Annotated in this window: 55 protein-coding genes (2 of these 55 running past the window's edge); 23 read left to right on the top strand and 32 right to left on the bottom strand. The window is 44.0% G+C overall.

Translation table 11 applies throughout. The features are described from left to right. The 3 genes from ICN43_RS05835 to ICN43_RS05825 all read right to left on the bottom strand — a co-directional run. Nucleotides 1–217: the 5' end (the start) of a radical SAM protein gene (locus tag ICN43_RS05835; protein ID WP_216197733.1), read on the bottom strand. It extends 1,679 nt beyond the left edge of the window; the window shows 217 of its 1,896 coding nt (coding positions 1–217); its start codon is at nt 215–217; its stop codon lies beyond the left edge, outside the window. Further along, a complete protein-coding gene (locus ICN43_RS05830; protein WP_216197731.1) occupies nt 214–1,038 on the bottom strand; it encodes a ferritin-like domain-containing protein in 825 nt (274 codons plus the stop codon). Before ICN43_RS05830 ends, ICN43_RS05835 begins: the two co-directional genes overlap by 4 nt. Before the next feature lie 329 nt (nt 1,039–1,367). Then, a complete protein-coding gene (locus ICN43_RS05825; RefSeq protein ID WP_216197729.1) occupies nt 1,368–1,526 on the bottom strand; it encodes a hypothetical protein in 159 nt (52 codons plus the stop codon). A gap of 265 nt (nt 1,527–1,791) precedes the next feature. Here ICN43_RS05825 and ICN43_RS05820 point away from each other — a divergent pair, with 265 nt between their 5' ends. Beyond that, nucleotides 1,792–3,063 (top strand): SulP family inorganic anion transporter, encoded by a 1,272-nt coding sequence (locus ICN43_RS05820; RefSeq protein ID WP_216197727.1) that lies wholly within the window; start codon nt 1,792–1,794, stop codon nt 3,061–3,063. Here ICN43_RS05820 and ICN43_RS05815 read toward each other — a convergent pair. The 3 genes from ICN43_RS05815 to ICN43_RS05805 are packed head-to-tail and all read right to left on the bottom strand — an operon-like array spanning nt 3,060 to nt 7,006. After that, entirely contained in the window at nt 3,060–4,592 is a 1,533-nt protein-coding gene (locus ICN43_RS05815) for an AMP-binding protein (protein WP_216197724.1), read from the bottom strand. The two genes, ICN43_RS05820 and ICN43_RS05815, sit on opposite strands and share 4 nt — an antisense overlap. 8 nt (nt 4,593–4,600) lie before the next feature. Continuing rightward, the gene (locus tag ICN43_RS05810) at nt 4,601–6,007 is read right to left on the bottom strand and encodes an aldehyde dehydrogenase family protein (protein ID WP_216197722.1); all 1,407 of its coding nucleotides are present in this window, start codon (nt 6,005–6,007) and stop codon (nt 4,601–4,603) included. Nucleotides 6,008–6,028: 21 nt separating this feature from the next. Next, nucleotides 6,029–7,006, bottom strand: coding sequence for a tripartite tricarboxylate transporter substrate binding protein (locus tag ICN43_RS05805; protein ID WP_216197720.1), 978 nt, complete (start codon nt 7,004–7,006; stop codon nt 6,029–6,031). Nucleotides 7,007–7,205: 199 nt separating this feature from the next. Here ICN43_RS05805 and ICN43_RS05800 point away from each other — a divergent pair, with 199 nt between their 5' ends. Genes ICN43_RS05800 through ICN43_RS05775 form a run of 6 tightly spaced genes read left to right on the top strand, consistent with a single transcriptional unit; the run spans nt 7,206 to nt 14,025 of the window. Next, a complete protein-coding gene (locus ICN43_RS05800; protein ID WP_255533435.1) occupies nt 7,206–8,006 on the top strand; it encodes an IclR family transcriptional regulator in 801 nt (266 codons plus the stop codon). Nucleotides 8,007–8,043: 37 nt separating this feature from the next. Then, entirely contained in the window at nt 8,044–8,946 is a 903-nt protein-coding gene (locus ICN43_RS05795; RefSeq protein WP_370623158.1) for a bifunctional enoyl-CoA hydratase/phosphate acetyltransferase, read from the top strand. Between the two features lie 21 nt (nt 8,947–8,967). Beyond that, nucleotides 8,968–11,853 carry a molybdopterin oxidoreductase family protein gene (locus tag ICN43_RS05790; RefSeq protein WP_216197718.1) on the top strand — a complete coding sequence of 962 codons (2,886 nt, stop codon included), beginning with the start codon at nt 8,968–8,970 and terminating at the stop codon, nt 11,851–11,853. Beyond that, complete coding sequence (locus tag ICN43_RS05785) at nt 11,850–12,506, top strand: 4Fe-4S dicluster domain-containing protein (protein WP_216197716.1); 657 nt, start codon at nt 11,850–11,852, stop codon at nt 12,504–12,506. The genes ICN43_RS05790 and ICN43_RS05785 overlap by 4 nt, the downstream gene beginning before the upstream one ends. After that, nucleotides 12,506–13,441, top strand: a complete 936-nt coding sequence (locus ICN43_RS05780; RefSeq protein ID WP_216197714.1) for a DmsC/YnfH family molybdoenzyme membrane anchor subunit — start codon at nt 12,506–12,508, stop codon at nt 13,439–13,441. The genes ICN43_RS05785 and ICN43_RS05780 overlap by 1 nt, the downstream gene beginning before the upstream one ends. A 14-nt stretch (nt 13,442–13,455) precedes the next feature. After that, nucleotides 13,456–14,025 (top strand): nitroreductase, encoded by a 570-nt coding sequence (locus tag ICN43_RS05775; protein WP_216197712.1) that lies wholly within the window; start codon nt 13,456–13,458, stop codon nt 14,023–14,025. A 49-nt stretch (nt 14,026–14,074) separates the two neighbouring features. Here ICN43_RS05775 and xsc read toward each other — a convergent pair whose 3' ends face one another. After that, on the bottom strand, nt 14,075–15,883 hold the full coding sequence (xsc, locus tag ICN43_RS05770; protein WP_255533434.1) for a sulfoacetaldehyde acetyltransferase: 1,809 nt from the start codon (nt 15,881–15,883) through the stop codon (nt 14,075–14,077). Between the two features lie 142 nt (nt 15,884–16,025). Between xsc and ICN43_RS05765 the strand changes: the two genes are divergently transcribed. Beyond that, a complete protein-coding gene (locus ICN43_RS05765; RefSeq protein ID WP_216197709.1) occupies nt 16,026–17,003 on the top strand; it encodes an AAA family ATPase in 978 nt (325 codons plus the stop codon). Between the two features lie 20 nt (nt 17,004–17,023). Continuing rightward, nucleotides 17,024–18,751 (top strand): hypothetical protein, encoded by a 1,728-nt coding sequence (locus tag ICN43_RS05760; RefSeq protein ID WP_216197707.1) that lies wholly within the window; start codon nt 17,024–17,026, stop codon nt 18,749–18,751. 98 nt (nt 18,752–18,849) lie between these two features. Here the strand turns inward: ICN43_RS05760 and ICN43_RS05755 are convergent, their stop codons facing one another. From ICN43_RS05755 to ICN43_RS05730, 6 genes are read right to left on the bottom strand one after another with little or no spacing between them, the layout of a single operon-like run. Further along, entirely contained in the window at nt 18,850–19,830 is a 981-nt protein-coding gene (locus ICN43_RS05755; protein ID WP_216197705.1) for a tripartite tricarboxylate transporter substrate binding protein, read from the bottom strand. A gap of 45 nt (nt 19,831–19,875) precedes the next feature. Further along, nucleotides 19,876–20,658 (bottom strand): aldolase/citrate lyase family protein, encoded by a 783-nt coding sequence (locus ICN43_RS05750; protein WP_216197703.1) that lies wholly within the window; start codon nt 20,656–20,658, stop codon nt 19,876–19,878. Next, entirely contained in the window at nt 20,655–21,710 is a 1,056-nt protein-coding gene (locus ICN43_RS05745; RefSeq protein WP_216197701.1) for a Gfo/Idh/MocA family protein, read from the bottom strand. Before ICN43_RS05745 ends, ICN43_RS05750 begins: the two co-directional genes overlap by 4 nt. 2 nt (nt 21,711–21,712) lie before the next feature. Beyond that, entirely contained in the window at nt 21,713–22,471 is a 759-nt protein-coding gene (locus tag ICN43_RS05740; RefSeq protein ID WP_216197699.1) for an SDR family oxidoreductase, read from the bottom strand. Beyond that, complete coding sequence (locus ICN43_RS05735) at nt 22,468–23,829, bottom strand: amidohydrolase family protein (protein ID WP_216197697.1); 1,362 nt, start codon at nt 23,827–23,829, stop codon at nt 22,468–22,470. Before ICN43_RS05735 ends, ICN43_RS05740 begins: the two co-directional genes overlap by 4 nt. A 26-nt stretch (nt 23,830–23,855) precedes the next feature. Continuing rightward, complete coding sequence (locus ICN43_RS05730; protein ID WP_216197696.1) at nt 23,856–25,046, bottom strand: GTP-binding protein; 1,191 nt, start codon at nt 25,044–25,046, stop codon at nt 23,856–23,858. Nucleotides 25,047–25,218: 172 nt separating this feature from the next. Here ICN43_RS05730 and ICN43_RS05725 point away from each other — a divergent pair, with 172 nt between their 5' ends. From ICN43_RS05725 to ICN43_RS05700, 6 genes are read left to right on the top strand one after another with little or no spacing between them, the layout of a single operon-like run. Continuing rightward, entirely contained in the window at nt 25,219–26,199 is a 981-nt protein-coding gene (locus ICN43_RS05725; RefSeq protein WP_216197694.1) for a tripartite tricarboxylate transporter substrate binding protein, read from the top strand. Between the two features lie 24 nt (nt 26,200–26,223). After that, the gene (locus ICN43_RS05720; RefSeq protein ID WP_216197691.1) at nt 26,224–27,333 is read left to right on the top strand and encodes a mandelate racemase/muconate lactonizing enzyme family protein; all 1,110 of its coding nucleotides are present in this window, start codon (nt 26,224–26,226) and stop codon (nt 27,331–27,333) included. Between the two features lie 15 nt (nt 27,334–27,348). Continuing rightward, nucleotides 27,349–28,248: a TauD/TfdA family dioxygenase gene (locus tag ICN43_RS05715; protein ID WP_216197689.1), complete on the top strand. Its 900-nt coding sequence runs from the start codon at nt 27,349–27,351 to the stop codon at nt 28,246–28,248. Then, nucleotides 28,245–28,892: a glutathione S-transferase N-terminal domain-containing protein gene (locus ICN43_RS05710; RefSeq protein WP_216197687.1), complete on the top strand. Its 648-nt coding sequence runs from the start codon at nt 28,245–28,247 to the stop codon at nt 28,890–28,892. Before ICN43_RS05715 ends, ICN43_RS05710 begins: the two co-directional genes overlap by 4 nt. Nucleotides 28,893–28,911: 19 nt before the next feature. Next, on the top strand, nt 28,912–29,889 hold the full coding sequence (locus ICN43_RS05705) for a tripartite tricarboxylate transporter substrate binding protein (RefSeq protein ID WP_216197686.1): 978 nt from the start codon (nt 28,912–28,914) through the stop codon (nt 29,887–29,889). 12 nt (nt 29,890–29,901) lie between these two features. Next, nucleotides 29,902–30,657 (top strand): SDR family NAD(P)-dependent oxidoreductase, encoded by a 756-nt coding sequence (locus ICN43_RS05700; protein ID WP_216197684.1) that lies wholly within the window; start codon nt 29,902–29,904, stop codon nt 30,655–30,657. Between the two features lie 9 nt (nt 30,658–30,666). Here the strand turns inward: ICN43_RS05700 and ICN43_RS05695 are convergent, their stop codons facing one another. Then, nucleotides 30,667–31,566 (bottom strand): LysR substrate-binding domain-containing protein, encoded by a 900-nt coding sequence (locus tag ICN43_RS05695; RefSeq protein WP_216197682.1) that lies wholly within the window; start codon nt 31,564–31,566, stop codon nt 30,667–30,669. Between the two features lie 104 nt (nt 31,567–31,670). Here ICN43_RS05695 and ICN43_RS05690 point away from each other — a divergent pair, with 104 nt between their 5' ends. Beyond that, nucleotides 31,671–33,083, top strand: a complete 1,413-nt coding sequence (locus ICN43_RS05690) for an FAD-binding oxidoreductase (RefSeq protein ID WP_216197680.1) — start codon at nt 31,671–31,673, stop codon at nt 33,081–33,083. Between the two features lie 87 nt (nt 33,084–33,170). On the opposite strand, the gene ICN43_RS05685 is transcribed toward ICN43_RS05690, so the two are convergent. Together ICN43_RS05685 and ICN43_RS05680 are read right to left on the bottom strand one after the other, a co-directional pair. Next, the gene (locus tag ICN43_RS05685) at nt 33,171–34,052 is read right to left on the bottom strand and encodes an NAD(P)-dependent oxidoreductase (RefSeq protein WP_216197678.1); all 882 of its coding nucleotides are present in this window, start codon (nt 34,050–34,052) and stop codon (nt 33,171–33,173) included. 15 nt (nt 34,053–34,067) lie between these two features. Continuing rightward, nucleotides 34,068–34,907 carry a cupin domain-containing protein gene (locus ICN43_RS05680; protein ID WP_216197677.1) on the bottom strand — a complete coding sequence of 280 codons (840 nt, stop codon included), beginning with the start codon at nt 34,905–34,907 and terminating at the stop codon, nt 34,068–34,070. A 141-nt stretch (nt 34,908–35,048) separates the two neighbouring features. On the opposite strand from ICN43_RS05680, the gene ICN43_RS05675 reads away from it, so the two are divergent. From ICN43_RS05675 to ICN43_RS05660, 4 genes are all read left to right on the top strand, one after another. Next, nucleotides 35,049–36,032 carry a tripartite tricarboxylate transporter substrate binding protein gene (locus ICN43_RS05675; protein WP_255533518.1) on the top strand — a complete coding sequence of 328 codons (984 nt, stop codon included), beginning with the start codon at nt 35,049–35,051 and terminating at the stop codon, nt 36,030–36,032. Nucleotides 36,033–36,220: 188 nt separating this feature from the next. Then, nucleotides 36,221–36,694: a cupin domain-containing protein gene (locus ICN43_RS05670; RefSeq protein ID WP_216197673.1), complete on the top strand. Its 474-nt coding sequence runs from the start codon at nt 36,221–36,223 to the stop codon at nt 36,692–36,694. A 43-nt stretch (nt 36,695–36,737) separates the two neighbouring features. After that, nucleotides 36,738–37,718, top strand: coding sequence for a tripartite tricarboxylate transporter substrate binding protein (locus ICN43_RS05665; protein ID WP_216197671.1), 981 nt, complete (start codon nt 36,738–36,740; stop codon nt 37,716–37,718). Nucleotides 37,719–37,868: 150 nt separating this feature from the next. Then, nucleotides 37,869–38,957, top strand: coding sequence for a S9 family peptidase (locus ICN43_RS05660; protein ID WP_216197669.1), 1,089 nt, complete (start codon nt 37,869–37,871; stop codon nt 38,955–38,957). 5 nt (nt 38,958–38,962) lie between these two features. Here ICN43_RS05660 and ICN43_RS05655 read toward each other — a convergent pair whose 3' ends face one another. From ICN43_RS05655 to ICN43_RS05635, 5 genes are all read right to left on the bottom strand, one after another. Next, nucleotides 38,963–39,334, bottom strand: coding sequence for a site-specific integrase (locus ICN43_RS05655; protein ID WP_255533433.1), 372 nt, complete (start codon nt 39,332–39,334; stop codon nt 38,963–38,965). 205 nt (nt 39,335–39,539) lie between these two features. Further along, a complete protein-coding gene (gene guaA, locus ICN43_RS05650; RefSeq protein WP_216197667.1) occupies nt 39,540–41,147 on the bottom strand; it encodes a glutamine-hydrolyzing GMP synthase in 1,608 nt (535 codons plus the stop codon). A gap of 36 nt (nt 41,148–41,183) precedes the next feature. After that, nucleotides 41,184–42,650, bottom strand: coding sequence for an IMP dehydrogenase (guaB, locus tag ICN43_RS05645; protein WP_216197665.1), 1,467 nt, complete (start codon nt 42,648–42,650; stop codon nt 41,184–41,186). A gap of 26 nt (nt 42,651–42,676) precedes the next feature. Then, nucleotides 42,677–43,027 carry an RnfH family protein gene (locus tag ICN43_RS05640; RefSeq protein WP_216197663.1) on the bottom strand — a complete coding sequence of 117 codons (351 nt, stop codon included), beginning with the start codon at nt 43,025–43,027 and terminating at the stop codon, nt 42,677–42,679. Beyond that, on the bottom strand, nt 43,020–43,451 hold the full coding sequence (locus ICN43_RS05635; RefSeq protein ID WP_216197661.1) for a type II toxin-antitoxin system RatA family toxin: 432 nt from the start codon (nt 43,449–43,451) through the stop codon (nt 43,020–43,022). Before ICN43_RS05635 ends, ICN43_RS05640 begins: the two co-directional genes overlap by 8 nt. Before the next feature lie 26 nt (nt 43,452–43,477). Between ICN43_RS05635 and smpB the strand changes: the two genes are divergently transcribed. Next, nucleotides 43,478–43,930: an SsrA-binding protein SmpB gene (gene smpB / locus ICN43_RS05630; RefSeq protein ID WP_216197659.1), complete on the top strand. Its 453-nt coding sequence runs from the start codon at nt 43,478–43,480 to the stop codon at nt 43,928–43,930. A 117-nt stretch (nt 43,931–44,047) separates the two neighbouring features. On the opposite strand, the gene ppsA is transcribed toward smpB, so the two are convergent. Beyond that, a complete protein-coding gene (gene ppsA / locus ICN43_RS05625; RefSeq protein ID WP_216197657.1) occupies nt 44,048–46,450 on the bottom strand; it encodes a phosphoenolpyruvate synthase in 2,403 nt (800 codons plus the stop codon). 106 nt (nt 46,451–46,556) lie between these two features. On the opposite strand from ppsA, the gene ICN43_RS05620 reads away from it, so the two are divergent. Continuing rightward, entirely contained in the window at nt 46,557–47,384 is an 828-nt protein-coding gene (locus ICN43_RS05620; protein ID WP_216197654.1) for a pyruvate, water dikinase regulatory protein, read from the top strand. A 48-nt stretch (nt 47,385–47,432) separates the two neighbouring features. Here the strand turns inward: ICN43_RS05620 and ICN43_RS05615 are convergent, their stop codons facing one another. From ICN43_RS05615 to ICN43_RS05600, 4 genes are all read right to left on the bottom strand, one after another. Continuing rightward, a complete protein-coding gene (locus ICN43_RS05615; RefSeq protein WP_216197651.1) occupies nt 47,433–47,879 on the bottom strand; it encodes a cupin domain-containing protein in 447 nt (148 codons plus the stop codon). Nucleotides 47,880–48,311: 432 nt separating this feature from the next. Further along, complete coding sequence (locus ICN43_RS05610) at nt 48,312–49,100, bottom strand: hypothetical protein (protein ID WP_216197649.1); 789 nt, start codon at nt 49,098–49,100, stop codon at nt 48,312–48,314. After that, nucleotides 49,100–49,540, bottom strand: a complete 441-nt coding sequence (locus ICN43_RS05605) for a hypothetical protein (protein WP_216197648.1) — start codon at nt 49,538–49,540, stop codon at nt 49,100–49,102. Before ICN43_RS05605 ends, ICN43_RS05610 begins: the two co-directional genes overlap by 1 nt. A gap of 69 nt (nt 49,541–49,609) precedes the next feature. Then, nucleotides 49,610–51,193 (bottom strand): caspase family protein, encoded by a 1,584-nt coding sequence (locus ICN43_RS05600; RefSeq protein WP_216197646.1) that lies wholly within the window; start codon nt 51,191–51,193, stop codon nt 49,610–49,612. Nucleotides 51,194–51,392: 199 nt separating this feature from the next. On the opposite strand from ICN43_RS05600, the gene ICN43_RS05595 reads away from it, so the two are divergent. Beyond that, entirely contained in the window at nt 51,393–52,514 is a 1,122-nt protein-coding gene (locus ICN43_RS05595; RefSeq protein WP_216197644.1) for a serine hydrolase, read from the top strand. Between the two features lie 218 nt (nt 52,515–52,732). Here the strand turns inward: ICN43_RS05595 and ICN43_RS05590 are convergent, their stop codons facing one another. The 6 genes in view from ICN43_RS05590 to lpxD are tightly spaced (at most 49 nt apart) and all read right to left on the bottom strand, a layout consistent with a single transcriptional unit that may run on beyond the window. Continuing rightward, nucleotides 52,733–53,557: an RNA methyltransferase gene (locus tag ICN43_RS05590; RefSeq protein ID WP_216197642.1), complete on the bottom strand. Its 825-nt coding sequence runs from the start codon at nt 53,555–53,557 to the stop codon at nt 52,733–52,735. 8 nt (nt 53,558–53,565) lie between these two features. Next, nucleotides 53,566–54,159, bottom strand: coding sequence for a ribonuclease HII (rnhB, locus tag ICN43_RS05585; protein WP_216197640.1), 594 nt, complete (start codon nt 54,157–54,159; stop codon nt 53,566–53,568). Then, nucleotides 54,156–55,409 (bottom strand): lipid-A-disaccharide synthase, encoded by a 1,254-nt coding sequence (lpxB, locus tag ICN43_RS05580; protein WP_216197638.1) that lies wholly within the window; start codon nt 55,407–55,409, stop codon nt 54,156–54,158. The genes rnhB and lpxB overlap by 4 nt, the downstream gene beginning before the upstream one ends. Further along, nucleotides 55,369–56,166, bottom strand: coding sequence for an acyl-ACP--UDP-N-acetylglucosamine O-acyltransferase (gene lpxA / locus ICN43_RS05575; RefSeq protein WP_216197636.1), 798 nt, complete (start codon nt 56,164–56,166; stop codon nt 55,369–55,371). Before lpxA ends, lpxB begins: the two co-directional genes overlap by 41 nt. Next, complete coding sequence (fabZ, locus tag ICN43_RS05570) at nt 56,166–56,615, bottom strand: 3-hydroxyacyl-ACP dehydratase FabZ (RefSeq protein ID WP_216197634.1); 450 nt, start codon at nt 56,613–56,615, stop codon at nt 56,166–56,168. Before fabZ ends, lpxA begins: the two co-directional genes overlap by 1 nt. Nucleotides 56,616–56,664: 49 nt before the next feature. Then, nucleotides 56,665–57,671, bottom strand: the 3' portion of a protein-coding gene (gene lpxD / locus ICN43_RS05565) for a UDP-3-O-(3-hydroxymyristoyl)glucosamine N-acyltransferase (protein WP_216197632.1). It continues 49 nt past the right edge of the window; only the last 1,007 of its 1,056 coding nucleotides appear in the window; the start codon falls outside the window, past its right edge; the stop codon is at nt 56,665–56,667.

Below are 57,671 nucleotides of genomic sequence, written 5' to 3'. Positions count from 1 at the left end.
TGACGCTCGCACTGCGATTTTCTTCGGAGAGTTTTAAGGCCTGGTCCTTTATCTCCAGCAAACCTGCTGGGGTAAAGAAACTCAAAACTAAGGCTAATGCTAAATCCTCTTGGACCGCCTCAAAGCCACGTGAGCGCAAAAATCCTGTGAGATATGCCGTTGATGGATACGGCGTATTCAGCTGCGTCATTGGCGGAATGAGGCTTAGAATCCTCATGCTACTTGTTTCCGCTGCTCGCTGAGGGACTGCAGCAAACCCAACTCCTCAGAACTAAAACCCGCTTGCTCACGGGCATCAAAATTAAATGGCCCCTTTAAAGTGGGTGCGTGGTATTTCTCAGCCAACTCTTGATAAGTCAAAATTGGAGATAGGTTATCAATGGCACATAAGAAGTTAAACCATCGATTACCAACGAGCACATGGCCAATTTCATCATTGAGAATAATTTCTAAGATCTCTACGGCGCGCTCATCTTTGATTTGCTTGAATCGATCCCGAATCTCTGGAACCGCGTCAAGACCTCTTGCCTCCATAGTTCGAGGCACTAGAGCCATGCGAGCAATTACTGAATCCGTGGTTTTTTCAACCATCTCCCACAAGCTATTGTGAGCTGGAAAATCACCATATCCAAATCCAAAGGATTGCAAATGGGCGCTGATCAAACTGAAATGATATGACTCTTCTTTTGCGACCCTGAGCCAATCTTCATAATATGCCTTGGGCATGTTTGAAAAACGCCAGATCGCATCCAGAGCTAAATTCATGGCATTAAATTCAATATGCGCCAAGGAGTGCCAAAGAATAGCCCTTCCACTAAGCGTATCCATTTTTCTTTTGGGAACAAACTTGGGCGCCACTAGGTCTGGCTTGGCAGGTCGGCCAGGAAGGCAGAGATCTTGACTATCGAAATTAGCAGAAAGGTTTACGGTAACGCGCCCAGCTTGATACCCATCGAACAAGCGAGCAAGCTGACTCACCTTCGATTGCACATCTGAATTTGCCAGTATCTCAAGAGTGGCTTGGCGTAACTCAATCATTTATAGTGTAAAAATACAGAAGAATAGACAGCAGGGATCAAATTGATCTAAGTAACTTGAATCTTTACAACCTAGTTAATTGGTATTTAGCCAAAACTGAATGCGACATTAGAAACATTGTACGCAAGTACCAGAGCCTAATGCATGGGGATTATGGTAGTTCAACTCATTTTTGGGTTTTTGATGTTCAATAACACCTTTATTGTGATAAAGCACCCAGCGCAGCATTAAAGTGGCTAACTTTGAAATGCTAGCGGTCACACCAGCCAACAAATGTAATGGGGCCTAGCCAGAAATGGCTTCTGACAAGCTCCCTTTTTTAAAGCTGATCAATCCTCGATTTGCAAATAGACCACGGATTGAGTGTCAACGGAAGCATGGGCATGCAAAATGTGACTATCAATGACTGTCTTGTCGAAGGATTTTTCAGTAGTTGACAAAACAGACTCAACGCCCTCTAACTGGTCTTTTTCAATCGTATTTCCCATGGCAAACCCTCCTTGAAGTCATCTAACAAGCATGCAGAATAGAATGTATTCCTGTACCTGAAAAGGATATAAATATCATTTATTTATACTTTTTCAGGTATATAGATAAAAATCAAATGGAACAAGGACTTAGCATTTAAAATCAATTATGAAATATGCTTATCAGCTAACGCTAGTCGCAACCCCCCCTTCAAAGGATGCTAATTCGCCTGAAATCTTTCTTGCCTTAAGGGTTGAGATTTCTTTTTAGAACAAATTTAATTTTATGAATTGGCGATTCCCTTTCAGCAAATGGCTTCCTGAATATCAAAATCCAGGAATCATTCGCGCCGATCTTTTGGCTGGGCTTACTGGGGCAATAGTTGTCATGCCTCAGGGTATCGCCTTCGCCCTGTTGGCTGGCATGCCTCCACAATACGGGCTATACGCAGCAATGGTGCCTTGCTTGATTGCGGCATTATTTGGCTCAAGTCGCCTGATGGTCACAGGCCCTGCCAACGCCATTTCTCTGACTACGATGGCGTTAATTGCCCCTCTTGCCTTACCGGAGTCAAATACTTATGTCAGTTATGTTCTTACTCTCAGCTTCTTGGTAGGCGTCATTCAACTGTTATTAGGCTTTAGTAAAGCTGGTAAATGGGTTGAGAAAGTCCCTCACTCCGTCATCGTTGGCTTTACAGTTGGAGCTGCAATTCTCATTATCAACAGTCAACTGGGAACCCTGCTTGGTATTAGCATCCCAAAAGGGGAAAGTGTTATAGAAACATTGAGCACTGTTGTGACGGCGCATATGAATCATCAACTAGAGGTTTATACGGTAGCGCTGGTACTTTTCACATTAATTGTTATTCGACTCTGGAGATCTCTCAATCGTTTTTTGCCTGCCATGCTTGTCGCGATCATTATGGGCAGTATTGCAGCAGCTTTGCTGGAGGCTTTTTTACCTAATAGTGTGATATTCAAAAGGGTTCAAGAAATACCAGGAGCCTTTCCGCCAATCTCCAGTCCAGATTTAAGTAGCGAAACCTTGCAAAAGCTATTTAGTGCAGCTCTAATCATGACCCTTCTGGCATCCACCGAAGCCATGGCAATTGCTCGTGCTATTGCATTAAAAACAAAAGATCAGTTCAATGCTAACCAAGAATTTATTGGCCAAGGATTAGCCAACGTCTGCGGTTCATTTTTCTCAGCCTATCCTGCTAGCGGCTCCTTTAATCGTACTGGCGTCAACCTCAGCTCAGGTGCAAAAACTCCACTTTCAGCAATCTGTGCAGCAGTTTTTTTATTGGTGTTGCTGGTGTTTGTCTCACCATTAGCTAAACACATTCCATATGTCGTAATTGCCACACTATTATTAGTGGTTGCTTGGAATTTAATTGATGTAAAACAAATTCATCATGAGATACGAATGGGAAAATCGGAATGGATCCCAATGCTAACGACCGGAATTGCCACCATCACTATCCCATTGGAGTGGGCTATTCTTGGGGGGATATTGACTTCAGTAGTCGTTAAACGCCTCTTTCAGAAGCACTAATGGGTATTTAGAAGATCTAAGAGCTTTAAGCGCTGAACCTTGCCTGACGGTCCTCTGGGTAGGTCTTCCATAAACAGAATCAACTTAGGCGTTCTAAATTTTCCTAGCTCTTGAATACAAAAATTGCGCATCTCTGCTTCTGAGCATATGGCGCCTGGTTTTAAGACAATACAAACCATAATTTCTTGCCCGTAATTAGCATCAGGAATCCCCACTGCAGCAGCATCTAATACTGCCGGATGCTTTAGTACAGCCTCATCAATTTCACGAGGAGCAATATTTTCCCCACCTTTAATGATGAGCTCCTTAAGGCGGCCAGTAATAAAATAAAATCCATCATCATCGCGTAGTCCAAGATCACCAGTTCTCAACCAGCCCTCACTATCAAAAGCCTTTGCCGTCTCAGCCTCCGCTTTATAGTAAGCATTGAGTACATTATTACCACGTAAACAGATTTCTCCCACCACCTTACTACCAAGCATCATTCCGTCAGCATCAACAATCTTCGCATCGACCCCACAAGGAAGGCCTGGGCTACCGTAACGGCGTCTTTCATCATGAGGGTTGCAAAATACCATTGAAGCAGATTCAGTCATTCCCATACCCTCAATGACAGTAATTCCAAACAAGCCCTCAAACTCGCGATGATGCTCTGGAGGAAGTGGAGCTGATGCCGAACGGCCAAAGCGAATCGACTTCAGCTGCTCTTGACTTGGCAAAGATCCGCCGCTTTTGGCGGCATTAATTAAATAAGCGATGATGGTGGGAACCATATTGATCCAGGTGCACTGATACTGAATTGCTAAATTCCACCAACTAGATACTGAAAATGAATGCGGAGCAACAACCGAGCCCCCCGAAACAAATGGCGTAATCGTCGAAATCACTTGTCCATTAATATGATAGATTGGTAGCGAACTTAAAACCGTATCAGCCTGAGTCAGCGAATGCCATGACGCCATAGATCGCGCTGCATGCAGTAAATTGCTATGTGTAAGCAATACCCCTTTTGGAGTTCCAGTAGTACCCGAGGTATACATCAGCAAGGCTGCCGCGTTAGCCCTCACAGATGGAAGTGATCCAGCTTTGCTCTGCATAAAAGGCCCCTCATGTGCATCGGGGTCAAGCTCAAATAATAAAAATGATCTCTTTGTTTTCTCAAGGGCCAAAAATAAACTTTGCTTTCTATCTGGCGAATAAAACAAAACTTCTATATCACTATGATCAAGAACCCAAGCAAGTTGATCAGTAGGCGCCAATAGATTAAGAGGTGTGATGACCCGACCGCAAGCCATCGTAGCCAGAAAGATCGTGCTGGTCTGGCGACCATTTTGCATATATAAACCAACATGGCCATGAGCACTTATTTTCTGCTCTTCAAGCCAGGTTGAAAAATGATGTGCCTCGTTAGCAAGCTGGCCATAACTCAGGGTAGCTCCAGTTTCAGGGGCGTATAAAAATACCTTATCCGCCTGCACCGTTGACCAATGCAATAAGACTTCGCCTAAACTTTGGCGTGATATTGTCACTTTAGAACTCAAATCTGAGGAAAGCGTGCGAAGTAATCTTTTAGGAGATCCTCGACTTTAGGCACCCGCTCTGGAATAGGCCGCACCACTCTAGTTATATTGAGATAGTGACGATAATTCATATTGTCTGAAAAATTATTTTTACCCCAGGTGCCACATCCCATGGAAAGTGAAAACGGCAGCCCGTTCTCAAAACTACCGCCAGCAGCAATGGTATGGGCTTGATTCACAATCACTCTTGCAACCTTTAAATGCTCAGCCAGAGTTGCAGCGCGCTTTTCCATCACATCGCCACTTAAAGCGGTATGCAAGCCAACTGAATGGCCATTGCCTTGGTAGTTATAAACATTCGCAATTAAGTCTTGTGCCGCCTTAAAATCTGCAGCCCTCCAAACGGTGAGGATAGGGCTTAATTTCTCGCCTGAGAAAGGTGCGGATGACCCAAAGCCATACTCTTCTACCATCAAAAATTTGGCATCTTTTGCCTTTGGATTTTGTAACTGTGCGCGCTCGGAAATCACTGATGGAGATTGCGCTGTCAAAGTGGATGTGAGTTTGCCATCTTGAAACATCACTTTTTCAAGGCGTCCCTTATCAGCATCATCTAATAAAACGCCACCAGCCCGCTCTAAAGCTTCAATAGCTTGCGCATAAACATCTGCACAAATTACTACTCCGTTCTCACTAGAACAACTGGTTGCATTGTCAAAAGTTTTGGATTGGGTAATTTTCGCTGCCGCCACATTTAAGTCAGCATGCTCATCAATAATGGCAAGCACATTACCAGCACCAACACCAAATGCAGGAGTACCGCAACTATAGGCAGCCCGAATATTCGCTTGTGAACCGGTAGCAACTACTAAATCTACTAAACGCATCAGTTCATTTGTAGAGTCTTTGGTAATCGGGAATGGCAACATCTGTACCAAATCACGAGGCGCACTCACCAAGTCTAATTGTTGGTGAACAAATTCTAGTAAGCGAGCGCATGTCGAATACCCTTTAGGAGATGGCGCAATCACAACCGCATTACGACACTTCAAGGCATTCAGAATTTTATTTATCGGGGTTGCTCCTGGATTAGTTGAAGGCGTTATTGCAGCTACAACCCCTACTGGACGGGCATACTCAGTGATGCCAGTGTTTAGATCTTCAGAAATAACGCCTACTGTTTTGGCGATACTTAAATCACGAATCAGTCCGAGCGTTTTTCTAAAATTCTTCTTAAACTTATCAGCAACATCTCCAAGACCTGTATCCTTAACAGCAAGCTCTGCCAACTCTTGGTTTCTCTTGGGCTCCAAGATGGCCCAAGCTACTGCCTCCACCACTAAATTGACTTGTGCCTGAGTGTATTCCTCATATTGTTGTTGAGCTGAACGAGCCCGCTCAACAATCTTTTGTACTGGTGTCATGTCCGTGCTTTATTAATAAGTTCACTCCGCTTTGATAGCGGCATCTTTGACTACTTGCTTCCACTTCACAATCTCGCTCTTGACAATTGCCCCAAGTTGCGCAGGCGAACTACCAACTGCTTCAGCGCCTTGACCCAATAATTTTTCTTTTACTGCCGGGTCAGCCAATGCTTTAGTAGTAGCCTGATACAGGGTGTCAATAATAGCTTGTGGTGTTTTGGCCGGAACAAACATGGCATACCAAGAGTCAACCTCAAAATCCTTAAATCCTAATTCAGCCATTGTGGGTACATCCGGAAAAATAGGTGAGCGTTTAACAGTAGATACCGCAAGTGCACGCAACTTACCGGCCTTGACATAATTTGCAGCCGCTGGAATCGAAACCCATAACAGCGGCACTTGACCACCCATGACGTCAGTCACAGCCGGGCCTCCACCACGATAAGGGATGTGCGTCATCGATACTCCTGCCGAAGTAGCCATCATCGCACCAGCCAAATGCCCTGGTGAACCATTACCTACGGATGCATAAGCAATAGAATTGGGTTTGGCCTTAGCCATATCAATGATTTCCTTGACTGTCTTAGCTGGAAAGTCAGGATTGGATACTAATATTTGCGGCAGTGAAGCCACCAATGAAACTGGTAAAAAATCTTTTTCAGTGTCGAACGCTAGCTTTGGATAGATTGCAGGGTTAATGGTGTGGGAAGAAAGTGTAAACAGCACCGTGTAACCGTCTGCCGGAGACTTTGCAACAATATCCGTGCCAATAGACCCCCCCGCTCCACCACGATTATCAATAATGATTTGTTGGCCTAAAGCTTGCCCTAGTGGCTCTTGCATGATGCGGGCTATCACATCAGTTCCACCGCCAGGTGGGTATGGCACAACAAACTTTAGTGGCTTAGTAGGCCATGATTGGGCACTTACTTGCTGCGTATAACTTAGTAAAGCTAAGACTATAGATAGAACAGTGACCACTAGATTGCTTCTACGCATATCTCATCTCCTTTTTTCAGCACTATTTGATGTACTTATATTAGCTTGTCTTATTATGTGCGCCCTAGATACGAATGGCAATCTTACTAAACTGAACGATTTGTTTCGTATCAGTAAAAATACTAACATTTTTACTAGATATTGGAAATATGTTCTATTAGAATGAACGAAATGGCATAGCTCTTGAGGTGGCTCACTAATGTTTGAAGCTGAAAATACCGAAATACTAGATATAAGCAAAAAAGATGGTGTGAATGAAAATTCATCGATGCTGAAAGGTATTGTCATATTAGAAGCTTTAGCAGCACTACAGCAACCTGCAAGCCTTGCCCAACTGATGCAAATTACAGGAATGCCAAAGGCATCCTTGCATCGCACTCTGGCAATTTTCGAAGAAGCGGGATTGGTAGCAAGAGAGCCTGGTGGTCGGACTTATACCCCTGGAGATCGCCTCTCTAGTCTTGCAATAGCAACTTTGACGCACAATACTGTCTCCGCAATTCGGCACAGCATCTTAAGAAAACTTGTTTCAGATTTGGGTGAAACCTGTAATTTGGCCGTTCTCAAACGGGGTGAGCTATTTTATTTAGACCGTGTTGAGGCTAATTGGGCTTTACGCTTGCACTTGCCACCAGGTACCACACTGCCACCTCATTGCAGCGCTAGTGGCAAGTTATTGCTCGCATTCAAAGCTTCTGATGAACGCTCCAAACTACTAGAAAACTTACCGCTCGAAAAATTTACCCATAGAACGATTACCGATCGGGATCTTCTTGAGTCTGAGCTTGAACGCATTGTCAGCACTGGATATGCCGTTGATAATGAAGAGTATGTACTTGGCGTCTCATGTGTTGCCGTACCCGTAAGAGACGCCATGGGTGAGGTGGTTGCAGCCATTGCCGTTCATGCAGCAACGGCAAGACTACCGCTAAATCAAGCGATGGAGCATATCCCAAGACTTAAAGAAGCCGCCGCACGCATATCCCAAACCTTATCGTAATGACATCTGATAATAATTTGCACCTAAAGTGAACCACGTGGATAAGTATCCGTTATTAGAAAAAATGATTGAGGGGGCTAGGAGTGAGCTCCCTTTGGGAGTTGTTTATCCATTGAGCGCTCCTGCCCTTGAAAGTGTCTTTGACTTAATCAAAAGGCGGCTGTGCATTCCTATATTGATTGGACCCAAAGATCTCATTCTCAAACTAGCGGCGAATGAAGGACTCTCTTTGGATGGAATTGAAATTGTTGACACCCCCAATGACCCCATACTTGCGACCAAAAAAGCAGTAGCATTAGTAAAGGAAGGTAAGTTAGCAGTATTGATGAAGGGGTCATTACACACTGAAGATCTAATGGGTCCTATCGTGCATCGCGATGGATTGAGAACCGAACGTAGAACGAGTCATTTATTTTTATTTGAACTGGACAATTACCCCAAACTACTCGGGGTCAGTGACTGTGTTGTCAATATTTCACCGGATCACCTTCAAAAAATACAGATCCTCAAAAGTAGTCTTACGGCACTGAATAAGCTAGGAGTAATGGATACCAAGGTAGCTATCCTTGCTGCTACCGAGGTAGTTCATCCAGGGATGCAGGCCACTACAGATGCAAAAGAGATTGTGGATAGCCATACTGAAAACCCCATTCACCCCTCAACCATAATCGAAGGCCCCTTTGGATTTGATAATGCTATTTCCATCCAAGCTGCTAAAACCAAAGGGATCGATTCAAGGGTTGCTGGCGACCCAGATCTTCTTTTGGTTCCTGACTTACAAGTAGGCAATATTCTCTACAAGTCCCTGATCTATATGGCCGGAGCAGAGTGTGCCGGAACGATCTTGGGCGCTCAAGTTCCCATCATTCTCACATCGCGATCTGACTCTGTATTTTCGAGAGTGGCATCTTCTGCGATGGCTATTTTGCTGGCTAAATAACTCCAATAAACAAATAAGACTATGTTCAAACTATTTTCAAATGACCCGGTGCATGACCCCATTCAGAAACAAGGGCCCGCTACAGAAATTAAGAAAACGACTTGCTACATGTGTGCATGCCGATGTGGTATCCGCGCACATCTACGCGATGGTGAGCTTGTGTATATTGATGGTAATCCAGAGCACCCCCTAAACCAAGGTGTCATTTGCGCCAAAGGGGCTTCAGGAATCATGAAGCAGAAATCCCCTGCTCGCATTACGCAACCACTCTTGAGAAAAGTGGGTAGTAACCGCGGAGACGGCGACTTTGAGCCCATTAGCTGGGAGAGGGCCTTTGAAATTCTGACTAAACGCCTAAGTCAGATACGCGCTACTGATCCTAAAAAGTTTGCTCTCTTTACGGGACGAGATCAAATGCAGGCCTTAACAGGTTTGTTTGCACGGCAATTTGGCACACCTAACTATGCTGCGCATGGCGGATTTTGCTCGGTCAATATGGCTGCAGGAATGATCTACACCATCGGTGGCAGCTTTTGGGAATTTGGTGGCCCTGATTTAGAGCGAGCCAAACTATTTGTCATGATTGGCACAGCCGAAGATCATCACAGCAATCCAATGAAGATTGCCTTATCTAAATTTAAAAGAGCTGGGGGGCGATTTATCTCAATCAATCCAGTTAGAACTGGATATTCAGCGATTGCAGATGAGTGGATCCCGATTAAACCTGGCACTGATGGCGCTCTGTTTATGGCACTCATGCATGAACTTATTCGTCTTGAGAAATATGACGCCCCCTTCTTAAAACGTTTTAGCAACTCAGCACAATTAGTTTGCATGGATTCTGGCGCAGAAGAAGGATTATTTTTATACGATCCAGATTCAGATCCTATCAACCTAGATCTACCTCATAACAAATACATTTGGGATGAAAAAACTCAAAGTGCGCAGCCTTGCTTTCAACAGGGGACATCTCCGGTTCTAGTAGGTGAATACACAATGGGACCCGGTCCCCATCAAGGCAAGAAAGTTGTACCTGCATTTGAGCTGCTAAAGCGCCAAGTCAGTGAAACTACCCCAGAATGGGCAGCAGCTATTACCAGTATCCCTGCAGCAAGAATACGCAAACTTGCCCTGGAAATTGCTGATACAGCGTTCGGACAAGAATTTGAACTACCCATTTCTTGGACAGATTCCTGGGGAGAAAAACATGACACTGTAGTTGGAAGGCCAGTTGCATTTCATGCAATGCGCGGACTCTCTGCTCACTCTAATGGCTTTCAAACAACGCGTGGCTTAGCAGTATTAATGTCGTTATTAGGAACGATTGATCGCCCAGGTGGGTTTAGACATAAGGCGCCCTACCCAAGACAGGTGCCACCCAATGCAAAGCCACCATCATCTGAAAATGACATTAAGCCTAATACACCGTTAGCTAAACCCCCATTGGGCTGGCCAACACAACCGGAAGATTTAGCTCTAGATTCACAAGGCAATCCATTACGGATTGATAAAGCCTACTCTTGGGAACATCCTTTAGCTGCCCATGGTTTGATGCATAACGTCATTACGAATGCAGTGAAAGGTGACCCCTACTCTATTGATACGCTCATGATTTTTATGGCAAATATGTCATGGAATTCCACGATGAATACGATGGAAGTGCGGGAGCATTTGAATGCTAAAAACCCGGATGGCGAATTTAAAATTCCATTCCTAGTCGTATGCGATGCTTTCCAGTCTGAAATGGTGGACTTTGCAGATCTCGTATTACCAGACACTACCTATCTAGAGCGTCACGATGTCATGAGTATGTTGGATCGCCCTATTTCTGAATTTGATGGTCCAGTAGATTCAGTACGTATTCCAGTTCTCGAACCTTTGGGAGAATGCAAACCATTTCAAGAGGTTCTCATTGAGCTTGCCTCTCGCCTAAAGTTTCCCGCCTTTACAACAGCGGAAGGCGAACGCAAATTTAAAGACTATCCTGACTTCATTACCCGCTTTCAGACCACACCTGATTCAGGTATTGGATTTCTAACTGGGTGGCGAGGTAAAGATGGTGAAAAACCACTCAAAGGAGAGCCAAACCCAAATCAGTGGCAAAAATATGCCGAGAATAACTGCGTGCATCAATACCATATGCCGCCTGAACATCAATATATGCGCAATTGGAATAAAGGATATTTGGATTTTTCCAAAGAAAATGCACTAAGGCAAAAAAATGATCCCATTATGATTGCCATCTATTCAGACATCTTGCAAAGATTTAGATTGGCTGCTACTGGTAAGCGCCCTGGAGCGCAACCACCCACACACCTTAAGGATCGGATCTATAAATATTTTGATCCGCTGCCATTTTGGTATCCGCCACTTGAAGATGAGGCAACTGATCTCAGCAAATTTACTTTGAATGCGATTACCCAACGCCCTATGGCCATGTATCACTCATGGGATTCTCAGAATGCCTGGTTAAGACAAATTCATAGCCATAATTATTTGTACGTCAATACAGCAACAGCCCTTCAGCATGGCATTGCAGATGGAGCATGGATGTGGATTGAATCCCAATGGGGTAAGGTCAAGTGCATGGCTCGCCATTCTGAAGCTGTTGATCCTGGCACAGTCTGGACATGGAATGCAATTGGTAAAGCCGAATCTGCATGGAGCCTCTCTGATAATGCGGATGAGTCCAAAAAAGGCTTCTTGCTAAATCATTTAATCTCTGAAGAGCTCCCATTAGGCGGCTTTACTGTAAGTAACTCAGACCCAATTACTGGTCAAGCAGGCTGGTATGACGTACGAGTGCGGTTAGCGCCAGCTGGAGATGAAGAAGCACAAGAGACATGGCCACAGGTAAAGGCACATGAAGTACCTGGCATGACTCTCAAGAAGGAGGCAAGCAAATGAGCGCCAACAAACAACTCGCCTTAGTTATTGATCTCAATGTATGTGTCGGCTGTCATGCCTGTGTCACGTCTTGCAAAGAGTGGAATACCTCTGGCTCTGCTGGACCATTAACCGACCTAAATGCTTATGGTGCAAGTCCCAGTGGAACTTTCTTTAACCGCGTTCAAACCTACGAAGCGGGCTCTTTTCCTAATACCCAAACCGTACACTTTCCAAAATCGTGTTTACATTGCGAAGATCCACCCTGTGTGCCAGTTTGCCCAACCGGGGCAAGCTACAAGCGCAAAGAAGACGGTATCGTATTAGTAGATTACGACAAATGTATTGGTTGTAGTTATTGCTCTTGGGCATGCCCGTATGGTGCACGTGAACTAGATGAAGAGCGCCAGGTCATGACGAAATGCACTTTATGCGTAGATCGTATCTATAGCGAAACCTTGCCTGAATCAGAACGTAAGCCCGCATGTGTTCTCGCCTGCCCAACCAGTGCACGTATTTTTGGTGACGTTCATGATCCAGAGTCAGCAGCTAGCAAAGCGATTGAAGAGCGAGCAGGATACGCTCTCATGCCTGAATGGGAAACCCAACCAGCTAATCACTACTTACCCCGCTCGATCATGGAAACTATTGACGCAGCAAGGAATGACAAATAATGCGCCCACAATTTTCAATTATCTTTTTTACGACGCTTGCAGGAATGGCGCAGGGTCTCTTATTTTTCTTAGCCCTATTAAATATAGAGGGTCCAGTCTTATCTGCGCCTTTTCTATCAATGCTGGCATTACCAGTCAGCTTCATACTGCTCAGCGTGAGTTTGGTCGCATCGTTTTTCCATTTGGGACATCCTGAACGAGCTTGGCGCGCTGCGATGATGTGGCGGACTTCATGGCTTTCACGAGAAGTAATCGCCTTACCAGCGGTCATGGCGCTGACTGCAATCACCTTCTTCTGTGTCATTTCTGGAATGGTGCCAGCATGGGTATGGGCTACACTGCTGATTAGCATCTTTGCCTTATGGATCTGCACTGCCAAAATTTACCAATGCATTCGGTTTATTCAAGAATGGTCGCACCCCTCTACTCTGAGTAATTTCATCCTGCTGGGATTAAGCTCAGGCGGTTTACTGCTTGAACTTCTTCTAATGGTTTGGAATGGGTCCAATGTTCCTTTGGGCATGGGCCTTATCACCAGCGCTAACTTTATATTGTTATTTCTGGCCCTCAATCTCAAGCTATGGATCTGGCGTCGTAATCAAAAGTTAAAACCGAAATCTAATTTAGCTTCTGCGACAGGGATTAAGGGTAACAATATTCGCCAAACTTCAATGGGATTTATGGGTGGCAGCTTTAATACTCGAGAATTTTTCCATCATCAAACGGATCGAGTCATTGGTAATATTCGAAAGATTATTTTAATAATGACCTATGTTGGCCCAATGATCTTGCTCGCTTTTGCCATGAACTCTCCAAATATTGCTCAAATAGCTATAGCCCTAGTCATGCATTACATCGGCTTATTGGCCGAAAGATGGATGTTTTTCGCAGAAGCGAATCACCCTCAAAATTTGTACTATCAGAGAGTGTCATAAAGATCGCTCATTCTATGGATGAATTTGCTGAGAAACTCATTCATGGAAGAGTGCATGTCTCGCCCAAAAGACTTGGTAACCCTGGTCCGAGCGATTCCCAAAAGAATCAGATTCTATTGGCAGCAAATGCTGCCCCAGACCATGGCAGAATAGTCCCCTGGCGTTTTATTGAAATCGGACAAAGTAGTCGTCCTGCTCTAGGCGAAGTCTTTCGTCAATGCCTACTCGATCGAGATCAAAGCGCCTCACCGATCCAGCTTCAGGAGGCTCGAGAAAAAGCTTTGCGTGGCCCCCTGCTTCTATTGGCTATTGCTAACTATGCCGATAACACCAATGAAATTAGCAAAGAAGAGAAGCTAGTATCTTTGGGGTGCGCAATTCAGAATGTACTACTTAGCGCTTATGCTCTTGGCTTTGGCTCAGGACTCTCTAGCGGCAAAGCCCTACAAAGCCTAAGGCTCAGAAGTCTTTTTCATCTTGCGGATCACGAAGACCCAATTTGTTTCATCACGATTGGCACAGTGACTCAAAATAAACCGAGTCGAGTTAGGCCTGATTTATCTACATACCATTCCGTTTTTTAGCAATAAAAAAGGCCCGACAACGTCGGGCCCATTTAATCTCTGATAGTAATTAGACGTAGTCTTTGTACTTATCCAAGAAGCGTACTGGCTTAGAAAGCGCATCACGACGGAAGGGGTCACCTAGTTCGCGAGTACACATAATCTCGACAACACAGGTTTTACCTTCTTTCATTTGCATCTCAACTGCCTTCTTAAGGGCCGGTCCAACTTGGTCAAGTTGATCAACTACGATACCCTCAGCACCCATAGACTTAGCAATGCCTGCAAAACTTGGGCTATCTAATTCACCAGCAACAAAGCGGCGGTTATAGAAGTCAACTTGGTTCTTTTTCTCAGCACCCCATTGACGATTATGGAAGACTACGGCCGTTACGGGAATGTCATGGCGGACTGCAGTCAGAATCTCCACCATACTCATAGCCCAAGCACCATCACCAGCATAAGCAATCGCAGGCCGGTCTGGCGCTGCTGCTTTAGCACCAATAATAGTAGGCAAAGCATAGCCGCAATTACCAAAGCTCATTGGCGCAAAGAAACTTCTTGGGCGCTCGAAACGCAAATAACTATTTGCAACGGAGTTAATATTACCAATGTCTGTGGAGACCATCACATCTGCTGGCATTGCTTTTTCTAGCTCACGCAGAACCTGGCGCGGATGTAGATAATTGCCTCCTGTTGGAGTCTTTTCTTGTTTCTGCTCTTCAATCATGTCAAGGCTGAATGGATCACGCTCATGAGTCCACTCATCTAACTCTTTTTCCCATGCCGCTTTTTCCGTAGCAATGGTTTTTGCACGCTCAGCTTTTGTCGCATCACAAACCAAGGTCTTACCAGCTAAACGCTTAGTCAACGCAATTGCAGCCTCTTTGGCATCACCACAAATACCTATTGAGATTTTCTTAACCAAGCCTAACATCTTGTTATCGGCATCGATCTGAATAATCTTGGCATTCTTAGGCCAGTAATCCATACCATGCTGTGGCAAAGTACCAAATGGTCCAAGGCGTGAGCCTAGCGCGACAACCACATCAGCCTGAGAAATCAACTTCATTGCAGCCTTTGAGCCTTGATAACCTAGAGGCCCACACCATAGCGGATGACTTGCTGGGAAGGAGTCATTATGCAAATAACTATTCACCACTGGGGCACCTAAACGCTCTGCAAAAGCCTGACACTCTTTCATGCCATCAGCCATGACAACACCACCACCAGAAATAATGACGGGGAATTTGGCATTGGCTAGTAACTCTGCAGCCTCATCCAAACTCTTTTCGCCACCAGGGCCGCGATCGAGACGATTAGGCTGTGGAATTTCTACTTCAATTTCGCCATAAAAATAATCGCGGGGAATATTCAATTGAGTTGGGCCCATTTCGGACATGGCGCGATCAAAACAGCGGCCAGTGTATTCAGCCATCCGTTTTGGATTATTAACGTGACCTTGATATTTAGTGAACTCTTCAAACATCGGTAATTGGTTGGCTTCCTGAAATCCGCCTAGACCCATGCCCATAGTTCCAGTCTCTGGAGTAACAATCACTACTGGGCTATGTGCCCAAAAGGCAGCTGCAATTGCTGTAACGCAGTTACTAATGCCAGGACCATTTTGGCCAATCACTACACCATGACGACCGCTGACTCGTGCGTAGCCATCAGCCATATGGGCTGCGCCCTGCTCATGCACAACGGGTATTAAGCGAATGCCCGCAGGAGCAAAAATATCCATTGCATCCATAAAGGCTGAGCCCATAATTCCAAAGATATCCGTCACCTGATTGGCTGCCATGGTTTCGACAAAAGCCTCAGAGGGGGTCATTTTTTGTGGGCCAACAGGCAAATTTGCACCAGCTTTAGACATTTAGCTCTCCTAGTTATTCAATTAAACGGAACATTTTGTTCTACAATATCAATATTAATCGCGTATTTTCGTTGCTGTCAAGCAGATAAACCCGAATATGGAATATATTTGGCAATGCATTAAGACTTTTTAAGGACGCATCATGGCAGCAGACTCCTCATCCATTGATTTACTCGGTTTTAAGCCAGATAAGTTGGTTTCACTGCATTCCGCCTTTCCAGAATGTAAAAGATTTGCCGATTTTCAAATCCCCGCTTTTAGTCAAAGATCCAGCCTAGTACCCCTTGTTGATCCAAGCTATCAACTTAATCCGGAGGCAAGCGTGGCAATTCTGGCTGGGTTTGCTTATAACCGGCGGGTCATGCTGCAAGGTATGCATGGGACTGGAAAGTCGACGCACTTAGAGCAGATCGCTGCTCGCTTAAATTGGCCCTGTTTACGCATTAATCTAGATGGCCAAATTACCCGCATGGACCTGATTGGGAAAGAGATCATTACCCTTGAAGATGGCAAGCAAGTCACCCAATTTCAGGAGGGATTGATTCCATGGAGCCTGCAAAGATCAATTGCACTGATACTAGATGAATACGATGCCGGTCAAGCTGATGTGATGTTTGTGATTCAGCGCATGCTTGAACGAGAAGGACGTCTCACTCTATTGGATCAGAATAAAGTCATTGAACCAAACCTAGCATTTCGAATTTTTGCAACAAGCAATACGGTTGGCCTAGGTAATTGGAATGGGCTATACCAAGGGACTCAATTGCTAAATCATGGGCAAATGGACCGCTGGGATATTGTTGCTGCACTTAATTATCTGGAACCCCCGGAGGAGGAAAAAATATTAATTGCCAAAGTTCCAGAGCTTTTGCCAAACACTGCAAAGCAAATGATTGCCCTTGCCAATCTCACTAGAAAGGGATTTGAGGCTGGCGATGTCTCTACATTAATGTCAACTCGAACACTTATTACCTGGGGAGAAAACTGGCGCATCTTCAAGGACTTGCAATTAGGCTTTACTTTAGCCTTTTTAAATAAGTGCGCATCAGAAGAAAAAGCTTTAGTTGCTGAATACTACCAACGCTGCTTTGCCACCGAGTTACCCATCAATACAAACTAAAATTTTGTTATTCATTAACCTTGCAAAACGAATCCCACCATGAAGTAGAGTTGCAAAATCAATATAGCGCTATCATTCGCTCCCTGTCAGGCGATATCCATCTTCAAATTCGGGATTGGCAACTATTTCATCAAGGCCTTGCACTTAATGCCTTAGCCCCCCACCTCAATATAGATTATTTACAAGCCTCATGGGCTCACCCAAGAGGCATACTTGATGGCGTTGCATTGCGCCTTCTTTACTCCAACTATGATTTGCACCTCGCTCATTCCCCGGCCACCTTTATTGAGTCATTTGTATTTGAAGTTCTTGAACAAATCCGCGTAGAAAGTACCTGCCCAGCCGAGCTAAAGGGTAGCAAAGAGAATGTTCAAAAACAGTTTATCGCCTGGATGCAAGAATTCATGGCCAATGGCGGTGTAGAAGGCAGCATTGGCCTGCTATTACTCTCTATTTTCTGCATGGTATGGGTCAAACTAAACCAAAGGCCTATCCCAGAGTTGATGCAGGATGTAGTAGAAGCTACTCGCGCAGGACTTGCAGAGGATATTGGACCTTATTTAGTCCAGCTTAAAGATAATCAATCTGACCAAGTTAGCTATGCAAAGATTTCCTTGGGACTTGCTCAACTGGTTTCCAAACTAATCAATAAGGAATATCAGAATGTTCCTAGCATCCGAACAAAACAAAAAAATATTAGCAATACATTCTTGAAGATTGAGTGGACTCAACCTCCAAGCCATAGCTCTCAATCTGAAAAACGGGGACATGCTTCTACATCACATGCCAAACAATCTTTAGAAAGATCATTGGGGCAATATAAAGTATTTAATCCTGCCTATGACATTGAAATTGAGGCCAAAAAAAGTATTCGCCAAGCCCAACTCGCCATTTACCAGAATGAGCTTAACGAAGCAATTGCAAAGCTAGATATTCCCTGGGGGAAATTGATCAGGTCGTATCAAAATATTTTCAATACAACAACACTCAAAAGGCGTGAGACTACCCAGACTGAGGGTCTAATAGACCGACGCTACCTTACCCACATTGCAACTGCCCCGCTTGACCCTGTTCTTTATCAGCATCCCTCTAAAAAGATAGAGGCTTTAGGAAGGGTTACGCTATTAATTGACTGCTCCGGCTCAATGAAGGATCAAAGACTGAAGATTGCCATTTGCGTAGACGCTCTTGTCAGAATATTGGAGCAGGCACATATTCAAACTGAAGTGCTTGGTTATAGTACGAAGACTTGGCAAGGTGGAAGACCATTTAAGGAATGGCGAAAAGGCGGGCAAATCCCCAATCCCGGAAGACTAAACGAACGTGCTCACTGGATCTTTAAGGACTTTCAGACACACTGGCGTAAAGCAAGACCCGGTATTGCCGCACTCCTAAGACCCGAGATCTATGCAGAGAGTGTCGATGGTGAAGCAGTACTTTGGGCAGCCCAACGACTGCAAAAAGAAGGAGGTCATGGCGATCTCCATAAAAAACTCATTTTATTTTCTGATGGCTGCCCCATGGACAGAGCCACTATTGAGGCGAATGGGGAATATTTTCTTAAAAATCACCTGTTACAGGCAGTGGAATGGTGCAAACAACAAAATCATTTTGAGCTGTGGGGGTGCGGAATTGGAGATGAACTAAGGCCATACTTTCCAAACCGCTTGAGCTGGAATCAAGAAACCGAGGATCTTACAGAATGCCTTATCAATTGGTACAAGGAACTCAAGACTACAAAAATCTAAGTTAGCTAGGATACCCGCTTGCTCTGAAATCTATACTAGAAAACAGAGCAAGCTTACCGGTATTTAGTATTGAAATTACTGCGGCAAATACAAAAAAATTAATTGCCCTTAATATTATTATCTGAGATTAGCTTGCTATATTTGGCAGTTTCATTTGCCAAAAAGGCTTTGAATTCCTCTTGAGTACTGGAAGCTGCTTCCACACTAAAGCCGGCAAAATTATCTCTGAGCTCTGGATCCTTCATGACGGTAATAAGATCTTTAGAGTACTTCTCTTGAATAGCCTGTGGTGTTTTAGCAGCCACATAGATGCCCCACCAAGTTAAAGTAACAACGCCTGGATATCCCTGCTCTACAAATGTAGGAACATTCGACAAGAATTTTGATCTAGTAGGGCTAGTAACAGCCAAAGCTCTCAATTTACCTGCCTTAATAAATTGTGTCACAGGGGCTACATCTGAAATCATCAAATCTACTTGATTACCAAGAATATCGTTGATGGCTGGAGCGGTTCCTTTATATGGCACTTTGACCATCTTAATACCCGCCTCCCTCATCAGCAACTCGGTGGAAATATCTGAAATGCTTCCAGAACCACTGGTAGCAAAAGTTAATCCATTGGGCTTGCTCTTTGCGGCTGCCACAAGATCAGCGAGTGTTTTATATGGCGAATTCTCAGGAACAACTAATACGCTAGTTGCAACAGTAGTTAGCGCTATTGGAGCAAAATCCCTTTCCATATTGAAGTTAACTTTACTAATCAAGGGATTAACTAAAGACGGCCCAAAATTTCCTAGCACCATAGTGTAGCCATCAGCAGGCTGACTCAAAACATAATCCATGCCGATTGCTCCATTAGCACCTGGTTTGTAGTCAATAACAACAGGCTGCCCCCAAATTTTGCTTAACCTAACAGCAATTCCCCTTGCAATGGAATCTGAGCTACCCCCAGGTGGGTAAGTCAGCACAAATTTAACGGGCTTATTTGGAAAAGCCTGAGAGAAAGCTACACCCGGCAATAAGAAGGTAATGCATAGAATCAAGCTTTGAAATAATTTTAAGACATTCGTAGTTTTCATTTTTTTCTCCAGAAATACTTATTTAATTATGCTTAACATCAACTATCAACTTTTCAGATCACTCAAAATAGTAGCGGCACTTTTTTTAATATAAGCCTGATCTGACCCAACCCCAATGAATTGAATTCCCCAATCCCGATAAATCTTTGCATCAACCTGACTTGCAGCCAAGATGCCAACAGGCTTTCCATAACTAATGATTTTTTTCGCTAGATCTTTCATAACATCCTGAACTTCTTTAGCACTTGGATTGGCTATAAAACCTAGTGAGGCAGCAATATCTTGTGGGCCTATGAAGACGCAATCAACACCCGGAGTCTCGGTAATTTCTTTCACATTTTGTATGCCCAAAGGAGACTCAATTTGCACAATCATACAAATAGATTGGTTGATTTGCTTGAAATAGTCGAGCTGAGAACCAAAACGATTGCTGCGAGTTGAAACTGAGACGCCCCGGATACCATCAGGGGGATATCTTGTTGCCCTAACTGCTGATTCAGCAGATTGAGCACTTTCAACCATGGGAATCAGAAAATTATAAAAACCAAAATCCAAGAGTCTCTTTAAAGTCACGGGATCATTAGCATCAGGCCTAATAAAGGCTGCAGCCGAAGTACCATTTAGAGCCAGTAGCTGTTCTACACAACTTCGATAGTCATTGGCACCATGCTCACCATCAATTAAGACCCAATCAAAACCACTCAGACCCAAAAGCTCTGTAGCAACGGTTGAACCCATGGTAGACCAACCGCCATAGCAAATATCACCTTTTAAAAGGCGATTTTTAAAGATATTTTCAGTCTGTAATGTACTGTTTGGGATTGTCATCTACTACCTTCTGTCTTTGAGAGGAAACTTTTTAAATTAATCTTAGCGCAATTTTGGGCTGCTGATAACCTACTTGCCTCCACTAATCCCAAAATTTCTATACCGTAGCTTGCATCAAAGAGTGGCTGACTGTGGCCAGAAATCATTTCACCGAACAACTCTAACTCTTTTTGAAACATATTATCAGGAGGCAAGGGATACTCAACTGCATGCATAAAAGACTCCCCGACCTTCTGAAAAATCAAACTTGCATCTTTGTAGAGGAACTCTGGCTCACCCCATTTGGTCTGATCCAAGCGATAGTGCATTAAGCCTTTTGTGCCAACCACCCTCACCTCAAAAACACCGGGAGACGTCCACGAGCTTGCAATCGATCCTAGAGTGCCACTCTCAAATTGCATATTAACTAGCCACTGATCCTCAACTTCGGCTCCTACTGGAGATTTCCTGGATGACATTGCGCTAATTTCTGCGACGGAACCACCCAAAAAGCGAAATACATCAAACATATGAATGGCAATTTGGCTTAAAGGTCCGCCTGGCGCTTTAGATTGATACCAGCGCCAGTTATCTGAAGTTAATGATAAGGCGCGTTCATTGGAAAAATTTCCCTCAATTAAGCACAACTCACCCAACTTCCCACTTTGAATCTCTTCAGACATTATTTGAATGCCGGACAATAACTTTGCAACATGTCCAATAAATACACCCACACCGAGACGATCACAGATCTCTTTTAATTTGATTCCCTCAACCAAACTATTGGTGATTGGCTTTTCAATATATACAGGCTTGCCATGCTCAGCGCATAATTTCGCATACTCAAAATGTAGCTCATTGGGCACCGTCAAAATGACGCCCTGAATTTCAGGGTTACCTAGCAACTCCTCTACAGTATTGGTATGCGGAATATGATGTTTGGCTGTGAATTTCTCTCGCGTCTCTTGAGATCTTGAGTATGCAGAAATAATACGAATTTTTGAAGAATGGGTGCTCGCCGTTGCTAACACTGAAGCCCATTTTCCTAAGCCAATAATGCCTAAATTAATCATCTTTATAAGCCTCCGGAGCCGCTGACGCTAATGCCGCCGCAGACATACAGCAACTGGCCTGTGATAAAACCATTTTCTGGAGATAGAAAGAAGCTGATGCCTCTTGCAACATCCTCCGGCGTTCCTAATCGCTTCATGGGCACGCTATCAATAACAAAGGCCCTTCTTTCGCTACCAACAGGGTGTCCGCGTGTAAATAATTCAGTCTCTACAGGTCCGGGCGCAATTACGTTAACAGTAATTCCAAAAGGGGCAAGCTCTAGCGAAAGACTTAAGGTCAAACCCACTACGCCCATTTTGGAAGATACATAAGCAATGCGCTCTGTTTTACCTAAGATAGCCCTTGAAGAAATGTTGACGATTCTTCCAAAGCGATTGGCTTTCATTTGCGGTAAAAAAGCTTGTATCAGCTGAATAGGAGCCTTAATATTGAGCTGCCACACGGCGTCCAAATCATCTTCAGTGACTGCCTCGATACTACCCGGGCGATTAACACCGGCATTATTCACCAAATAGCCGACCTGATACTTTTGATTAATTAGCTGGGTTACCTGATCTATAGCAACTTGATCATACAAATCGACCTCCATAAACTCAATGGGGTAACGATAACTTTCACGCATTAAATTCTCAGGAGGGCGCCTTTGTAAAGTAAGCACTCTCCGGCCCTCAAGCGCTAATTTATGAGCAGTAGCTGCACCAAGACCCGAACTAGCACCTGTAACAATCGTCAAAAAATCATCGGTATTTTGGACGCTCATAGGTAATCAATTTTCTTCCATTCACCAGGATTGACCGACACTACATTTTTATTTTTTCCTTCTCGACGATCGGCATAAATTCGCCCCTCCTTCATGACCATCTGAATATTTTTCTTCTCTTGAAGACAATTAATATCCTTGGTAGGGTCGCCGTTAATCGCTAGGATATCTGCATACTTACCAACCTCAATGCTACCTAAATCCTTAGAGGCTCTGATTGCATTAGCGCCGTTAATGGTTGCAGACTGGAGTGCCTCCATAGTAGACATGCCCAAATCAACATAAATAGACAGCTCTTTTGCATTCGTCCCCATTTCAGGATCAAAGCCCATGTCTGTCCCCATCGCAATTTTCACGCCAGTCTTATGCATTCTTTGGAACGTGTCAAAACAACTGGACTGTATTGATTTCATTTTGTTGATCACAAACAAAGAGGTGCCTTGCATCCGCCTCATTTCAATTGCATGATCAGTACGATGCAATAGAGTTGGAGTCATATAGACATTAGAATCCGCGATAAGGTCAGCTGTCTCCTGATCAGAAAACACCATATGTTCAATAGTGTCAGCCCCTGCATTCAATGCCATTTTTTGCCCCGCAGGAGTAAAGCAATGCACAGCTGCAATCTTATGGAAAGCATGAGCCTCATCCACAATCGCATCAATTTCCTCTTGCGTCATATTGCGAATATCTGGTTCTTCCTTATCGGTACCTCCGCCACCAGTTGCACAAGTCTTAACAACATCACAACCCACCAACATATTTTGACGCGCTAACTTTCGAAGTTCCCATGGGCCATCGGCAGTCTGAAAACCATATCGCTGCATTGCGCGCGGGTTAATTAAATCTAAATGAGAGCCGGTAATCGAAGTAAATCCACCGATAAACATTCGGGGCCCCTCTAGGACGCCTGCATTAATTGAGTCCCTAACCGCACAAAGGTGGGCAGTCATCAGTCCGCGACTTGATGCTAAGCCAAGGTCACGTAGAGTAGTAAAACCCATATCAAAACACAGTTGAGCATGGAATAAGCCATACATTTGCTGCAGCTCTGGCGTAATCTCCCATTGAGAAACTCGATAATTATGGAAAGTTAAACAATTGAACATCATCGTATGAAGATGACTATCGATCATGCCGGGCATTAAAGTCAGGCCACTGCAATCCGTCACTTGCGCACCCTCAGGTATATGAATCTCTTTATCAGTACCGACCTGGACAATGCGCTTACCTTGTATTGCAATGACTGGGGACTCGATCACCTTAGCTTTAACCACATCTATTAAGCGAGCGCCTTTGATGTATACAACTGGACCCTCTTGCTCTGGTGGGATGTATTTTTTATATAGTTCGCCCAATTTAACTCCTCCAATAAATAAAAATATCAAACACGACTAAATGATTCTGCTAGCTTTAAAAAATTCTGGTACGAGTCTGGATTAATGAGAGAGACTTCATTGTGAGTCTGAACATTAAAATCCAGCAATTCAAGTGATCTTTCAAACTGTTTTTGTATGGGCCCATTGGCAATCACCACAAATCTTGAAGAGTGATCAGAGCTTGGCCATTCAGACATCTGAATTGGCTCATGAATGATGGTGTGGGTTCCATGAAGAGCTACCGGCATTCCTTCAACATTTAGAATAGCCTTCAGCCGAAGAAGATTTTCACCCTTCATCGTTGTCAATAGATTCAACCAAACTACAAAACTGTTACCGGTAATCACTCCATCACGCCGAAGGGAGAAGGTATGGACTCGATTACTCTCAGAGAACAAAGAAATTCCCTTGCCATGCATGGGATGAAGTGCGGAGCGTACATTTGTATCTGGGGAGCGAGAAGATTGATTTGCGAGAATAAAGCTCTCACCTCGATCGAGCCAGCCCATAAATGCATCATGTTCCGTACTAGATTCTGCCTTCAAGAATTCAATTAAATTAAAATCACTTAGAACGCCGCGATTATTAATCACGATTGGAGAGCCTGGGTTTACAGGTCGCAAAATTGACTCAAGTTGATCCATTGGTAGATGATCCTGAAGATCGGTCTTACTCACCAGTAACACATCTGCAACAGCAACCTGCTCTACTGCCTCTGTAAATTTCTCTATCTGCGATTGAATCTCTCTAGAGTCAACAATTGTTATGACCTTACAAAGCTCATAATGAGCTCTCAATTCAAAATCACAAAGAATCGATTGAATAATGGGTACTGGATTTGATAAACCCGTTGTCTCAATCACAATGCGATCAAATTCAGCTAAGGTACCACTGCTTCGACGCTGATGAATATCGCCCAAAGTTTGAACTAAATCACCGCGTACTTCACAGCAAAGACACCCGCCCTCTAGCAACACTATGTTTTCTTCAGGCCTTTCAATCAACAGGTGATCTAAGCCAATTTCACCAAACTCATTCACTATGACAAGTGTTTTTTGAAAATCTGGGTTTCTCAATAGGGCATTTAGAAATGTCGATTTTCCACTGCCCAAAAAACCTGTGAGAATAGTTACAGGCAAAGGCTTGGCCTCAGATGATGAAGCATGGGGGAACTGGAGGTCTTGGGTATCAAACATGAGTACTGAATGTATACCTCCTAAATATATAGATCAAATGATATATATTTATATAAATGATAGATGATATCTATTAATAGATGCTATCTATATTAAATATCTAAAAATATCATTTGCGTGAATACTAAGATCGGACTAATTTGGTACCAACAACCAAAAAAAGGGGAACTATATGCTGAGAAGAATTGGTTTAACCATCCTATTTTTTGTATCCCTCCTTACCCATGTGAGCCCGGCGTTAGCACAAGAAAACTATCCATCAAGCCCAGTAAAGGTCATAGTCACTTTTACTGCTGGTGGTGGCGCTGATTTTATGGGCAGAGTAATGTCACAAAAGCTCAGTGAAATACTGAAGCAACCATTTATTGTTGAGAATAAATTGGGAGCATCTGGAGTAATCGGAAGTCAATATGTGGCTCAAAGTAAGCCGGATGGCTACACCTTGCTACTGGGCACGACTGGGACTCACTCTACTAATTTTGCAACCATCCCCAACTTGCCTTACCACCCTATAAAAGACTTTACGACGATTGCTATTTTTAGCGATGCGCCCTTCTTGCTTTGCTTAAATCCACAATTAGGCATTAACTCCATTGCAGAACTAGTGCGTTTTGCAAAAGCAAATCCTGGAAAACTGACCCATGGATCATCCGGTATTGGAAGCTCTCCGCATCTGGGGTTTGAAGCCCTTAAGAAAACGCTGGGGATTGATGTTACTCACATCCCATACAAAGGTTTGCCAGCAGCAATGGTTGATGTCATGGGTGGGCAGATTTCAATGACTTATGACTCGATACCAAGCGCAATGCCACATATGAAGGCGGGAAAAATAAAATGTATTGCTATTGGCAGCAAAGAGCGCTCCCCAGCTTTGCCTGAGATTCCAACCATTGCTGAAGCTAGCGGAACAAATTTCGTTATGGGATCTTGGTATGGACTTTTTGGGCCTAAAGATTTACCGCCAGCCATCCTGAATAAATTGTCCACTAGTATATTACAAGCCCTTAAGGATCCTGAATTTCAAGCAGGCCTCCAAAGAGTAGGAGCCACCGGAATGCCATTAACACCTAGTCAGGCTAAATTATTTTTAGAGGCAGACATTAATCGCTGGGTGAATATAGCAAATGAGTTACAAATTCGTGCTCAGCCGTAAATTACTTTAAGAGCAAGCTAAAACATGAGTCTAATTATTAAAAAAGTTGAGGCAATTCCAGTTGCCCTACCACTCTTAAAGCCGATGCATATGGCTGGCGTCGTGATTACCAAAGCTTACAACTTAATTGTTCGCATTGAAGCCCAGAACGGACTTGTCGGATGGGGTGAATCTGCCTCTGCTCCAACTATGACAGGCGATCTTCTGCCTGGAATGCTTGCAGCAGTTGAAGACTATCTTGCCCCTTTGCTGATCAATGAAGATGCGCTGAATCATGCTCAGTTGATGGCGAAAGTCTCAACAGAAATTTATCGTAATACGGGAGCAAAATGTGCAATTGAGTGCGCCCTACTAGATCTCTGCGGCAAACACCTGGATGTACCCGTATTTGACTTGATAGGGGGAGCAAGGCGACAGCAATTCTCACCTATGACTCTGCTTGGAAGTGGAAGTAGTGATCAAGACATAGCCGATGCACTAGCGAAACAAAAAATGGGCACCCAATTTTTTAAAATTAAAGTTGGTGCGCGAGCCATTGAAGAAGACATAGCTCATACCCTACGCTTGCGAAAAGAGCTAGGATCAAAAGCGATTTTATGTGCAGATGCCAATATGGGCTTAACGGCAAGCGAAACCGTTTCCTATTTCCAAGCAACAGAGAGCGTAAACCTGCTATTTTTTGAACAGCCATTAAGAAGCGGCAACCTAAATGGTATGGCTCAGCTAGCAAGCCGAATCTCCGTGCCACTATGTGGAGATGAATCCATTACCTCGGTTGAAGATATAGTCACACTCAGTAATGCCAAGGCGATAGAGGGAGCAAACTTAAAAATTATCAAACTCGGTGGCATCAGCTCGGTAGTCAATGCTGCAGTACTTTGCGAAAATATCGGTCTCTCAGTCAACCTCGCTTGCAAGGTTGCAGAATCTAGTATTGCAGCGGCATCTTTATTCCAAACTGGCGCGGTATTACCCAATCTTGACTGGGGTATCAGCGTCACAAATCAATACTTGGCAGAAGATGTTGTCCAACATCCAATCGCCACCATAAATGGGGTCTTCACTTTAGATAGAAAACCTGGGCTTGGTATTGAGGTAAATGAGACGCTAATTCAAAAATTTACACTGAAGTAATTCAAGGAGGTAAAAATGAAAATTATTCCCCTTCCTCGCTCTTTAGGTGCTGAAGTCATTGGGCTAGATCTTAGCTTGCCGTTATCCAGCGATGATGCTCAAGTATTAAAAGAAGCTTATCTAGACCACCTATTACTGCTCTTTCGAAATCAAAACATTCATGACAATGACTTGATTCGGGTGTCCTCTATCTTCGGTGAATTAATGCTTCCGCCAGCACAACATGAGCGCTCCGGCATCCAGAAGAGCGATGCTGCGCCAGAAATTACCGTAGTTTCAAACGTAAAAATTGACGGTGTGCCGATTGGAGAACTAGGTGATGGCGAAGTAATCTGGCATAGCGATTATTCCTTTAAAGAGGTGGTTGGAGGAATGCGAATTTTGCACGGCATCAAGATTCCTCCATCGACAGCGGGTGGTAGCACTGAATTTGCCAATATGTACGCAGCATTCAATGACCTACCTACAGACTTAAAAGATTACGCATTAAATCATTCTATAAAACACGATATTGCCTACGACACTAACCGAGCCCTACGTATGGGAGCCACACCTGTAACAGATCCAACTCAAGGCAAAGGGCCCATTCATCCTATGGTATCAACCCATCCAGAGAGCAATTGCAACTCCTTATTTTTGGGTAGAAGGCTAGCCCACTACATCATGGGAGAGTCGCTAGAGAAGTCAGAGGAAATATTAGATCGTCTATGGGAGCATGCCACCCAAGAACGCTACATCTATCGTCATGAGTGGGCAGAGAATGATGTCGTACTTTGGGACAACCGATGCGTAATTCATCGTCGCGGCCCCTTTAACTCGAGCCATGATCGTATTTTGCATGCCGCCCAAGTAAAGGGGCATAAGCCTTTCATGGCAAAAGAGGCGCATACACTGAAACCACACTCTAGGGGATGATCATCAAATCCAATCTCATCATTTGGGGGCGGCCTGCTGCCCTCAATGTCCAAAAAATTCTCTGGTGCGCACAAGAGTTGGGGCTGAGCTATACAAATAATGTAGCTGGGCAACACTATGGAGTAATCAAAGAGGCTCATTTTTTGAAGATGAATCCAAATGGGCGTATTCCAGTAATTGACGATGATGGTTTTATTCTTTATGAATCAAATGCCATTATTCGCTATCTATGGGCAAAGACTTTTCCATCTGACTGTACAAGCGAACATCTTCAATCTTGGTCCCACCAAGATCAATGGATGGATTGGACGTCAGCGACCTTGTATTACCCCCTATTCCGAGAATTTTTTCTTTACTTTGCCCGTACACCACCCGAAAACTTTAGTGAAGCTAAAGTAAGTCAATTATTTAATTCAATTGAGCCATTAATGAAGATCGCTAATGACCAGCTAGGACAAGCGCCATTCATTGCAGGAAAGGCATTTTCTATGGCCGATATCCCATTAGGTGTACTGATTGATAAATGGGAAAAGATTGACCAAAAAAAATCCAATTTTCTGAATCTGAGTCTTTACTACGATCGCCTGCTAGAACGTAAAGATTACTTTAATTGCGTCGCACAATATGCATTAAATGCAGTCTAATCATCTTGAGAGAAAATATATGTTAAAAAAAATAAAGTTCATATCACTCTTGCTCGGAATGACACTATCTTTTTATTGTTATTCTCAATCTGCAGAGAAATATCCAAGTAAACCTATTAAAGTCATTATTCCCTTTCCAGCAGCAGGAGCTCTTGATGCTGCAGCGAGAGCTATTAGCGAACCCTTGGGTGAAAAACTTAAACAAACTATTGTTCTCGAAAACAAGCCCGGTGCAGGATCTCGTTTAGGTACTGAAATTGTCGCAAATTCAGCTGGTGACGGTTACACCCTTTTAATTGCCACCCCAGCCTCAACTACCATGGCTCCTTTATTGGTAAGCAAGCTCAATTACTCGCCTGATAAAGATCTTTTACCGCTCATGCGCGTTGCCGAAATTGTCAACATTATGGTGGTGCCCACCAGCCGTAACATCAACTCTGTAAATGAATTCCTAACTTGGGCAAAAAGTCGTAAAGAGCCTATTAGATATGGAAGCTCTGGTATTGGTTCTGCTGACCATCTAGTTGCTGAATTTTTTAAACAAATAACTGGTATAGATCTAATCCATGTTCCATACAAGGGTGGTGGACCCGCCATGATTGATTTAGCCGCAGGCGATATAGACGTGAGCTTTACAACTTATGCTGCAGCAAGCGCGGTATTGGGCTCTGGGAAAATTAAAGCTCTGGCTGTACTAACAAGCTCTCGTCAACAATTTTTACCAAACCTTCCAGCTATCAATGAAACAATCCCAGGCCTATCAATTAGTAATTGGGCGGGTTTTTTTACCCCAAAAAATACCCCGATGAGTATTCGTGAAAAATTATTTAATGATATTTCCGATGTTGCTAAAAATTCCGATGTACGCGCCAAAGCAAATCGAGCTGGCCTTGAAATTAGCGTGAGCAGCTCTATCGCTGAATTTGAAAAAGATCTCAGGGATGAACAACGTCGCTGGTCAAAAATCATCAAAGATGCGAATATCACTGCAGAATAAAAGGAAGAAGTTATGAAGAGCTTTGAAGATCAATGCGTTGTTGTTACAGGTTCCGCCACCGGGATCGGTGAAGCTTGTGCAATTGAGTTAGCCAAAGAAGGTGCCAACGTAGTGATTATGGATTTTAATAAACAAGGCGCAGAGGATGTGCATCAAAAGATTAAAGCATTTGGAGGCAAGTCTATAGTTGCAGTGGCTGACCTTAACTCTTGGGAAGCAACGCAAAGTAAGATTGATGAAATTGCAAAATCAGAAAAAGCTATACACGCATTAATCCATAGCGCCGGTGGATTTCCAAACTATGTAAACCTTCTAGACTGCCCAATTGATGCATGGGATTCGGTGGTTAATTCAAACCTACGTTCCATGTTTTTTCTTCTCAAAGCAGTTGCACCACACATGATTAAACAACAGTATGGAAGATTTGTATCTGTTTCAAGTATGGCTGCTCGCAGTGGGACCAACCCAAACCCACCCCATTACACCGCAGCAAAAGGCGGAATGCTTGCACTAACTAGACAAGCGGCAAAAGATCTTGGTCCTTATGGCATTACAGTCAATGCAGTTGCCCCAGCAAACGTTGCCACACCGAGAACAAATGCGATACGAAGCCCAGAAAGAATAGCGCACATCCAAAAATCAACGCCAGTGGGTAGACTCGCCGAGCCAGAGGAAATTGCAAATGCGATTATTTTTCTTGCCAGCCGAAAAGCAAGTTATGTCACAGGAATCACCATGGATGTCAATGGTGGCGCCACTATGATTTAAAAATTTCCTTTAATTCTGACTACTATTTTTTGCATGCTTTCTGTATTTTGCAATCAGCATATCGACCAAAATCTGGGCTGCAGGCGACAAATTGGCATTTTCACGTCTAAATATTGCAGCAGATCTTAGTATTTCTGGGCGAATTGGTATAGCTACCAATTTTTTGTAATTGAGCATCATCCTTTTGGTCATGATGGTAGCTAGCTGTGAATCACCGATGGTCTCTAATATTGCGTCAATAGAGTTCATCTCCATCGCAATATCGGGCACAGTCATAATTTCCAAAAATGCCATGTCAATCAATTTTCTAGACATGTATTCGGATGACAATAAAGCAAGCTTTGTGCGCGCAATATCCTTAACGCTCACAGAGGCACTCTTTGACAGAGGGTGCTGTTTAGAAACAATCAACATTAAATCTTCACGAAATAATTCTTCACCAGCAATGAGCTCGGTTGATTCTGGCCCATAACCTAAGCCAAATGCCAAATCGCCATCCCTAATTTGTTTTTGCATTTCACCGGTGGGTAATTCAACAATCTTGACCTTGATGCCGGGGTATGACTGAGAAAACTCTGAAAGAATTGGCGGAAGTAAATTATTCGTGAATGCAGAAATAGCACCAATCACTACACTACCAACCTGCAATCCTTGATAGCCCTGAATTGCTGCTTTTCCATCCTCTATTTCCTTCATTGCCTGATTGGCGTAACGGGCAAATATTTCTCCTGCCCCCGTCAACCTAATAGAACGCGATGATCGATCCAATAGTTCGCAACCTAACTCCGTTTCTAGCTGCCTCATCTGATGCGATAAGGTTGGCTGTGTGACATAAAGCTCTTCTGAGGCCTTTGTAAAGCTACCAAGGCGGGATACAGTTAAGAAGTATTTGAGATGTCGTATTTCCATAGGTACATAGTATAGACATAGTCTATGAAAAGTATTGAAATATAGGTATTGATCTATTATGTTATACCAGTTATTTTTAAAGAAATAATACAGAAAGCCCTATTTTGCAAACCCCATTCCTTCAAGAGCTAGCCAAGTTAATTGGCGAAAACAATATTCTTATTGACCCCGCAGACCAAAAAAAATATGTATGTGATTGGTTTGGCAGAGCAAGTGGGAGTGCGCTTGCAGTCGCAAAGCCAGGGAATGCTGAAGAGATTGCTAGCATTGTTAAATTATCGGCAAAACACCATATTTCAATTGTTCCTCAGGGCGGCAACACAGGTTTAGTGGGAGGCGGATTGCCAGATGATAGCGGTCAAGAGTTAGTGATTTCCCTTGAACGAATCAATAAAATTCGATCCCTAGATGCTCTTGGCAAAACCATCACGGTTGATGCTGGAGTCGTATTAGAAAATTTACATAATTATGCTCATGAGCATGGACTGGAATTCCCACTCACTATGGGCTCACAAGGTAGCGCAACCGTTGGGGGACTCTTGTCGACCAATGCTGGCGGTACGGCCGTATTGCGCTACGGAAATGCTAGAGACTTGTGCTTAGGTCTCGAGGTGATTACCGCTGAAGGCGAGATATGGAATGGCTTAAGAAGTTTACGAAAAGACAATACCGGTTATGACTTAAGAGATATCTTTATTGGAGCAGAAGGAACCCTAGGCATTATTACTGGAGCGGTTCTTAAATTAGTCCCACTTCCAAAGGCACGACTCTCAGCATTACTGAGCTTGGATTCCCCTAGCCTAGCAATACAACTTTTGGAGTTTGTGCAAACTAAGGCCAACTCCCAACTGACTGCATTTGAACTGATTTCTGATACCTGTCTTAGTCTAGTGGACCAGTATTTTCCACAATTTGCTTACCCGTTTTCAACAAAAGTTCCTTACTGCATCCTGATTGAAATTAGCGATAATGAAAGTGAGGAGCATGCATACACACTACTAAATGCTATTCTTGAAGAGGCATTCGAGATGAATTTAATTACCGATGCCATCATCCCACAATCACTAGCCCAATCTAAGCGCTTTTGGGAAATTCGAGAGCACATCCCTCTCTCGCAAGTGGAGGATGGAAAAAATATAAAACATGATATTTCTTTGCCTATTTCAAAAATACCTGAATTCATAGAGGAAGCAAAAAAAATCATTAACAAAGAACTTCCAACTGCTCGCATTATTGATTTTGGTCATTTGGGTGATGGCAATCTACATTACAACGTTGCCGCCCCTAGCGGGGAGAATCCCGACATATTTATGAAAAACAAATATTTAGTGAACGAGTGGATACACGATTTGGTAAATGAAATGGGAGGATCCATCTCAGCCGAGCATGGGATCGGTGCAAATAAAGCTCAAGAACTCATTAAGTATAAAACTTCAACCGAGCTCAATTTGATGAAAAAGATTAAGGCAGGTCTTGATCCACATGGAATCTTTAACCCCAAAAAGATACTTCTTTAACCAATTTGGGGCAATGACCCCCTTACCCTTTGGTCCGAGTGAGCCACCAAACGATTTAAGTGGCAACATTATTCGCCCACGCTGAAATTATTTTCGCCAGTACTTAGCAATCTCAGTTTGATCTTTGGAGGTACCAATAGATTGGACCATCTTACTCAGAATTCCTAAAGATTCATCTAAAAGTGGGTGCTCAGATTGAGCCTGTAAGGCAATATCTGCGGCAATCTTTAAGTCTTTTTCTAGCAAGCCTATTGCCATCCCCGAATCGTAAGTTCCAGTTAATATTTTTGGAATAACCTTTTTTATAATCGGATGATTTCTGCCTGTACATGTCCCAATGAGTGATTTAGACATTACATCCTCATCCATGCCAAATGCTCTTCCAATACTAAGCGCCTCAACTGCAGTCATCATTGCCGCTGCATTTACATAATTAGTTAAAGCCTTAAGCGCATGTCCAGAACCAATCGGCCCGCAGTAAGTAACCGATCTTCCTATGGCGTCAAAAATTGGCTTACATTTCTCTATAAGGTCCTTATCTCCACCAACCAAGAAATCCAGGCTTGCATCCTTTGCAAAAGCAACTCCACCCATTACAGGCGCATCCATCATTGAGATATTTAGCGAGGCCAGTTCTGCATGAGTTAATTGCGTATGCTTTGGATTGGATGTACTCATATCCAGTAGGACAGATCCAGGGCGAATAAATGACTTTAGATTAGGCTCCCCGAATAAAATATCCCTTAGCACCTCTCCACTTGGAAGCATAGTAATAATGAACATGGCAGAGGAAGCAAGCTTTTCTAAGCTATCTTCGTGTTTTGCACCTGCATTTTTTGCTAATTGAATGCTCCCAGCGGCAGCGACATCATAAACATGAACCTCAATATTGGCTCGCAATAAACTCATGACCATAGGAAGTCCCATCTGGCCCAGACCAATAAACGCTACCGAAAGATTATTGTTCATAACAAATTAATAAATTTAATTTGCCTTATTGTGAATTCGGGCTTGATCTCGCTCTTTTTTACTCATTCCATCGATTCTGGCCTCCAAGTATGGCGTTGAGCAAGCCATCGCATATCGAACAAAGCTAGATTTGCTATCAAGCTTATAGGATTGACCGCGTGGTATGTGAATGACATCACCTGATTTTACAGTTTTGCTCTTGGCGCCTACTTTGGCATTCATTACCCCAGAGATGACATAGATAAAAACTTCATGCTGAGATTGAATTGTAGGTTCTTGATAGTTTTTTGGCATATCAATTAAACCAAAACCCATCCTCTCACCTTCAACCCAATATACTCTTCGAGTAGAAAATTGTGGTGCATCAAGGGAATCAAGCATAGGGTAATAACTATTATGCAGCCCTTCAATAACAGCCTCAGAGTTCCCAGTGGCAGCATTACGCTTTCCACCTTTATTGATCAATGAATTAATTTCATCTACGGTAAAAGCTTTATCGGGCACAGCTTGATCTGCAGCCAATCCAACTACAGTCCAAGTCTTATCTTTGATATACAAGTAAGAAAGATCCCCACTTTCAGTAGCCTTCATCGAATGGCGGGCATATGCGGGAGCATGCACAAATGTACCCGGATCTACAACACGTCTATCTTTGCCAACAATCGCATTAATTTGCCCGCTGGTAGGAAAGATGAGAAGTTCATTTGGATGGTAATGCAGCTCTGAACCTGTTCCAGCCGCTTTATTGACTTGGCAGAAATAAATATACTCACCCTCAATTACTGGCCCACGCGCGGAGGATAAATCCGGAGTAAGCGCCTTACTTTGCAATTTCTCAAATCTATAAAATGGCATATATAAAATTCCTTGCTCTATCACCGCCAATAAGTCGATGCTAGTATTAATGAGGTTGTTGATGTACGATAAGATTAGTTTAAATCTATCCTTTTCTCGTTCCAAATCTACTATAGCAGTTAAGCGAGGTGCACTGTGTTGATGAAAAGATTATTTAAGGGTTACTACTTATTTTTTTCTTTACTACTCTTAGGAGCTACTCATAACTCCTTTGCGCAAAATTATCCGAACAAATCAATTCATTTAGTTGTTTCTTTTGCACCTGGGGGAACTTCCGATTTAGTTGCTAGGGTATTGCAAAATAAATTAGGTGAGGCCTTAGGTCAGCCAATAATAATTGACAATAAGCCAGGTGCCTCTGGGAATATTGGGCTAGATTATGTTGCCAAAGCTGCGCCGGATGGTTATACGATCTATCTAGGGAATATCGGTGCACTAGCAATCAACCCATCCCTTTTACCTAATCTCAAAATTAATACTTTACGAGACCTCACTCCCATTACCTTAGTGGCAGATTTGCCAGGAGTGCTCGCAGTTCCTCAAGCATTACCGGTTAACAATATTGCCGAATTAACTACCCTACTAAAAGCTAATCCAGGAAAATTTAACTTTGCATCACCAGGCTCGGGAAGCGTAAACCGTTTGCAAGCAGAGAGGTATATCAGATCTATCAATGCATCATTAGTACATGTTCCCTATAAAGGCGGTGCTGGACCTGCATCAATAGGTCTAGTAAGTGGTGAGACGGAAATGGCATTTTTAAATATCTCCTCTGCTCGAGCATTTCTCAATTCTGGAAAATTAAAAGGTCTTGCTATTACGACGACAGAACGTTTGCCTGAATTTCCAAACATACCCACAGTTGTTGAGCTTGGTTACCCTGAATTGGTTGGCGGATCTTGGACAATGTTGGCAGCCCCTGCCGGCACTCCAAAAGAGATCATCAATAAAATCTACAGCGCCGCTATCAAAACCTTAAGCATGCCTGAGATTAAAGAGAGCTTTGATAAACAAGGTGCTATTGTGATAACGAGCAAATCACCGGAAGCTGCTAAAGAATTTTTAAGCAGTGAAATTCAGAAGTGGAGCAAAGTTGTCAAGGAAGTGGGAGTAAGCCCTGATTAAGCCATCGCTATCGATGCGAACTATCCAATCCATCGATGCGAACTCTTAATGCTAGGTATTAATCCGCATGACAAAGTATTTTTATAGGCGCATAGTCTTTATCAAGTTTAGACTTTAAGAAATCATCATTTAAAAATTCTGAATTACTTAATCTAAAAATCCGAATAATAAAAAAGCGAGCACAGATAATGCCAAAACAAAAAACTAAGACTGAAGGTGCAATTGCAGCAGGAGATGGCAAGTATGCCTTTAAGATCGCAAAGTTAAAAAAAATAGCGGCTGGAACTGGTTATTCCACGGCACATGGCGGCGTTGTGGAAGGCGCTCGAATGCTGGTAGGTTATATACACAAGCCGCGTGGCACAGGATCACGTATGCATAGCCACAAAAATGAACAATTCAATTATGTGATTGAAGGGACATTACGAGGCTGGGTTAATGGCAAGAAAGTAGTTGCGCCTGCAGGAACTCTAGTCTACATTCCGGCAAATGCACCTCACTGCCTCATCTCCGATCCTGATGAGGATGTCATTTTTCTTGCGCTAAAAGATCTATCTCAGGGCATTATTGGAAAGGCCATCGACGGCAAAATGTCTGGTGCTCACTACGAACCTGGATTTGAGCCCAAACCTCGCCGTGCAGCAAAGAAAGCGGTTAAATAATTAATTTGCTCATTTGCGCCCATTCTCTTGAAGGTAAATTGAGATGAAGAATTTTATTGTTGCCCTGTTTTGCGTGCCATTGCTTGCACTTACTACAGGAGTGAATGCTCAGCAAAACTATCCTCAAAGGACGATACGCTTAATCGTACCTTTTGCCCCAGGAGGTGCATCAGACTTTTCAGCTCGAATCATCAGCCAAGCTCTTAGCGAGGAATTAAAACAGAGTGTTGTGATAGACAATAAAGGTGGAGCTGCCGGTAACATCGGCATGGAGGCCGCTGCAAGAGCAACGCCTGATGGCTACACGCTTTTTTTTGGGAATGTCGGGACCATATCAATCAATCCAAGTGTTTTTGGTGCTACTTTAAAGGTTAAGCCTGCGGAGGACTTTATTCCCATAACCAAAGTGGTTGACGTCCCTTCCGTCTTAGTAGTCAATTCCGAGATTCCAAGCTCAACAGTAAAAGAATTTGTTAATTACGCCAAGACGCAGAAAAGAGAGCTAAATTTTGGATCTTCAGGCAGTGGAAGTCTAAATAGTCTAGAGATGCTATCTTTAATGAAAGAGGCCAAGATAAACATGACTCAAGTGCCCTATAAGAGCGGTGCAGGCCAAGCCATAACAAATCTTATTGGCGGTCAAATAGATGTTATGTTTGTTACCTTGCCCTCTGCTATTGGATATATCAAATCCAATAAAATTAAAGCGCTGGCAGTGACATCCACCAATCGTCTTGAACAGCTCCCATCGGTACCCACGCTTATTGAGCAAGGATATCCTTCAAGGGTTTCCTCGTCGTGGCAAGGTATTTTTGCGCCGCGCGATACCCCACCCGAAATAGTAAATACCTTGTTTACCGCTTTAACTAAGGTGTTGGCTCAAAAATCTGTTCAGGAAAAACTGGCCACAAGTGGCACTATTGCTGCAGGAAGCCCTTCGCCTGAAGCGTTTGGGGCCTATGTTAAAGCTGAAACAAGCCGCTGGGGAAAAGCAGTTCGAGAGATTGAAATCGAGCTACCATAAGCTTTATAACCGAGGCCATGAAAGAAATGAACGAAGTTTTATTGATGATAAAACTCTCAACATAAAATCCATTTCCTTGTTCTTAAATAAATCATAGAAGTCGTTGAGTCATTGAATTATTTCAATATTAGAATAAATTAAACACAAAATATGACTTTATTTAAAAGCAATTTCATTATTGCAATAGCTAGTTTAATTTTATTTTTTTCTGCGCCCGTATGCGCATTTTGGGGCAAGGAATACGAAGAACCACCTCCTATTGTACGAACTGAGCCACCCAATTTAGAAGAAGTCCAAAAGCTAAAATTCGGCAACTTAGCCTTCAACGAGCAGCCTAAAAGATTTGGGCTTGCACGCCATATACCAGTTGTTCCAGATTGGAGTGAAGCTAAATCCGGGAAATTACTGGCAAGCTGGAATCCAACAAAAAAAGATGGCAAGCATCCGACAATCGTGCTCCAGCATGGTGGCGTTGGAGGGCCTAGCGATATCGAGTATGGACACGCACGTTGGTTCCTTACTCAAGGATTTAATGTATTAATTTTAGATAGTCACTGGAGTCGCGGATTTATTGCGAATTGGCGAAAGATTGATGCGAGTGTTACCGAGCACCGGCCTGCATTTTCAACACTAGGAGCAAACACCCGTGCGCGTGATGCTTTTGCAGCTGCGCGTTGGTTACGAGAGCAACCCCAAGTTGATGCAAGTCGTATTTTTCTAATGGGCGGGAGTCAAGGCGGATGGGGTGTATTGCGTGCATTCACAGATGAGAAATCGATTACCGAAAAACATAGGGAATTATATCGAGCAGGCGTTTCTATCTACCCTTACTGCTGGAGTTGGCAACTAACACCAGGCAATCATGGGAAAAATGTATCCGAGACACTTAACCCTAAACTCGGCCCATTTTACGCACCAGTCTTTCTAGTCACAGCAGAACTTGAGCCGCCAGGAAGTGGAACCGATATAAATTCATGTAACCCTAATTTGGTTAAATGGGCTGCAAAATATATACATTTACCTAATACAACTCATGCCTTTGACTCGGAAACACCTCCTGACAAACCAGTAAATCGGTGCTGGTATAGTGCTAATCCATATTGGTGCACGGCGTCAGGTGGGAGAGACTCAGCCACTGGTAATTGTATAGGTGCGCCAAAGGCTGACTTTTGCGCAGACATAGATGTAACCAAAAAATTAAGAATTGATATACTTAATTTTTTAAATTCTATCAATTAACCTGCTCAAATCAATTCAATCGCCTTGCGTTTCATCGCATCATTGACGTCAATGTATGCCTGTGTAGTTGAGATATTCGCGTGCCTCGCGATGCTTTGCAACACCCTAACGCTGACACCTTTATCTGCCAAATTGGTGATTAGCGTACGTCTTGGGCTGTGACTGCTAGCGCCTTCAATGCCAACGCTCTTAAACAAGTAATGGTAGAACTGGCAGAGCGTGTTGCTGTTCCAGCCCTCTTGCGGACGCTTTTGGGAATAAAACAGCTTGTCAGTGAGTGATTTTGGTGGCACTGATTTCACATAAGTCTGTAGTTCTTTACGGAGCTTTTCGCTGACAAATACTGTCCCTGCTTTGCTGCCCAACGGCGTTGTCAAACAGCGGAATTTCGTCGTCGCTAAATTGCTTTTTTTTGAGCGTCATAAGGCTTTGAGTAACTACAGTTTTGAGTAGCCGCAACGCTGTGCGACTCTTTGTGCAACTGAAAACCCAAAAGCGTTTAAAAGCAACGACTTAGCGTTTTGCGTGAAACTTTTGTGTAAGTAAAAAACCTATATAAATCAACAACTTACGTTACAAAAGTCACTCCCACTCAATGGTGGCTGGTGGTTTTCCACTAATGTCGTAGACCACGCGATTAATGCCACGCACTTCATTGATGATGCGGTTCGATACCTTGCCTAACAGATCATGTGGCAAGTGAGCCCAGTGTGCAGTCATAAAGTCTTGTGTTTGGACTGCCCTGAGAGCAACTACGTACTCATAGGTTCTACCATCACCCATGACGCCTACCGATTTCACTGGCAAGAACACGGCGAAGGCTTGGCTAGTGAGGTCATACCAAGATTTTTGACTAACTTCGTCAATCGTATTGCGCAACTCTTCGATGAAGATAGCATCAGCACGTTTTAAGAGGGTAGCAAATTCTGCTTTGACTTCACCCAAGATGCGCACACCAAGACCAGGTCCTGGGAATGGGTGGCGGTAAACCATCTCACGAGGCAAACCTAAAGCCACACCAAGTTCACGCACCTCATCTTTAAATAATTCACGCAAGGGCTCAAGCAGCTTGAGATGCATATCTTCAGGTAAGCCACCCACATTGTGATGACTCTTAATCGTATGGGCACCCTTCTTACCTTTACCGGCAGACTCAATCACATCCGGGTAAATGGTTCCTTGAGCAAGCCACTTGGCATTTGCAATCTTGCCAGACTCAGCTTGGAAAATCTCTACAAACTCTTTTCCAATAATTTTGCGTTTGGCTTCTGGATCAGCAACACCAGCTAGCTCGGACATAAACTTTTCTTTAGCGTCCACCCGAATCACTTTGACGCCGAGGTTGCGTGCAAACATCTCCATCACCATGTCGCCTTCGTTTAAACGAAGTAAACCATGGTCGACAAATACGCAGGTAAGCTGCTCACCAATCGCACGATGAATTAATGCTGCCGCTACGCTAGAGTCAACGCCACCAGATAAACCGAGAATAACTTCCTCGCCACCAACTTGCTTACGAATATGTGCAACTGCTTCGCTAATGTAGTCTCCCATGACCCAGTCAGGTTTGCAGTGGCAGATCTCATGTACAAACCGACTTAAGATAGCCTCACCTTGCAATGTATGGGTTACCTCAGGGTGAAACTGGAATGCATAGAAACTGCGCTCTTCATCAGCCATGCCGGCAATCGGGCAAGACTCTGTTGATGCCATTAACTTGAATGCTGGTGGCAAAGTTGTCACTGAATCACCATGACTCATCCACACCTTCAGCATGCCATGACCTTCGGCAGTCGAGAAGTCCTGAATACCTTTCAACAGATTAGTATGGCCATGGGCACGTACTTCGGAATAACCAAACTCACGAGCCTTACCTAGCGATTCAGCAGAGGCAACGGCACCACCGAGTTGGGTTGCCATGGTTTGCATGCCGTAGCAAATACCCAAAACAGGGACACCTAATTCAAAAACAATTTGCGGTGCACGGGGACTTTCAGCTTCTGTAACGGAGCTTGGCCCACCAGAAAGAATAATTCCCTTACCACCCTGCTCTTGAATAAATTTGCGGATGAATTCTGGATCGCAATCGTAAGGATGGATTTCAGAATAGACACGAGCATCACGCACGCGCCTTGCAATTAATTGGGTGACTTGTGAACCAAAGTCAAGAATCAGTATTTTGTCGTGCACGAAAGGATTACCTTAAATTCAGCCTGCTTTTACTTCTTAATCAATGTGGTAATTTGGCGCTTCCTTAGTGATCTTCACATCATGAACGTGCGACTCGCGAACACCCGCTGAAGTGATTTCCACAAAATTCGCTTTTTCATGAAGTTCATCAATCGTCTTACAACCTAAATAGCCCATTGAAGAACGAATACCACCAGTGAGTTGATGCAAGATAGCAAGAACACTACCTTTGTAGGGTACCTGACCTTCAATGCCTTCTGGCACTAACTTCTCAGCATTCGCTGCACTGATATCGCTTTGGAAATAACGATCCGCAGAACCATCTGCCATCGCGCCCAAAGAACCCATGCCGCGATAGCTCTTGTAAGAACGGCCTTGATATAAAAATACTTCACCAGGAGCTTCTTCAGTACCAGCAAACATGCCGCCCATCATGACTGAGCTTGCACCGGCAGCCAATGCCTTGGCAACGTCACCCGAGTAACGCACACCACCGTCAGCAATTAAAGGAATTCCTGTACCCTTGAGAGCAGCTGCTACATTCACAATCGCACTAATTTGAGGAACACCCACACCCGCAACAATGCGGGTGGTACAGATAGAGCCTGGGCCAATACCAACTTTAACGCCATCAGCGCCATGATCAGCCAATGCTCTTGCAGCATCGCCTGTAGCAATGTTTCCACCAATGACTTGTACGTGGGGATAATTTTTCTTAACCCACTTAACGCGATCTAGTACGCCTTGGCTATGACCATGAGCAGTATCGACCACGATCACATCAACGCCTGCGCGAACTAGGAGCTCAATACGCTCGTCGTTATCTGGCCCTACGCCGACAGCAGCTCCAACACGCAATTTACCTTCGCTATCCTTACACGCATTTGGATGCTCGGTAGCCTTCAAAATATCTTTAACGGTGATCAGACCGCGCAACTCAAATCTGTCGTTAACTACCAGAACACGCTCGAGGCGGTGCTGACTCATTAAGCGCTTTGCCTCCTCTAGTGAACAGCCCTCTTTCACTGTAATCAAACGCTCACGAGGAGTCATCTTGGACTTGACTGGCGCATCTAAGTCTTCTTCAAAACGTAAGTCGCGGTTGGTGATGATGCCCACCACCTCTTTACCAGTCAACACCGGGAATCCAGAGAAGCCATGCTCTCGGGAGAGCTGAATAACTTGACGCAGTGTGGCATCGGGACTAACGGTAATAGGATCACGCAAAATACCCGACTCGTAACGTTTGACCTTAGCCACTTCCCTAGCCTGCTCTGCAGGCTTGAGATTCTTGTGAACAATCCCAATCCCACCTTCACTTGCCATAGCAATTGCCAAACGGCCTTCAGTGACGGTATCCATAGCAGCGGATACCAACGGTGTATTGAGTGAAATATCTCGAGTTAATTTACTTGCCAAGCTGGCATCTCGAGGAAGTACCGAAGAATAAGCCGGTACGAGGAGCACATCGTCAAAAGTGAGTGCTTTTTGAATGAGTCGCATGCAAAACCCCTAGTCGCAAAAACCGATTATAGCCTTCTAGCCTTTCGTTTAGCTGCGGCAGCCTGGAATTTGGCGTCTTGGTTCTGATTAGCCTTCTTGCGACGAACCGCTTTGGGGTCTACCAGGAGGGCTGAATAGAGCTCTAGGCGATCACCATCATAAATAGGGCTATCCCAATCCTTACGCTTGCCAAATACGCCAAAACAGCCTTTTCTGGCTAAGATAGGATCATCAGAACCTTGGGCGATTCCAGCTTTAAGCAAGGCCAGACCTGCTGTAGGAGTCTCAGATGGCGATAAATAGAGGGTGAAGGGGTGTAATTGAGGCTCACCTAGGCGGGCATCGCAAATCAAAATCTCTATAGATTGATTAGCCATATAGGTCTTCAGCCCGCTTGACAAAGCAGTCAACAAAAGTGCCCGCTATATGGCCAAACACTGGGCCAATAATCTTATCCAGGATGCTGCTCTTAAACTCCCAGTGAAGCTTAAATTCCACTTTACAAGCATCTTCCTTGAGCGGGATAAAGTTCCACTGCCCTGAAAAATGCTTAAATGGGCCATCTACGAAGACCATATCGATGCTTTCAGGGCGGTGATTCAAGTTTCGAGTATGAAAGTACTGATTAATACCCTTAAAGTGGATATTGATTTTGGCGTCCAAAACCGTCTCAGATTGCTCAAAAATTTCTACGCCGCCGCACCAGGGCAGGAAATCCGGGTAGCGCGCAACATCAGTGACCAGGCCGTACATGCGGTCGGCTGATTGGCCAATTAAAACGGTCTTGTAGACGTCTGCCATAATCGATCTTGAGAAGCTAAATAACTATGAGTATCGTCGATAACAAAAAAGCCTTCTTCGATTATTTTATCGAGGAACGGTTTGAGGCAGGACTGGTGCTGGAGGGCTGGGAAGTAAAAGCCATCCGCGCTGGTCGAGTCCACATCAAAGAAGCGTATGTTGTCATCCGTCGGGCGGAGCTATTCCTGATCGGCTGCCATATCACCCCACTTCTATCCGCATCCACACATATACTTCCTGACAGTACCCGAACACGCAAACTCCTTCTTAATGCGATTGAGATTAAAAAACTCATCGGCAAAGTAGAGCAAAAAGGCTACACCCTTGTCCCATTGGACCTCCATTTCTCCAAGGGCAATGTGAAGTGTGAGATTGGACTAGCACGAGGCAAAAAGCAGCATGACAAGCGTGCAGCAACCAAAGAGCGTGAATGGGAAGTCCAAAAAGGGCGAATTGCTCGAGGCGACCTTAACGCTTGATTGAAAAAATGGGGGCTTAGCCATCAAAGCTAAGAATCACTGCACCAATAAAGTGCAAAAGGCCTAGATTCGCACCTAGGTCTTTTTTACATCCTGCCAATAATTAGCAGCTGAGAATTACGCCTCTTTCTTACCCAACATTTCCCAGGTAGCCACTACGCTATCCGGATTGAGAGAGATTGAAGTAATGCCTTTTGCAACCAACCAACGCGCAAAGTCAGGATGATCCGAAGGCCCTTGCCCACAGATACCGACGTATTTATTTTGCTTAAGACAAGCCTCAATAGAGCGAGCAATCATGAACTCCACTGCAGGATCGCGCTCATCAAAGTCAATTGCCAGTAATTCCATGCCGGAGTCACGATCTAGGCCCAGCGTTAGCTGAGTCATATCGTTTGAACCGATCGAGAATCCATCGAAATGCTCAAGGAATTGGTCAGCCAAAATCGCGTTGGATGGAATCTCGCACATCATAATTAGGCGCAAACCTTTTTCACCACGTTTAAGACCGAATTTCGCCATCATATCGATGACGCGCTCAGCTTGCTTAATCGTACGAACAAAAGGCACCATGATCTCCACGTTATCCAGGCCCATATCTTCACGTACACGCTTCATGGCAGCGCACTCTAAAGCAAAGGCTTCGCCGAAATCCGCCGATACGTAACGGGATGCACCCCGGAAACCAAGCATCGGGTTCTCTTCGTCCGGCTCATAGCGTGAACCACCGATAAGCTTTTTATACTCATTTGACTTGAAGTCAGAAAGACGCACGATCACCGGCTTTGGATAAAAAGCTGCGGCAATCGTTGCCACGCCTTCAACCAATTTATCCTCATAGAACTGACGTGGGCTTGCATAACCACGAGCGACGCTTTCTACGGCGCGCTTGAGATCGGGATCGATGTTTGGATATTCCAATACAGCGCGTGGATGCACACCAATATAGTTATTAATGATGAACTCGAGTCGAGCTAAACCAACGCCGGCGTTGGGGATTTGACAGAAATCAAAGGCCAACTGAGGATTACCGATATTCATAGTGATCTTGACTGGGATCTCTGGCAATACGCCACGAGAAACTTCTGTCACCTCAGTTTCAATCAAGCCATCATAAATGTGACCTTCATCGCCTTCTGCACATGAGACGGTAACCATCATGCCGTCTTGCAAATGCTCAGTCGCATCGCCACATCCTACTACTGCAGGAACACCTAATTCACGGGCAATAATCGCAGCATGACAAGTACGGCCACCACGATTGGTCACAATCGCAGAGGCGCGCTTCATTACCGGCTCCCAGTTGGGGTCAGTCATATCAGCTACCAATACATCGCCTGGCTGCACTCGATCCATCTCGCTTGGATCACGAATCACACGAACTGGGCCCGCACCAATCTTTTGACCAATCGCACGACCTTTAGCCAATACCTTTGAGCTGCCTTTTAACTTATAGCGCATCTCCACTTGACCGGCCGCTTGGCTCTTTACTGTCTCTGGGCGTGCTTGCAAGATGTAAATACGACCATCTTGCCCATCTTTACCCCACTCGATATCCATTGGACGACCGTAGTGCTTTTCAATAATGACGGCATATTTTGCTAATTCAGTAATGTCTGCATCTTCCAATGAAAAACGATTACGCTTTTCTGGAGCTACATCTACAGTCATTACCTTTTCAGCAGAACCTGCTGGAGCGAATTGCATCTGAATCAACTTAGAACCTAAGGAGCGACGAATAATCGCCTTCTTGTCTTGCGCTAAAGTCGTTTTGAAAACATAGAACTCATCAGGATTCACTGCGCCCTGTACGACTGTCTCACCCAAGCCATAGCTTGAAGTAATAAACACCACATCCTCGAAGCCAGATTCAGTATCGAGAGTAAACATCACACCAGCCGCACCGAGGTCAGAGCGCACCATGCGCTGGATACCAGCAGACAAGGCAACTTCAGCGTGAGCAAAACCCTTATGAACGCGATATGAGATCGCGCGGTCGTTATACAAAGAAGCAAATACTTCACGAATCTTCTTCAAAACATCATCAATACCTTCGACGTTCAGGAAGGTTTCTTGCTGTCCAGCAAATGAAGCATCCGGCAAGTCTTCAGCGGTTGCTGAAGAGCGAACCGCAAAAGAGCCTTTGCCAGAATCATCCAATTTTTTAAACGCTGTACGGATCTCTTCATCAAGACGTGATTGAAATGGAGCAGTCTCAATCCAGCCGCGAATTTCTTTTCCGGCTTCAGCCAGCGCACGAACATCATCAATATTGAGATTTTCTAAGCGCTTTTGAATACGCTCAGTCAAGTTATTGTGCTCTAAGAAATCACGAAATGCCAATGAGGTCGTTGCAAATCCAGTCGGGACGCGTACCCCCGTAGATGACAACTGAGAAATCATTTCACCAAGTGAGGCATTTTTACCGCCGACCGACTCAACATCAGTCATCCGGAGTTGCTCAAAAGGTAAAACATAGGCATTTGCTACATCGCTACTTTGTTGCTGTTGGTTGGACATAAAATACTCTCTAAAGATAAGGAAACTGGTCGAGCGGCCGAATAAAATACGGCATACTTCATTAACTGCATATTGTAGTGCTGACCACGACTTTTAGGCCAATCTCATGTCTACCCAAACACGCATTGTTTTTATCGTTTCTGATGGCACCGGCATTACTGCCGAGAACTTCAGCCAGTCGATTTTGGCTCAATTTGAGGCCACTTTTAAGCACATTCGGGTCCCTTTCGTAGATAGCCCTGAAAAAGCGCATGACGCTGTTTCTAGCATTAATCAAGCAGCCTCAAAATATGCAGTTCAACCGATTGTTTTCACGACCCTGGTCAACCCTGAATTAAATCAGATCGTCGGTAAAGCAAATGGCCTGATTTTGGACATGTTCCAAACTTTTGTCGCACCTTTGGAGCAGGCCCTAGGAGTTAAATCAACCCATGCGATGAACCGACTCCACCATAATGCCGATACTGAGGCTTATAAAAACCGAATTGAGGCTATCAATTATTCCTTAGCCCATGATGATGGTCAGTCTAATAAGAATCTAGCTGAAGCGGATGTCATCCTAGTAGGCATCTCCCGTGTTGGCAAAACACCAACTAGCCTGTACTTGGCTATGCAATATGGGATGAAAGCAGCTAACTACCCCCTCATTCCCGAAGACTTTGAGCGCAGCCAGTTACCTAAAGATTTAACTCCTTACCGCAATAAGATTTTTGGCTTAATGATCGATGCTGAACGTTTGTCAGAAATTCGTAATGAAAGGCGTCCTGGTAGCAACTATGCCAAGCTAGAAAACTGCCGTTACGAGATCAATGAAGCTACTGCCATGATGAAGAAGGAGTCTATTCCTTGGGTGGCGACGACTAGTAAATCCATTGAAGAGATTGCTACTACTATCTTGCAATCAATTGGGTCAGATAAAACAATCCTTGGCTAGATTGGTTCCTTGCCGAGCCCAGACTAGGATCGTCCAGTGCCTAGTATGCTATTCCTCTTCTTTAATCACCAAGGGAACTCCAACCTCTCCTGCATAAAACATGATGAGCTTTACAGGTGAAACTCCTTGATTCTCTCCATAGTGCCACTTATCAACTAACTCAACAATCGAGTCTCCAGAATTGAGAATTAGCTGCTTTCCATCCTTAGCAATGACTGTTAGCTTTCCCTGCAACACAACTCCAGCGTTGATAACTGGGTGCTTATGCATTGGCAATCTTATGCCTGGTGGTATTTCATAACTAAGAATAGTAATTTCTGGGTTTTTTGAAGGATAGGGGGGCAACGGACTTCCATCCCATTGTTTAGCAGCTTTAAGTATTTGCGTAACCTTTATTTCGACTAAATTTTGATTGACGCTCGCATCATTATCTTTTGATTGCGCAAATATAGGCATCGAAAGACAAACCAATAACAATGAAATTAAATACTTCACAATTGACTCCAATTTAAACCTCAATCTTAAGAGTCTAGCCGATGTCGACTATATGAAAAAATACCCGAAGGTAGTTTTGGTTTTTCTTGGTGGATCTGGATGGAATCAAACCACCGACACAAGGATTTTCAATCCCCTGATTTACTGACTCACTATTGGCTGTTAGCTGACATTAACATCTAAATATTATGCGTCGCTCATTGAACTCAAATTTACACTAAATTTACAATCTTTATTCAATTGACTTAAATCAATATTTAAATCAGCGCCAACTGGCTTTGTCACTGAAATTAAGTGCAACTACCCATTATTTTGAGTAACATTTTTAGTTCAATGGGTATCCTGATGCTTCTTTTAAAACATACCCCTGAATTTTCGGGCACCTCACCCCAACGATCCAGAGGCTTCAGTTGATTGCGTCCGACTCAATGATCAGCTTATTATTCCCTTGAGGCCCGTATATATAGACAGCGCTGTTGTTCCAAGAGCAATGACTGTTGCGCCATACTCTTGTATGTTTTTCATTAAGATGTACAAATTGCCTGGGGACAGCTTACCCTCACCCAGCCCAGTTGCCGCCGCCCTTAGCATTGGATTAATTAATGCGGAACGTCGATGACGCCGTTTATTGGCAAATGCAACTCCACCCAAAAGCATTCCCGTTAGAAAGCTAAATGAAATGCTCGCGGCATATTCCAATACTTCACGCCATTCAACAGTACTTCGCGGCCAAACCGATGAACCATCTACAAGACTAGTGATCCAACTCATTCCAATCACTGAAGATATTGCTAAAAAGATAACGCCTATAAACCACGGAAAGAGTTTATGTTGATGCCCTTTAAATAAGAAGTATCCAAATGGCAATGGTATTGCCATAGAGATAAGTCTTAGATAAACCATGCTTGTGTCATACACGATAGTAATTAATGCATGCGCCAGCAAAAGAAGTATCAGCGGAACTAATAAATAGACAACGATGTCACGCAATTCCTTCCAAGCGGATCTGGGCTTTAGCTGGCCTTGCTCTTGCTCATCTAATACTGCTTCCAGTTCAGCAATACGCTTTTCATATGCCTCTGAATTCGGAATCTCCTCTAGTCGCCTCTCTAAGTCGGCTACTTTTGTCATCATTGGCTTAAAAAGATACAGATCGCGAGAACATGTTCTGCAAACTAATGCCTCTTCATTTACATCAGACAGGCAATATGGGCAATTCATTACTTAGCCACAATTAGATTGAACACTGAGTTTGTTTCTCGACCATCAGTATCTTGAACGGTGAGTCTTACAGAATGTTCGCCTGCGGGCACTTCAGCATTTTGAAAATTGATTCCGCTCGCAGAGATTGCCGACTTAAGCCTTGGGGTGAGATCAACATATGGGAACTTTAAATAGGTAACTTTTACCGAATTTATATCGACTTTAGAGTCGCCGCGCGGCTCAAATGCTACCTTGAAATCAAATGGAGAATTAACGGTCGAGTCTGAAATTGGGGCAATAAATTTAATCGATGGGCCTCTCGAAATACCACGAGTTACCACTTTTGTTGCTGGTGGCAATGCAGCTTCCTTGGCGGTAATTAATGGGGCAGCAGATAAACTGCCTTGATAAATCAAACATAGCGCTGAAAATTTCAAAATGTTATTAAAAGTGCCCATAACCCCGCCTTTTTTAAAATTGATAAAACATAATCTGATCAAATAATAAAGCAACTAATTAAAATGCGATTAGCTAATATCTTTGCCCCGAGTACGAGAAACCAGCTCCCAAATTGTTTTGTACCCTCTATTTGTGTTGGTTGTGATCGACTTGAGCTCAATTCCCCAGCCAGGCTCAGCCCAAAAGGTTCTCGTAAAACCGCGTCGTTTTACTTCAAACTTGTATGCCCAAAAGCGGCCAAACGGCACCTCGACCTCTTCATAAGCAACAATTCCAATTGATACCTGCTCATCAAAAGATTCTTTGCTTGTTTCCAAGGTAACCGTATTTCTACTAGTCCAACGCTTCCCCACCTCCAAGATATCTCCAGGCATATCTGTTCTTGGCGGATCAAATATGACAGGGCCCTGGACACCCCCGGTACGAACTAAGCCGCCATCTATCGTTCTGATTACATACTTTCCATCTTTGCTTTTATTGTTAATGTAAACCAAGCCGTTCTCAATTTTTTCAACCTTATTGAAGGTCTCCGAGATTAATTTGCCGGTCAACCCATCAGTTGTGCGGCCTATAAAAGTATCGCCGACGCGAAAACGCTTTTCTCCATATTTTTGAGCAACAGCATTTTTGCCAGCCTGCAATGAAATCTTTGCTTTTTGTAGTTGTTCAATTTGATATGTTGCCTGCTCTGTTATGAAGCCACTCGGGTACTTATTTAAAAAAGCATAAAAATCATCAACATTCTTACTATCCTTTAACTTGTCCCACTCCTTCTTTTGCTCTGTATACTGCCTGTCCAACTCTGCTTCAGATTTTTTCTTAATGGAAGCGGGAGGCAGGAAATAAAAATCTTCTTCTAAAGAGGTTGTTTCCCATGGAATTTGTGCGCCCTGAGATGAGCGCCGAACACCTAAACGAACGCGCTTTAATACATCCTCAATCTTGGCATCTGGAACTCGAATTTCCCGCAATAAGTTTTCGGTGAATAGACCGTTGCTGCCATTGCCATCTGCTGCAGTATTTCCCGGAGCAGTGGCGTAAGCGATCAGCGATCCTGGGGGCGCATCAAATTGAGAGAGGCCTTTTTGCTCAGTAGGCACCCTCGTTCCAAATGGATTATCACGACAAGCGTCCAGAATAATTACATTCATAGGGTTAGCTGCTTTTGAAATTCCTCCCAACAGACTTGATAAATCAACTGTTTTGGTTTTCATGTCTTCTAATTTATCAATTTCTGCGTCAACTGGAATCAAATAATTCCTCCACCCAAGCTGAGCGCCATGGCCAGCATAATAAAACATACCCACACCTCTGCTCTTGGCTAGCTCAGCACTAAATTTTTCTATTGCATCAACAAGGGTAACGCGGCCAGCATCTAATTGCATAGTGACCTTGAATCCAACCTTCTGTAACTCATTAGAGATAGATTGTGCATCGTTAATAGGGTTCTTGAGGGGAGCATCTCTATATTTAGCGTTTCCAATTACCAGGGCAATTCGTGGTATCGCGTTCAGGGTTGAGGGTGCTTCGGCCAGAGCCTCTTTCACCATAGCTGGAAATGCAATAATAGATGCCACAGAACCTACCCGCTTTAACCATAGGCGACGACTAGATTCTAAAAATTCCTGAGTTGGTCTATTACTTTTACTCATCATTTCTTATGATCCCTAAAAATATATATTTCATGCCAACCCTATGATATATAGTTTAATGCCTACATAAAACTTAGCTTTGAATGCAAGATATTATGCCTAGGAGATAATCTTGTTTCTGAAGATCTCAGATTCATTAATACCCCCAATCTAAAAAAAATGTATTCTTGATAGATATTTTGTATATCTAGGAGCATCCATGAAAAAAATGATCGTCCTTATTTTCATGCAAGTAGCCTTTGAACTAGCGATAGCTGAAGAAATTGCAACCGTGAATCCAGAGCGCCATTCAGGAGGATTTGCCAAATTAACCAATAATAAAATATTCCCTCCAAGCGCAGATCCCATCCCGCTGCCAAATAAAACGCTTACCGAGGGCGATAAAAATATTGCCAATTTAGCCAATCAAATTATTGACTCAAATGCCACTACATCCATTTTGCTTATTGAAAAAGGAGAGATTGTCTTTGAAAAGTACAAACTTCCAGCGGGCATTTATTCTCCCTTATTTTCCCAATCAATGAGCAAAAGTCTTACCGCCTACACAATTGGTAACCTACTGTGCGAAGGCAAAATTAAGTCATTAGATGATCGTGCCGACTTTTATGCTCCTGAGCTTAAAGGGACTGTTTTTGGTGAAGCTAAAATCAAAGATCTTCTAACTATGAGTAGTGGAGCTAAAGATGCGATTACCTCCGGTCAAACGTATTTGGGTGAGTGGCAGGATATCGTATTTAAAGGCATCACAACCGAAGAAATTCTTAAAAAGTATGGGCAAAGAGATGTTACTTTTTTTGGCAGCCCTCTAGCTGGGGGCGCTGAATTTAGATACAAGGCAGTAGATACCTATGCTTTAGAGCATGTTGCAGATCATGCCGGGGGATTCTTTGCTACATTTGAAAATACTGTTTGGAAGGAGAGTCGTCCCCAAAGCAGCGGTTACTGGCTGCATGACAGCTCTAAACATGCACAATCAGCCTCTGGCACTAGCTTTATCGCTCGAGATTGGGGAAGGCTCGCAATGTACTCACTCAATGAGCTCAAGCGCGGTAGTACATGTATGCAAAATTTTATGAGGGAAGCTACTTCGGAGCAACTTCCCAACTCCAGCAAGAGGGTAGGTAAGGCATTTAAAGGATATGGATATCAAACATGGATTGCTAATTTTGGTGGAAAAAATAGTTACTGGTGGGTCGGCTATGGGGGCCAGCGCGTTGGGATTGATCCACAGTCAGAAAAAATAATTGTTTTAACAAGTTATAGGGAAGACTATATGGGCACCGTTTATAAATTGTTCTCTAGCTGGCAAGACAACAGGTAAAAAGATTAACAGCATCATTTAAAGGGAAACGGTTGATGCCGTTTTTTAAATTTTCGAAATTGCTGAGAGTCAATAGATTTCGAAATTGCGGGGTAATGGTTCGCAACCAATTTAGATCCCATTGTGTAGAGTCATTCAAGCCTCTATCCTACGATCTCATTCTCCTGCTCTAATAGCCGCTATTGACCGAAAGCAGATCATCAGGAAACGACTGTCATTTAAGTACGTCTCACCCTTAAAGTCTCAAATAAGCAAACTGCAGCAGCGGTAGATACATTGAGCGATTCGACTCTCGGATCAATCGGAATGGATACGCCCTTGGCTTGAGCCATGAGGTCTTCAGAAACACCTTGGCCTTCACTCCCCATTACCCAGGCAACCGGATGCATTAATACCTTAGACATATTAAAGAGATCAAGCTCACCATCGGCGGTAGTTGCCAGTAAAGGTGCAGTGACTGCACTGAGAACTTGCTGGGATGACCAACCTTCGTAAAAATCTAGCAATCGATGGGCGCCCATACCGGCACGCAATACCTTACTTGACCATAGGTGGGCGCAACCTGTTAATGCAATCACTTGAGTAAAGCCAGCTGCAGCTGCAGTACGCAAGATAGAGCCCACATTCCCCGCATCTTGAATGCGATCCAAAATAATCACATCCCCTTCAATCGTAGCAACCGACTTTTGAGGGTTTAATGCAGATTGTGGAAGGTCAAGCAAGCCTGCAATCTGCGGAGCATTGACTAAATCAGACAGCAAATCCCATAAACCCTGATCCAATTGATAAACGCGAGTCTCTGGACAAATTTCTACATGGTCGTAAACAGCTTGGGCAATTTCTGGGTTTTGCAAACCTAGCTCGGAGGTGATTAATTTCTTGAGTGATGGGCTACCCACCCAGGTTTGCACTAAATGAATACCCTCCAGCAAAGCCTGACCGCTAGCAAATCGGGCCTTTTGACCTTTAGGGCCGGTGGCTTGCAATTGACGAATCTCCTTAAATAGGGAGTTGTCTTTTGAACTGATAAATTCCATTTTCATAGCTGGGATTATCGACTATGAAGAGCTAATACATTGCGAACAGGTGAAAAGCTGCGACGGTGTTGATCACATGCACCAAATTCCTTCAATGCAGCGAAATGCGCCTCTGTTGGATATCCCATATGTTGAGCAAAACCATACTGGGGATGTAATTCATGCAAGGCCATCATTTGACGATCACGCGTGACCTTTGCCAAGATAGAGGCGGCTGATATTGCTGGCTCTTTGGCATCACCCTTCACAATAGCTTCTGCCGAGATTGGTAGTTCGGGACAGCGATTGCCATCAATCAAGGCTTTATCTGGCCAGGCACCTAAACGGGTAGTGAGATCTTCAATTGCACGGCGCATTGCTAACATGGTCGCTTGCAAGATATTGATCTCATCAATCTCGGCTGGACTCGCCTCACCAATGCCCCAGGCTTTGGCCTTAAGCTGAATTTGTTCAAATAAAAATTCACGTCTTGCGGCTGATAGCTTCTTAGAATCTTTTAATCCAGCGATCGGGTTATCAGGATCAAGCACAACCGCGCCAGCGACAACCGCGCCTGCCAGTGGACCTCGCCCTGCTTCATCCACACCACATACCCAGATGAAGTTCACGCACCGACCCGCTTCTTGCTGAGGGCAATAGTTTGAGCAACCGCCTGCGCAACCAATAAACCAGTTGGTCTACGCAAGGTCTCATGCATTTCTGCAAAGCGGGTTTTGAGTTGAGTCACTTTAGTGGGATTATTTAACCAGACTAGCAAAGCGTCAGCCAAGTTCTTCGGAGTTGCATCATCTTGCAAAAGCTCTGGGACAACGAACTCGCCACAGAGGATATTGGGCAAACCGACATAGGGTAAGTAACCCTGTCGCTTCATAATCTGCGCAGTCAACCAGGGCACCTTATAAGAAATCACCATCGGCTTTTTCCAGAGCGCCGCTTGTAATGTCGCTGTGCCACTGGCAATCAACACAACATCGGCAGCCTCAAGCACTGCGTCGGCCTCGCCATCAATGAGATAAATACGAAGATCTGGATTTTTATTGAGTGTATTTTTGAGTAAGGCCTCTAAGGGTTGACGCAGGCGTGGTGTTGCCACCGGGATTACAAAAGATAGGGCTTGTCCTGGCATACGTTTTGTCAGCTCTGCCATCGTTTCAAAAAAGACTGGCGCAATCAGCTCAATCTCAGAACCGCGACTACCCGGCAATACCGAGACAATAATTCCACTCAATATATTGCTTGGCAGATTTAAGATTTTTTCTATTCTTTGCCTAGCGCTTGCCGGGTTGGACTCCAGTGGAATCTCACTCGCTAACGGGTGTCCAACATAAGATGCACTGATGCCAGCACGCTCATAAATCTCAGTTTCAAAGGGGAAGATGCAGAGCATTCGTTCAACTGCTTGCTTAATCTTAGTGATACGCCCCGCTCTCCAGGCCCAAATCGATGGAGAAACAAAATGCAGAGTCGGAATCCCTGCTTTGCGCACAGCCAACTCAACACCTAAATTAAAATCTGGCGCATCAACACCTAGATATACATCTGGGCGGCCCGCACCCGTGAGATTGGCAATCAATTCTTTACGCAACTTCAGAATAGCGGGCAACTGTTTAATTGCCTCAACGTAGCCACGGACACTCAATGTCTCCATGGGCCAATCTGAGCGCAGACCCTCTGCCTGCAAACGTGGACCACCAATACCGTACACCTCCAGATTGGAGGTATCAGGGATCTGTTTTAGTGCACTTAATACTGGAGCCGCCAACAAGTCACCCGAAGGCTCTCCGGCGACACAAGCAAGTTTGGACACTCGGTTTACTCTATCGAATGATGCCGCGCGTTGAGGCGGCAATAAAGTCATGGAACTCTGTCAGCTTTTCAGCAGTAGCTGCATCTGAAGCACTAGCTAGCGCCATCTTCTGAATCTCTACTTTAGCCTCTTCGAAACTAAGCCCATCTTTATAGAGAACCTTGTAGGCGAGACGCAATGCAGAAATCGTCTCACTGGAGAAACCACGGCGCTTCAGGCCTTCCACGTTAATACCATGCGGGGACGCTTTATCTCCCGCCGCAATCACAAATGGTGGAATATCTTGCACTAATGCAGAGGCACCGCCTAACATGGCATGTTGTCCAATACGAACAAATTGATGCACGCCAGACATGCCACCCATAATCGCCCAGTCGCTGACTTTAACGTGACCAGCAATTTGTGCGTTGCTTGAGAAAATCGTGTGGTTACCTATCTGGCAATCATGTGCAATGTGCACATAAGCCATGATCCAGTTGTCATCACCAATTCTAGTAATGCCCTCATCCTGTGTGGTGCCAGTATGAATCGTCGTGAACTCACGAATCGTGTTGCGATCACCAATAATCAATTGAGTAGGCTCACCACGGTATTTCATGTCCTGAGGAGCGCCGCCAATTGCAGCAAAGTTAGCAAAGGTATTCTCTCTGCCAATCGTAGTACAACCCTCGATCACAGTATGGGAACCAATCTTGCTACCGCCGCCGATTTTGACATTTGGACCAATTACTGAGAATGGACCAATCTCCACGTCACTAGCGATTTCAGCCTTACTATCAACTACAGCGGATGCATGTATTCGAGTCATTAAGCGCCTTTCGTACGAACAGCACAAGTAATATTTGCTTCAGCAGCAAGTTCACCATCAACAGTAGCTTGCACTTGGAACTTATAAATACCAGCACGTTCACGTTCTAATTTAGCCGTCATAATGAGTTGATCACCGGGCAATACAGGCTTCTTAAAGCGGGCACCATCGATACCAGCAAAATAATAGATAGCATTCTCTTCGCGGACTTCTGAAAAAGTCAGTAGTGCCGCAGTTTGAGCAAGCGCTTCAATAATTAACACACCTGGCATTACCGGAAAATCTGGGAAGTGTCCTTGAAAGAATGGCTCATTCATCGTAACGTTCTTTAGCGCCGTAATGCTTTGACGCGGCTCAAGCTCTAATACACGATCAACCAATAAAAACGGATAACGATGTGGCAACAACTTCAAAATTTGATTGATGTCGATAGCGATGGGTTTGCTCATGTATTTGCCTGCTGAATAAAGTTTCTAATTTTTAAATGTGATGACGAGTTTATTTAGATTTATCTAATAATCGCAGTCTTTGCCGTATTTTATCGAGGCCCCGCAGAATTGCTGCGTTTTTTTCCCAAGCGCTATGGAGCATTGATGGATAAACGCCCGTATAATGCTGTCCCGACTCAGTAATGGAGCGAATAATCGATGTATTACCAGATACCGTAGTTCTATCGGCAATCGTAAGATGTCCAGCAAAATTGGCTGCGCCACCAATAATGCAAAAGTTTCCAATTTTAGTACTTCCTGAAATAGCGGCACATCCAGCAATCACACAGCAATTACCCACTACTACGTTATGCGCGATTTGAACTTGGTTATCAATCTTTGTACCGTTGCCGATAATGGTATTACTCATGGCACCACGATCAATTGTGCTTGACGCACCAATTTCAACATCATTACCAATAACAACTGATCCAGTTTGGGGGATTTTTACCCACTCACCACCACTAGCTGAAAAGTCAGGAGCAAAACCAAAGCCATCCGCACCAATCACAGCGCCACTGTGAATAATGCAGCGCTCGCCAATCGTAGTCTCCGAATAAAGAGATACATTAGGGTAAATCAAAGTATCGCTGCCAATAGTGGAATTTATTGCTATAGACGTATTACTTAACAACACAACGCGTTCACCTAATGTCACTCCAGGTCCGATTTGCACAAATGGTCCGATATGACAAGAGGCAGGAATAATTGCGGAAGGGTCGATAGCAGCGCTAGGGTGCACTCCAGGCAAATAGACCGGCGATGTTGCTGCAGCAAAGTACTGCGCCATTCTGGCAAAGGTAGCGTAGGGATTCTTTGAAACAAAATATACGCGCCCAGATGAGTTGCTTCCAGGATTTGCTAGAAGAAAATCGAGGTCTGCCTGGCTAACAATTAATCCACCTGCAGCACTATCACTGGCCTGCTGTCGATAAAGCGGATTGGAAAGGAAGGAGATCTGACTTGGTTGGGCTCGCTCGAGAGGAGCAAGGCCCTGAAACGCAAGAGAGCCATCCC

The organism is Polynucleobacter sp. UK-Mo-2m-Kol15 (genome assembly GCF_018881505.1).
In the GTDB taxonomy this organism is placed as follows: domain Bacteria; phylum Pseudomonadota; class Gammaproteobacteria; order Burkholderiales; family Burkholderiaceae; genus Polynucleobacter.
This window is presented reverse-complemented; position numbering and strand designations above follow the sequence as displayed.

Bases quoted from the DNA above. Each gene is read 5' to 3' on its own strand.
- ICN43_RS05640 (WP_216197663.1), bottom strand. From the start codon at position 43,027: ATGGCTAATCAATCTATAGAGATTTTGATTTGCGATGCCCGCCTAGGT.
- ICN43_RS05800 (WP_255533435.1), top strand. From the start codon at position 7,206: ATGTTTGAAGCTGAAAATACCGAAATACTAGATATAAGCAAAAAAGAT.
- ICN43_RS05675 (WP_255533518.1), top strand. From the start codon at position 35,049: ATGAAAAGATTATTTAAGGGTTACTACTTATTTTTTTCTTTACTACTC.
- ICN43_RS05740 (WP_216197699.1), bottom strand. From the start codon at position 22,471: ATGAGCGTCCAAAATACCGATGATTTTTTGACGATTGTTACAGGTGCT.
- ICN43_RS05705 (WP_216197686.1), top strand. From the start codon at position 28,912: ATGTTAAAAAAAATAAAGTTCATATCACTCTTGCTCGGAATGACACTA.
- ICN43_RS05790 (WP_216197718.1), top strand. From the start codon at position 8,968: ATGTTCAAACTATTTTCAAATGACCCGGTGCATGACCCCATTCAGAAA.
- ICN43_RS05685 (WP_216197678.1), bottom strand. From the start codon at position 34,052: ATGAACAATAATCTTTCGGTAGCGTTTATTGGTCTGGGCCAGATGGGA.
- ICN43_RS05715 (WP_216197689.1), top strand. From the start codon at position 27,349: ATGAAAATTATTCCCCTTCCTCGCTCTTTAGGTGCTGAAGTCATTGGG.
- ICN43_RS05590 (WP_216197642.1), bottom strand. From the start codon at position 53,557: ATGAAAATGGAATTTATCAGTTCAAAAGACAACTCCCTATTTAAGGAG.
- ICN43_RS05680 (WP_216197677.1), bottom strand. From the start codon at position 34,907: ATGCCATTTTATAGATTTGAGAAATTGCAAAGTAAGGCGCTTACTCCG.
- ppsA (WP_216197657.1), bottom strand. From the start codon at position 46,450: ATGTCCAACCAACAGCAACAAAGTAGCGATGTAGCAAATGCCTATGTT.
- smpB (WP_216197659.1), top strand. From the start codon at position 43,478: ATGAGTATCGTCGATAACAAAAAAGCCTTCTTCGATTATTTTATCGAG.
- ICN43_RS05785 (WP_216197716.1), top strand. From the start codon at position 11,850: ATGAGCGCCAACAAACAACTCGCCTTAGTTATTGATCTCAATGTATGT.
- ICN43_RS05635 (WP_216197661.1), bottom strand. From the start codon at position 43,451: ATGGCAGACGTCTACAAGACCGTTTTAATTGGCCAATCAGCCGACCGC.
- fabZ (WP_216197634.1), bottom strand. From the start codon at position 56,615: ATGAGCAAACCCATCGCTATCGACATCAATCAAATTTTGAAGTTGTTG.
- ICN43_RS05720 (WP_216197691.1), top strand. From the start codon at position 26,224: ATGAGTCTAATTATTAAAAAAGTTGAGGCAATTCCAGTTGCCCTACCA.
- xsc (WP_255533434.1), bottom strand. From the start codon at position 15,883: ATGTCTAAAGCTGGTGCAAATTTGCCTGTTGGCCCACAAAAAATGACC.
- lpxA (WP_216197636.1), bottom strand. From the start codon at position 56,166: ATGACTCGAATACATGCATCCGCTGTAGTTGATAGTAAGGCTGAAATC.
- ICN43_RS05695 (WP_216197682.1), bottom strand. From the start codon at position 31,566: ATGGAAATACGACATCTCAAATACTTCTTAACTGTATCCCGCCTTGGT.
- lpxB (WP_216197638.1), bottom strand. From the start codon at position 55,409: ATGACTTTATTGCCGCCTCAACGCGCGGCATCATTCGATAGAGTAAAC.
- ICN43_RS05725 (WP_216197694.1), top strand. From the start codon at position 25,219: ATGCTGAGAAGAATTGGTTTAACCATCCTATTTTTTGTATCCCTCCTT.
- ICN43_RS05820 (WP_216197727.1), top strand. From the start codon at position 1,792: ATGAATTGGCGATTCCCTTTCAGCAAATGGCTTCCTGAATATCAAAAT.
- ICN43_RS05750 (WP_216197703.1), bottom strand. From the start codon at position 20,658: ATGACAATCCCAAACAGTACATTACAGACTGAAAATATCTTTAAAAAT.
- guaB (WP_216197665.1), bottom strand. From the start codon at position 42,650: ATGCGACTCATTCAAAAAGCACTCACTTTTGACGATGTGCTCCTCGTA.
- ICN43_RS05610 (WP_216197649.1), bottom strand. From the start codon at position 49,100: ATGAATTGCCCATATTGCCTGTCTGATGTAAATGAAGAGGCATTAGTT.
- ICN43_RS05825 (WP_216197729.1), bottom strand. From the start codon at position 1,526: ATGGGAAATACGATTGAAAAAGACCAGTTAGAGGGCGTTGAGTCTGTT.
- ICN43_RS05730 (WP_216197696.1), bottom strand. From the start codon at position 25,046: ATGTTTGATACCCAAGACCTCCAGTTCCCCCATGCTTCATCATCTGAG.
- ICN43_RS05775 (WP_216197712.1), top strand. From the start codon at position 13,456: ATGGATGAATTTGCTGAGAAACTCATTCATGGAAGAGTGCATGTCTCG.
- ICN43_RS05765 (WP_216197709.1), top strand. From the start codon at position 16,026: ATGGCAGCAGACTCCTCATCCATTGATTTACTCGGTTTTAAGCCAGAT.
- ICN43_RS05670 (WP_216197673.1), top strand. From the start codon at position 36,221: ATGCCAAAACAAAAAACTAAGACTGAAGGTGCAATTGCAGCAGGAGAT.
- ICN43_RS05710 (WP_216197687.1), top strand. From the start codon at position 28,245: ATGATCATCAAATCCAATCTCATCATTTGGGGGCGGCCTGCTGCCCTC.
- ICN43_RS05660 (WP_216197669.1), top strand. From the start codon at position 37,869: ATGACTTTATTTAAAAGCAATTTCATTATTGCAATAGCTAGTTTAATT.
- ICN43_RS05780 (WP_216197714.1), top strand. From the start codon at position 12,506: ATGCGCCCACAATTTTCAATTATCTTTTTTACGACGCTTGCAGGAATG.
- ICN43_RS05745 (WP_216197701.1), bottom strand. From the start codon at position 21,710: ATGATTAATTTAGGCATTATTGGCTTAGGAAAATGGGCTTCAGTGTTA.
- ICN43_RS05700 (WP_216197684.1), top strand. From the start codon at position 29,902: ATGAAGAGCTTTGAAGATCAATGCGTTGTTGTTACAGGTTCCGCCACC.
- ICN43_RS05620 (WP_216197654.1), top strand. From the start codon at position 46,557: ATGTCTACCCAAACACGCATTGTTTTTATCGTTTCTGATGGCACCGGC.
- ICN43_RS05805 (WP_216197720.1), bottom strand. From the start codon at position 7,006: ATGCGTAGAAGCAATCTAGTGGTCACTGTTCTATCTATAGTCTTAGCT.
- ICN43_RS05600 (WP_216197646.1), bottom strand. From the start codon at position 51,193: ATGAGTAAAAGTAATAGACCAACTCAGGAATTTTTAGAATCTAGTCGT.
- ICN43_RS05810 (WP_216197722.1), bottom strand. From the start codon at position 6,007: ATGACACCAGTACAAAAGATTGTTGAGCGGGCTCGTTCAGCTCAACAA.
- ICN43_RS05595 (WP_216197644.1), top strand. From the start codon at position 51,393: ATGAAAAAAATGATCGTCCTTATTTTCATGCAAGTAGCCTTTGAACTA.
- ICN43_RS05755 (WP_216197705.1), bottom strand. From the start codon at position 19,830: ATGAAAACTACGAATGTCTTAAAATTATTTCAAAGCTTGATTCTATGC.
- ICN43_RS05665 (WP_216197671.1), top strand. From the start codon at position 36,738: ATGAAGAATTTTATTGTTGCCCTGTTTTGCGTGCCATTGCTTGCACTT.
- ICN43_RS05605 (WP_216197648.1), bottom strand. From the start codon at position 49,540: ATGGGCACTTTTAATAACATTTTGAAATTTTCAGCGCTATGTTTGATT.
- ICN43_RS05830 (WP_216197731.1), bottom strand. From the start codon at position 1,038: ATGATTGAGTTACGCCAAGCCACTCTTGAGATACTGGCAAATTCAGAT.